This window comes from Curvibacter sp. GW821-FHT09D12 (assembly GCF_059416245.1).
In genome coordinates this window covers 220,935-278,605 of sequence record NZ_JBWKOU010000001.1, presented here as the reverse complement: position 1 = coordinate 278,605, position 57,671 = coordinate 220,935, and the positions used below count along the sequence as shown (strand labels likewise).

Sequence of the window (57,671 nt, the reverse complement as noted above, 5' to 3'; positions counted from 1 at the left end):
GTGCATGTACTCGGCGCCGATGGTGCCGCAGTAGGTTTCACGCAGGGCGTTGTGCAGTTCGCGCAGGGACATGGTGTCCTTGCCGAAGAAGGTGTTGCTGATGTTGAACACGGTCTCCTGGTCGGCATCGGTGAAGCCGTAGTAGGAGAGTTCAAGCTGGGGGATGGGCGCGCGCTCGGTGCGCTTGAGCGGATCCAGATCGGCCCAACGGGCGCCCACATTGCGGTAAGCCGCAATCAACTGCTGGACGGCGGTGCGCTTGCGGCCCATTTCGGCGTCGGCACTGGCCACGACCACTTTGGTCTGACCCGACTTGGCACGCTCGGCGAAGGCATTGATGACAGGCAGATGGGGCACATCGCGGGCATTGCTGCCGTCGACGGCAGGCACGTGCTGCAGGGCGTCGAAGTAATCGCGCCAGGTGTCAGGCACGCTGCCCGGGTTGGCCAGGTAGTTTTCGTACATCTCTTCGACGTAAGGCGCGTTGCCCCCGAAGAGATAGGTGTTGCCTTGATAGGCTTGATAGACGGACGAAGAATCGCTCATATTCCGCGGACCTCCGCTCCCCTCAGGGAAGCATTAGCTGGTTGATAAACCTTCCGCGACACGGCTGAACCGATTGGCGGATGCGACAGTGGCTGGGGAAGGGCCTTTTGCGGACGCGATTGTGCCACCGAATGACCTCGCGGCAAGGGGGCAGCCCCCTAAACCAAGGGTTGCTCCAGTGCCATCAAATCGAAGCCCCAGGACAGAACAAGGGGCCATGACGGCACGGTGGCGGTGTTTGCAGGCCGTTGACGCGCGATGTCTCGCACTTGACTTCGAAAGCCCTCAGCAGGCCAGCGCATGGGCTAGCCAACGCTTGCTGAATGTTACGAATTTGCCTGAAAAAGTATTTCAGATCGACCTGGAGGAGACGAATTGCCTGACGATTTGGATCAGGTTCTCCGAATCCGCGGCCGCCGTGAAGGTGTGATCAGCCCCCTTCACCAGGTGCACATGGGCGACCGGATTGCGCAGCAGGCGCCGCCCCCCTGGGCCAAAGCAGGCCTGCAATTCATTCAGTCCGGGGTCGGTGTCGGCATAGACCAGCAACAGAGGCAGACGCCGCTTTGCCAAAACGGCAAACAGGGCCTGAACCTTGGCGGCCCGCGGCGCCAGCGCCCAGTCCGCCGGCAGCCGCGCCTGCAACGCCGCGGCACATCGAAACCACAAGGCCTTGCCCACCTGACGCAGCACCCCCCCCACCGCCACCTCGGCACGCCACAAGCGCCGCCAAAAGTGCCCTGCAAACAGCACACGCCAGTAATGCCCCAGTTGCTGGATCTCCACCTTGGCCGGCGCACCACCCTCCGTCGGCATTTCGGTGCCAAACGACGGTCCCTCCCACAGAAAACTCTGGGGGTTCACCATCACCAACCCGCCCATGCGGGGTTCATGAACCGCAGCATGCAAACCCAGGTATCCGCCCGAGCAGATGCCAAAGACAACAGGGCGGACCCAGCCCTGCCCGTCAAGCCAACTCAGCGCATAGCCGACGTCCACCAACGACGCCTCACTGTAAAGCGCCAGGCTGCGCCCCCGGACCACGGGCACGGTGTCGCCGATGCCGGTGGCATCAATGCGCAAGGACGCCACGCCGGCCGCAGCCAGCGCACGGGCCAGGGCCACACTGAGGCGGTGGTGGCCGGAACGCGGATTGCCACCGGTGTTCAGAATCAACACGCAAGGCTGATCCGGCTGTGCTTCATGAGGCTGGCAGAGGATGCCGAAGTAGGCCTCTGCGGGGCCGAATCGGCACCCGATCTCCAGCCCTTGCGGCAGGTGGAGCTCGGTTGTCAGAGGCAATGCCGGCTGGTGCAACGACCCAGCGCTGGCGCCGTTGGCGCCGCGCAAGGCCAGCCACTGCACACCCCGCGCAAAGCTCGCCTCTGCCGCCTCGACCAGATGAGGCTCGGCCCGCAGGCCCGCCAGGTCAGGCATCTCATGCACTTCAAACTCGACGCCACCCGCCTGCACATGGGCCTGCGCCAGCTTGGCAAGAGCGCGACCACCTGCGTCACTGAGCACCTGAACCGCAAGCGCCGGGCGCCGGGACAAGCAGCCCAGATCGAGCGACTGAAGCCCTGCCAGGGTGGCATTGGCAAGCCACCAGCCATACAGAAAAACGCCATCACCCCCAGCGGCAGGCTGGGCCGTGATTTGCAGCTCCCGCACCAGGTGACGACCCGATGGTGGTGGGGACAACAGCAGCAGAGCCCGCACATCGGCTTCGGTGCTGGCCACCTCGGCGGCCAACAGGGCCCCCATTCGATGGCCGCACAGACTCAGCACCACGCCCGGGAAGTGGCTGCGCGCCCAGGCCAGTGCCGCACGCACGCCGTCCAACCAGGCCTGTGTGGCATCCAAGGGCGCCGCCAGGTCGACGCTGTCGCCCAGGCCGGGGTAGTCCAGGTGCAAGGCCGCCATGCCCGCCGCGGCCAGGTCCTCAGCCAACGCACAGAGCGCTCTGTGGGCATACAGGCCTTCACCACCGAAGGCATTGCAAACCAGCACCAGGTGGCGAAACCCGCCATCGGCAGGCGTGTGAAGCTGCGCTCGGCAACCGGAGAAAACAACAGATTTCATGAAGTCGCGTAGAACGTGGCGCTCAGACCTGCGGCGGGACCAGGCGCACCCAAGGTGCCGTCATTCCATTGAGCGCGGCAAGAGTCCCCCCGGCCAGCGCCGGCTCCACCTGCGAGGCCTCGCGCGGGCTCAGGGTCAGCCACTTCTCGACGCCCGGCGGCAGATGAAACCAATCGTCCGAGGGCCGATGGCTGCGGCTGACAAAATGCACGTGCTGGGCAAAGCGCTGCACCGTGACGCCCAGTTGCCAAGCCCCGTCGCGCCATTCCAGGCGGGTGTTGAAACCCAGATCGGCGGCGGGCAAAACCCGGTTGGGCAGATGGCACGCCCAGCCCAGCACCTGGTCGGTGTTCGCATCGCGCAACACCACCACGCTGACGTCGTGGGCCGGGGGCCCGAAGCGGTAGGCGTAGCTGATGTCAAAAAAGCGCCCCAGTAGCTCAGAGCTGCTCAGGGTGATAGCCCCATGGGCGGGGATCTCCAGCGACTGCTGGCCATCAATCACGATGCGTTGCCCATCCCGCAACACCTGCAGACTGAGCACGACACGCAGCGCCAGCGGGCGTTCGTTGATCACGTGCACGGCCAGGCCATTGAGGCCTTCGTCGGTGACCAGAACCTGCACGGGCCGCAGCACCCGCGCCAAGGCGTGCCACACCGGCTTGGTGCGGGCCTGATGATCGAGCAGCCCCCAGCCGGCGCCTTCGCGCAGATCGCGCAATTGCCACACCAGCGCCCCGGCGCAGCCGGAATCCGGGCGCCGCCACTCGGCGTAGAGGTGCTCGGCCAGATCGCAAGACACGGCCCGCCCCAGATCCAGGTATCGGGCCGGGTCTTCACGCCGCAGTTGGCCAGGGTCGACCCCATACAGGTGTTGCAGGTAGTGCTCGCGCACGTCGTCGAAATCCCACGACGCGGCGGCGTCTCGCGGGGTGCCCTGCTTCCAGCGCAGACCCATGGGCGCCTGGGCCAGCGCTGGGGCCAGGTCGGCCTCGGCCGGTACATGCGCGAGGGCCATGCACTCGCTGGCAAAGCGCACCCGGGCCCGGCGTGCATCGTCCAAGCCGCGCTGGTAGGCGCCCACCCCGTAGTAATGGCACACCCCCTGATCGGTCGAGAAGCTGGGCTGCCCGCCCCAGGGCGTATTCGGCACATAGGGCACATCGGGTCGGGCCTGGGCACAGACCTTGGCCAGCAAGCCTTGGAACACAGGATCGTCCTCAGGCCAGTCCACCCCCAGCATCTCGGCCTGCTGACGCACCTCACTGCCACCGCACAGCACGGCCAGGCAGGGGTGGTGCAGGGTTCGGCCCAGAAAATGCCGCGCCTCGGCATCCAGCTCGGCCAGAAACCCGGCGTCGCGCGAAGGGTAGTCAAAGTTGGCCAGCATGAAGTCGTGCCATACCAGCACGCCGGCCTCATCACACGCCGCAAAAAAGGCCGCCTGTTCGTACAGCATGGTTCCGCTCACGCGCACCATGTTCATGCCCGCATTGACCAGCTCAAGCACCAAGGCGCGGTTCACCTCGGGCGAGCTGCTCAGGCGCAACAGATCAGGCGGAGTCCAGCACACACCGCGGCAAAACACCGGCAGGCCATTGACCAGCAGACGGAAAGCCCCCTGTTGCCGATCGAGCTCGATGTGGCGAAATCCAACCGTGCCCAGCAGGGTTGGCTGGGAACCCTGCTCCAGCCATACCTCATGCAGCACAGGCTGACCATGGGTGTGAGGTGTCCAGGCCTGCGCCTCGGGCAAGGCCCCTTCGGCCCACCAAAGACCGTCATCACGCTGGCACAAGGGCAGCCGGGTGCCGGCACATCGAAGCTGGGCCCCTGCGGCAAGCCGGGCACCTTGCAAAGCCACTTGCAAGCAGGCGCCCTGCCCGGTCCAATCCGCGCGCAGGACTTGAATCTTCACGGACTCAGCGTCGGACGGCGAGCCCAGCCGGAGCGCTCCAAAGGGGCCGATGGGGGTCCACTCCGGACACCATCCCGCCATGTGCCCCAACACGGTCTGACGCAGGTCGCGCAGACTGGGGGGCTGAATCATGCGGGGCCGCCATCGGGCTCGACCCTGGCGCTTGACGGCCGCCCGAGAGAGGGCCCGGAAGCACAGCATCAAAAGCACTGGCCCAGCCGGCAGGTCCACACTCAATGGCAGGTGCATTTGCCGGTGGGTGCACAGCTGCTGCCCGCCCAACCAGACCTCGACGACGCCGGCCAAGCCTTCAAAATGCAGGGTGGCTGCGGCAGGCAGCGCCCAGGCACTGCGGTACCAGATGTCCTGGTCCATCAGCGAACGCGGCGCGAGCAGGTCGAATCGGCCCGCCTGCGCCAAGGCTTGGCAAGCCGTGCCAGGCACAGGCGCGGGCAACCAGGCGCCGTCGGCCTGCGGCAATTGATCGGGGTGGTCGAACTGACCGCCCGGGGTTTCCAGCAGTTGCCAGTGGGGGCTCACCATGAGGTCTCAGCCCAGGTGCTGACGCAGACCGCCGATGACGGCGTCCCAGCGTTCGGCCACATCGCTCAGGATGCGGCCGGAGTCGTCCGGCTTGCGCCGTGCGACTGCGCGCACCACGCGAAACTGCATCAGCTTCGCCTGAGCTGCGATCTGGTCGCAATGGTCTGCCAATGGCAGCAAAGCCCCGTCTCCGAGCCATCGCAAAAAGTGCTCCATCAAGCCAAACACAGCGCCAAACTGGCGGAAATGGTTGAAGGCATAGAGGTGGAAGTATTCATTGCCACGCTCGATGACCCGCGCCAGATCAGCCTCGTACTGCTGCTGGTAGGCGAGGAATGGATTGGCCACGGGAGCCAGGGTCAGGTGCCGACGCAAGGCAGCTCGGGCCGCATCGCGCAAGGCCTCGGGCGGCAGAGGCGCACGCTTGCGCTGCAGGACTTCGGTGTAAGGCAACAGCGCCCCGGTGGCCTGTCGGTCCACCGTGTCGATGGCAAACAAGGCCCGATAGTCATCCCCTTGCAGGACATATCGCCCCGCGTTGTGGAAGTAGCCCAGCCGCTGCCGTTCGGGGTCGATGGATTCGATGCCGATGGTGGTCTTGCTGTGCTCGCGCTGGTAGGAGGTGCTGCGGGTGTCAGGCATGTGAAAGCCATCCAGCTCCACCAGCACCAGGTGACCACGCGCCACCTGGGCCTGGACATGGTCTTGCAGGCGATCGAACATCGCCAACTCGCGCAGAACCAACCCGTGCAGGTCAGCCAGGTCGGCAGGCTCGAACTTGCAGAAAGTGAATTGATCCCCTTCGTAGTCCAACTGGACCAGCGCCCCCATCAAGGCCTCGGACGCCAAACCCAGGTGGTTGAGGTAGGTGATCCAAAGGTCCAGGCTGCAGTTGGACTGCGGCCAATGGCGCTCGGCGCCATGCACCGCGTGCGGGCTGTAGGCCGGCAGCGGAAGGGCCTCGCCCAACATCAGAACCCTCCCAACGCCGCCTGCACGTCAGCCGGCCAGGCCTTGGGGTCGAACCCATGGTGGCGGAACAGGGCCAGGGTGATGCGCTCCATGCCAAAACCGACGCAGGCGGTGTGAGCCACCTCATCGCCTGGGGTGCGCAGCTTCCAGATCAGACCAAAGTGGTCCATGTGGTAGTTGAAGCTCAGGCAGGCCGTCGGGTTCTCTTCGCTGTTGACCGGCACCAGCAGTTCGAACTTGAGTTTTTGCTGCCGCTGGCTAGCCGCCAACACTCGGCCGGCACGGCCAAAGAAGGGATCGTTGGCCACATCGATGATCAAGGGCAGGGCCAGGGAGCGCACGAGCTTTTCACCAGCCTCAAGCCAATGGGCGCGGAAAGCAAGCACCTGGTCAGGCGTACCGACGCGCACATATTCACGCATGCGGAACAGTTGCAGGCGAGTGGGCTCCAGCGAAGGCTCGTGCCGGAAACAATAGGACATCAAGTCCAGGGTCACCCCGTCGGGCCCCACCGGACCACGTCGCGCGACCACTGGGTAAGAGGGATAACAGGCAGCCGGCGTCAACACCACACCGGAGGCCTTCTGGCTTTCGGTCCAATCCTTGCCCTCGGCCACACACTCGAGAATGCGCCGGTGCTCGCTTTCGTCGCCGCAAAAGCAATGCACGGTACCCGCGAAATGCGGGAACGTCTTGAGGTACTCGCTCTCTTCAAAGGTTTGCTGCGAGATGGCGGGTGGGAAGCGCATCACCTCGGCCTTCTGATCAGCGCCGTAGCGGGTGATCAGACGATCGAGCTTGTCGAGGATGTCTTCGAATACACCGCTCTTGCCATACAGGCCATCCACACCCATGGGAATCAGGTGGCCCGCAGCAATCAACTGCTCAAGAAAAGTGGGACTCGTGTCCAAGGCGTCGCTCATATCAGGCCAATCCGAATTGCAAGGGATCCATCAGCAGGAAGCTGCTCATGGTTTCAATCAAACGTGCGTTGTTGATCATCAACGGAGCTGAGTGCAGGTCGCGCAGGTGGCGACCCAGGCTGGCCACACCGTCGGTCTTGTAACCGGCGAAGCCGACCGTGGTCAGGGCCTCCTGCACCACCGCAAGACAGCCTTCGGACATGGTGCTCTTGAGCAAGGTCAGATCGGTCGTCAGGGACATCGGCAAAGCCCCCTGCCCCGATGCCATCGCAAGCTCGAAACGGGTGGCTGCCGACACCAGGCGCGCATGCAGCAACTGCACCCGGGCCACCAGATCAGGCAGGCGCGTGGCAGCGGCCGGCAGTTGTCCGCCCGATTGCTTCATCACCGCACGCAGATGGGTACGGGCCCGCAGCAAAGCGCTGTGCGCAATGCCAAACCAGACGCTGGACCACAGGATGTGCGAGACCGGCAGCATGGTGTTGGCAATGATCTCGGCAAAAGGTGCCTCGAAAATCTGCTCGCAAGCCCCTTCGGAACGGATCATGAAGGCGTCGCTGCAAGTGCCGCGCATGCCCATGGCATCCCAGTCGCCCGTCTTTTCCAGTTGGTACTGGTCTTTCAGCAGGGTGACCATGACCTGGCCGTTGGGGGGAGACTGCTCGTCTGCGCGGGCCGTGATCAGCAAGGCGTCTGCGTAAGCACCATAGGAAACCACCGAGCCATGCTTGTCGAGCGTGAAACGGTCTCCCTGGCGGACCACGTGGGTCAGTGAGCGACGGATATCGCCGCCCACCCCGACCTCGGAGGTCACCGAACCCAGCAGCAAGGCCTCGGCGACCACGCGCTTTTGCAATGCCTGGTACCAGGGAGAGCTTCCGGCATGGTGCACGATCGAAGACAGCTTGATCTGGTGCATGGCAAAGATCATGCCGCTGGCACCACAGGCGCCGCCGATCTGGGCACACATGGCGGCGATCTGGCGCAAGCTCAGGCCCGGCCCGCCCAGCGACTCGGGAACCCAGGCAGCCAACAAGCCCGAGTCGCGCATGGCCTGCACGGCCTCAGCGGGAAAACGGCCATCACGATCCACCTCGTGGGCGTGGCGTGCAGCCACTTCAGCAATCGCCGCTGCTCGGGCCGCCCAATCATCGCGGCACGAGGCCGCTCCCGGCAGGGCTTCAACCGGGCGCATGGGGGTGGCGGTGGTCATGTGGAGGCTTGCTCAGCTTGCAACTTGTGCAGAACAGTGGCCAATGCCGCAATGCTGGAGAAAGTGGCTCGGTTCAGGTATTCGTCAGGGATTTCGACATCGAAACGATCTTCGACGGCCAACATGACGTTGACGATGGCCAGACTGTCCAGGCCGGCTGCAAACAGGTCTGCATCGTCACTCAGGCCTTCCAGGACCTGGGCCATGCGCCCTTGTTTGGCAAAGATCTCACGCAGTGCGTTGTTCATGATTCTTGTGATTCCAAAGAACCATCAAACAATCGTGTCGACCGTGCCAAGGTTTCAGCAGGCCGGCTCGAAATGTGATGATGGGTAACATTCTGTCACCAGGATCATAACGAGGGGTGGGGGCGCTTTCAACAAAACCCGACCACCGCAGGACCAAGCCTCAAACCAATCGGTGAATTAGTTGGCAAGCCATGTCGGGGATCTGCTGACGACCCATCCGAACGGCCCATGCCCCAGAGCGCATTCAATCGGTCGAGAAATGAAAAATGGGTCAGTTCCTTTTGAGAACTGACCCATTGATTCACTGGAATAAAATGGTCGGCGTGGCGGGATTCGAACTCGCGACCCCTTGCACCCCATGCAAGTGCGCTACCAGGCTGCGCTACACGCCGACAAGAATTAAATTATATAGCGGTTTTTAGGCACTTTCGGCGAGAAGCTCGCAAATCTCAAATAATTCTTTGCGAAGCGCCTGCAGATCACCCACGGCCGGCAGCTTGCCCGCCAGGTGCTGGCCCTCATCGGTAGACGCCATCGTCGAGGCAGCGCCTTGAGTCGCCACCTGAGACAGGTCACCTTCAGAAGCAAGCGGCTCCGTGCCGCCCACCTCTTGGAGCTTGTTGCGTGCCCCGACGATGGTGAAGCCCTGGTCGTAAAGCAAGTCCCGGATGCGCCGGATCATCAGCACCTCATGGTGCTGGTAGTAACGGCGATTTCCCCGGCGCTTCATGGGACGCAGCTGAGTGAACTCTTGCTCCCAATACCGCAGAACGTGCGGCTTGACGCCGCACAGCTCACCCACCTCACCAATGGTGAAGTAGCGTTTGACCGGGATGGGGGGCAATGGGTTTGCCATGTGGATGACGGACGACACGAAAAGCTTTTAGGTTACTGCAGAGCTGCCTCAAATGCCAGCCAGCGCGGACAGGTCTCTCGCAAAAGAGTGACCGAGTCCTCAGCCTTGGATCTGCTCTTTGAGCTTGTGGCTGGCATGGAAGGTCACAACGCGCCGAGCCCCGATCGGAATGGCCTCGCCCGTGCGGGGGTTGCGCCCCGGGCGGGGTGCCTTGGTACGGATCTGGAAATTGCCGAAGCCGGAAATTTTCACATCCTCCCCCGACACCAGGCTCTCTGCGACCAAGTCAAAGAAAGCGTCAACCATGTCTTTGGACTCACGCTTGTTCAAGCCGATCTGCTCAAACAAAAGATCAGCCAATTGAGCCTTGGTCAGCGCAGTCGTTTCGAGGTCATCGACCGCGAACTCGATCTCAGGAAGAGTCGCCATGTTGTCTTGCATCCTCTCAAGCACGCAGGCGGGCGCCGGTGTCGGCCGCCAGCTTCTGCAACACAGCCTGCACGGCCACTTCGATCTGCTCATCGGTGAGGGTATTGTCGCCACCATGCAGCGTGAGGCGAATGGCCAGACTCTTTTCCCCTGCGGCCAAACCGCCCTGCACCACAGCGCCATCTTTCTGGACCTTGGGGCGGTACAGGTCGAACAGCGTCACGTCACGCAACAAACTGCCCGTATCGGCCGCACGGATGGCCGACTCTACGGCGGCATACGTGACCTGATCCCCCAACACAACAGCAATGTCGCGGGTGACCGGCTGCAAACGCGAGACGGACTCGAAGGCCGGCACACGACGCGCCAACACAGGGTCCAAGTCCAGTTCAAACACCAGAGGCGACGAGGCGAAGCCCCATTTCTGACGCCAACGCGGATGCAACTCACCGACATGGCCAATGGTGTGCCCATCCAGTTGCACCGCAGCAGTGCGACCAGGGTGAAGGGACGGATGCTCAGCCGGCACAAAGACGGGCTTGAGCGGGGCCAGCAAAGCTTCAACATCGCCCTTGATGTCGTAGAAGTCAACGGCTCTTTCGGTCATGCCCCATTGGGTGGACGCCTGCGACCCCCAGGCCACGCCGGCCACCCGCATCGGCTGATCGAAACCCGAGACAGTGGTGATCGAATCCGCCACAGAGGCATCGCGCAGGAACACGCGGCCCAATTCAAAAACACGCACGCGGGACGCTTTGCGGTCTGCATTGAACTTGAGGACCTGCAGGAGGGACCCGATCAGCGAAGAGCGCATCACGCTCATCTGGCTTGCAATTGGATTCAGCAGCTTGATCGGTTTGGGATTGGCTGCGAGTTCGTGCTCCCAAGACGCATCAACGAAACTGAAGTTGATGGTTTCCTGGTAGCCCAGACCCGCCAGCAGACGACGCACCGCAAAGGAACTGCGCTGAGCCTCCGCGCGCAACTTGGGCGCAATGGGCGCCAGCGGCTTGGTGGTCGGCAGGTTGTTGTAGCCCACCATCCGAGCCACTTCTTCGATCAGATCTTCCTCAAGGGTCAGGTCGAAGCGATAGGACGGCGGGGTCACGGTCAGGGTCCCCGAGCCTTCGGTGAGTGGCAGACCCAAGCGGCGCAGGGCCAAGGCGCAGCGATCTTGCCCCAAAGGCATGCCGATGACCTTCTCAGCACGGGCCACACGCAGCGTGACAGCCTGAGGAGACGGCACATTGACCCGCTGATCATCAATCGGACCCGGCTGGCCACCACAGATGTCGAGGATCAACTGGGTGATACGCTCGATGTGCTCGACCGTGAGTTCAGGATCGACACCACGCTCAAATCGATGACCTGCATCGGTCGAGAAATTGAACCGGCGCGAACGGCCCGCCACTGCCTTGGGCCACCAGAACGCGGCTTCGACGTACACGTTCTGCGTGTCGTCAGACACTGACGTCGAATCTCCGCCCATGATGCCCGCCAGAGACTCGACCTGTTGCTCATCGGCGATCACGCCCACCTGGCCGTCCACCGTGATGGTGTTGCCGTTGAGCAGCTTCAGAGATTCACCTTCACGCCCCCAGCGCACGTCCAAGCCGCCATGGATCTTGTCAAGATCAAAAATGTGCGATGGACGCCCCAACTCGAACATCACGTAGTTGGAGATGTCCACCAACGGCGTCACGCTGCGTTGACCACAACGCGCCAGGCGGTCCACCATCCACTTTGGGGTGGCTGCCTTGGGGTTCACACCACGCACCACACGGCCCGAAAAGCGACCACACAGATCAGGCGCACTGATAGTCACAGGCAGCCGCTGATCATGAACCGCCGCCAGGGTGGGGAACGCAGGCTGCAGCAAGGGGCTTCCTGTGAGCGCCGAGACTTCACGCGCGATCCCATACACGCTCAGGCAGTGTGCCAAATTCGGGGTGAGCTTCAACGTGAACAGCGTGTCATCCAGCTGAAGGTAGTCGCGGATGTTCTGACCCAGCGGCGCATCGGCAGGCAGCTCCATCAGACCGCCATGGTCTTCGGACAGCTTCAACTCTCGGGCCGAACACAGCATGCCCTGGCTTTCCACGCCCCGCAGCTTGCCAACCTTGATCACAAAAGGCTTGCCATCCTCACCCGGCGGCAACTCGGCACCCACCATCGCGCAAGGAATACGGATGCCCACACGCGCATTGGGCGCACCACAGACGATGTTGAGCAGCTCAGCCTGGCCCACATCCACCTGGCACACACGCAGTCGGTCGGCATTGGGATGCTGCTCTGCCTGCTTGATCTCCCCCACCACCACGCGGGTGAAAGGAGGCGCAACAGGCTGCAACTCTTCCACCTCGAGACCCGCCATCGTGAGGGCCTCGGAAAGCTCAGCCGTCGTCAGCGGCGGGTTGCAGAACTCACGCAACCAGGATTCAGGAAATTGCATAGTCGGACTCTTCTGGTGAAGGCGTGGCGCACAGGCGGCGCATCATGAGCACCGCGGCCCGCCAAGGCCTCAAAACGGGTTACTGGAACTGGGACAGGAAGCGGATGTCGCCATCAAAGAACAGGCGCAGATCGTTCACGCCATAGCGCAGCATGGTCAGTCGATCCGGGCCCATGCCAAAGGCAAAGCCGATGTACTTTTCAGGGTCCAATCCCATGTTGCGAACCACGTTGGGGTGCACCTGCCCGGACCCCGCCACCTCGAGCCAGCGCCCCGCCAAGGGGCCACTCTGGAACTGAATATCGATCTCGGCGCTGGGCTCGGTGAACGGAAAGAAACTGGGGCGGAAGCGCAGCACCAGATCGTCCGACTCAAAAAAGGTGCGGCAGAAATCCGTGAAGACGACCTTCAGATCCTTGAAGCTGACATTGGCGCCGATCCAAAGGCCCTCGCACTGATGGAACATCGGTGAATGGGTGGCGTCGCTGTCGACGCGGTAAGTGCGGCCAGGCGCGATGACCCGAATCTCAGGCATGGTCTCACCGGCATCCAGCAGATGACGATGCGCGTTCACATGTTGCACTGCATGGCGGATTTGCATCGGGCTGGTGTGCGTACGCAGCAGATTCGGTGCCGTTGCAGTCCCGCCTTCGACATAGAAAGTGTCGTGCATGGAGCGGGCCGGGTGGTCCTCAGGCGTGTTGAGCGCCGTGAAGTTGAACCAGTCGGATTCGATCTCAGGCCCCTGAGCCACATCAAAGCCCATCGAACCGAAAATGCCTTCGATGCGCTCGAGTGTCAGCGACACAGGGTGCAAACCGCCCTGCCCGGCCTGACGTCCGGCGAGCGTCACATCCAGCGCCTCGGCCTTGAGTTGGGCATCCAGTTCGGCGTCTGCAAGCGCCTGGCGACGGGCATTCAGCGCGGCCTCAATGGCCTGCTTGGCTTGGTTGATGACGGCGCCTCGGGCCTTCTTCTCATCAATCGACAAACTCGCCAAGCCCTTCATCAACTCGGTGATGCGACCCGACTTGCCCAGGAAGACCGCCTTGGCGTTCTCCAGGTCTGCCGGGGTAGCAGCTTGCTCGAAACCTTGTCTGGCGCTGTCGACCAGTGCGTCCAACTCGTTCATAAAATCTCTTGTCAATGAAAAAGGGCTAAAGCTTTGTGCAAAGCCCTAGCCCTTGTTTCTTGTTCGCAGCGCCCCACACAAGGCGGGGCGTAGCCGTGAAAAATCAAGCAGCCAGCTTGGCCTTGACTTGGTTCACGATGCTGCCGAAGGCAGCCTTGTCATGCACAGCGAGGTCAGCCAGCATCTTGCGGTCGATCTCGATGGAAGCCTTCTTCAGGCCGTTGGCGAACTGGCTGTAGGTCAGGCCCAGTTCACGTGCAGCGGCATTGATACGGGCGATCCACAACTGGCGGAACACACGCTTCTTGGTACGGCGGTCACGGTAGGCATATTGCCCAGCCTTCATCACCGCCTGCTTGGCGATGCGGAAAACATTACCGCGGCGACCACGGAAACCCTTGGCGAGGGCCAGAACCTTTTTGTGACGGGCACGAGCCGTTACACCACGTTTGACGCGAGGCATTGAATTACTCCTTGTTCGTCAGTTGATTACAGGCCAGCACCGGGCAGCATCTGCGCCATGTGACCCATGTTGGTCTCATGCACAGCCACAGCACCGCGGAGGTGACGCTTGTTCTTGGTGGTCTTCTTGGTCAAGATGTGACGCTTGAAGGCTTGACCGCGCTTGACGGTACCACCCGGACGGACACGGAAGCGCTTCTTTGCGCTGCTCTTGGTCTTCATTTTGGGCATGTTCATGCTCCTTTTACATTGTGCTCGTGAGGCGTCTGCAAACTGATTGCAGCCTTGATGGCCCCGAGCCACTTGGTCGGCAACAGGGATAGCCCCGTCACCTGGACAGCAGGCATCACTGCCAGCCGCCTGCCGAAACCCTGCTTGCGCAAGGCTTCAGTGTTCTGCTTTGATCAAACCGATGCAGCTGCAGCGCCCGCCTCAACAGCCTTGGCTGCAGAGGGTTTGCGCTTTCCAGGGGCGATCATCATGATCATCTGCCGCCCTTCCAGCTTGGGGAACTGCTCGACCACGATCAGGTCAGCCAGCTCATCCCGAATGCGCTGCAACAAGGCCATGCCGATTTCCTGGTGCGTGATCTCACGCCCACGGAATCGCAAGGTGATCTTGCATTTGTCGCCGTCTTCAAGAAAACGCTTGATGTTGCGCATCTTGATGTTGTAGTCGCCATCATCGGTGCCGGGACGGAATTTGACTTCCTTGACCTCGATGACTTTTTGCTTGGACTTCGCCTCAGCAGCTTTTTTCTGCTCTTGGTACTTGAACTTGCCGTAATCCATCAAACGACAGACTGGCGGGTTCGCAGTGGCCGCGATTTCAACCAGATCCACATCCAACTCACCCGCCATGCGAAGCGCTTCCGCAAGGCTGACGATGCCGATGGGCTCGTTTTCCGGACCGGAGAGTCGAACTTCCGGAGCCATGATTTCACGGTTCAGACGGTGCTTGCGCTCTTCCCGCTGGCGACGATCACGAAATTCAGTAGCGATGGCTAGTGTCCTTTAAATAATGGCTGCACATGCAGCTTTAGCCGACGGCAACGCGTCAGCTAAAGCGATCATTGACTCGACGTCAAGCTTTAGAGGCGATGTCTGAAGCGATCGTTTGAACGAAAGCTTCCACCGACATCACTCCGAGGTCTTTGTTACCCCGGGCGCGTACCGCAACGGCACCTGCAGCCTTCTCTTTGTCACCCACGACCAAGATGTAAGGCAGCTTTTGCAACGAATGCTCGCGTATTTTATACGTAATTTTCTCGTTGCGCAGATCTAACTGGACCCTAAGCCCTTGATTCTCAAGCATTTTGACCAGTTCACGGCAGTAATCGGCCTGCGAATCGGTGATGTTGAGCACCGAAACCTGCACCGGAGCCAGCCACGTGGGCAACGCGCCAGCGTGTTGTTCGATCAAGATTCCGATGAATCGCTCCAGGCTACCCACGATGGCTCGGTGCAACATGATCGGACGGTGACGAGCACCATCCTCACCGACAAACTCGGCATCCAGGCGCTCCGGCATGTTCGGATCCACCTGAATGGTGCCGCACTGCCAAGGACGTCCCAGCGCATCCTTCAGCGTGTACTCGATCTTTGGACCATAGAAGGCACCCTCACCCGGCAGGTATTCAAAATCGCAGCCCGATGCGCGCAACCCCTCGGCCAACGCATTCTCAGCACGATCCCAACTCTCCTCAGAGCCAATCCGCTTTTCGGGACGGGTGGAGAGCTTGTAGATGATGTCCTTGAATCCAAAGTCCTTGTAGACCTTTTGCAACAGGGTCGTGAACGCAATGACTTCGCTCTGAATCTGATCCTCGGTGCAGAAGATATGCCCATCGTCCTGGGTAAACGCCCGCACGCGCATGATGCCGTGCAACCCACCCGTGGGTTCATTGCGGTGGCACTGCCCAAACTCCCCAAACCGCAGCGGCAGGTCACGGTAACTCTTGATACCCTGCTTGAAGATCAGGATGTGGCCCGGGCAGTTCATCGGCTTGAGCGCGTAGTCCCGCTTCTCGGACTCCGTGGTGAACATGTTCTCACGGTACTTGTCCCAGTGCCCCGTCTTCTCCCACAGGCCCTGATCCAGGATTTGCGGTCCCTTGACTTCCTGATAGCCGTTGTCGCGATAGACACGACGCATGTATTGCTCGACTTCCTGCCAGACCGTCCAACCCTTGGGGTGCCAGAACACGGTCCCCGGCGAATGCTCGTCGATGTGAAAGAGATCAAGCTCCTTACCAAGCTTTCGGTGGTCTCGTTTCTCGGCCTCCTCCAACATCGTCAGGTACTGCTGCAGGTCATCCTTGCTGGCCCAGGCGGTACCGTAGACACGCTGAAGCATTTCGTTGCGATGGTCACCACGCCAATAGGCGCCAGCCACTTTCATCAACTTGAAAAACTTGAGCTTGCCGGTGCTCGGCACGTGAGGACCACGGCAGAGGTCTTCGAAATTACCCTCGCGGTACAGACTAACGTCCTCATTGCTGGGGATGCTGGCAATGATCTCCGCCTTGTAGTGCTCGCCGATGCCCTTGAAGTACGCCACTGCCTCATCACGCGGCAACACGCGGCGCACGACTGGCTCATCCTTGGCGGCCAACTCGGACATGCGCTTCTCAATCGCGGCCAAGTCCTCAGGCGTGAAAGGACGCTTGTAGGAGAAGTCGTAGTAAAAGCCGTTCTCGATGACAGGCCCGATGGTGACCTGAGCATCCGGAAAGAGCTCCTTGACGGCATAAGCCAACAAGTGGGCGGTCGAATGGCGGATCACCTCAAGACCATCCGCATCCTTGGCTGTGATGATGGACAGCGGGCTGTCCGAGGTGATGGCATGGCTGGTGTCCACCACCTTGTCGCCAATCTTGCCGGCCAGGGCGGCCTTGGCCAGGCCGGTGCCGATGGAGGCAGCCACTTCGGCCACCGTGACCGGGCCGGGGTATTCACGTTTGGAACCGTCGGGAAGCGTGATCTGAATCATGATGTCTGTGAGTTGAATCCGTGAAGGCGCAAAAAAAGCGCGGGGAAGGCCGCGCTTTGTTCAGTGGAGCAGAAAACAGGTGAGCAGGCGCGAACCAGTGGCTCATTGAGCCGAAGGAGTCTCCGAAGTAGTTCGCGGTGTCATAACCAAGATGCCTTTCTCGCTCTTGCCAGTGGGTGACCCTGTACACAGGGAATAGCCACGATTTTAGCGCGAGCCTCACATCAGCTTCATCACCCCACGAAAAAAGGCCCGGACACGCCGGGCCTTGCTCAGCAGCGCTCAGGCGCTCAGTGGAACTGCTCTTCTTCGGTCGAGCCAGTCAAAGCCTTCACCGAGGACGAGCCGCCCTGGATGACGGTGGTGACGTCGTCAAAGTAACCTGCGCCCACTTCTTGCTGGTGCGACACGAAGGTGTAGCCTTGTTCACGGGCAGCGAACTCGGGCTCTTGCACCATTTCGACGTAGTGCTTCATGCCTTCGCCACGGGCGTAGGCATGAGCAAACTTGAAGGTGTTGTACCAGTTGCTGTGGATGCCTGCCAGGGTGATGAACTGGTACTTGTAGCCCAGTGCCGACAATTCGTCCTGGAAGCGTGCGATGGTCGCATCGTCGAGGTTCTTGCGCCAGTTGAACGAAGGCGAGCAGTTGTAAGACAGCAGCTTGCCAGGGCAGGCAGCGTGCACAGCTTGAGCGAACTCACGGGCAAAGCCCAGATCAGGCGTGCCGGTTTCGCACCACACCAGATCGGCGTACGGGGCGTAGGCCACACCACGGCTGATGGCTTGTTCCAGACCGTTCTTGACACGGTAGAAGCCTTCTTGGGTGCGCTCGCCGGTCAGGAACGGCTTGTCGTTGGCGTCATGGTCCGAGGTGATCAGGTTGGCAGCCTCGGCGTCGGTACGGGCCAGCACGATGGTGGAAACGCCCATCACGTCGGCGGCAAAGCGGGCAGCGGTCAACTTTTCGCAGGCTTCCTGGGTGGGCACCAGCACCTTGCCGCCCATGTGACCACACTTCTTCACGGCCGCCAGTTGGTCTTCAAAGTGAACGCCTGCAGCGCCTGCAGCGATCATGTTCTTCATCAGTTCGAAAGCGTTCAGCACACCGCCGAAGCCGGCTTCAGCATCCGCCACGACCGGCAGGAAGTAGTCGATGAATTCCTTGTCGCCGGGGTTGATGCCGCGGCCCCACTGGATTTCGTCGGCACGCTTGAAAGTGTTGTTGATGCGGCGAACCATGGTGGGCACCGAGTCGTAGGCGTACAGCGACTGGTCCGGGTACATGGTTTCGGAAGTGTTGCCGTCAGCAGCCACTTGCCAGCCCGACAGGTACACAGCCTCCAGACCCGCCTTGGCTTGCTGCATGGCTTGGCCAGCAGAGATTGCGCCGAACGAGTTGACATAGCCCTTCTTGGCGCTGCCGTTCACCAGGTCCCACAGCTTTTCGGCACCACGCTTGGCCAAAGTGTGCTCAATCGACAGGCTACCGCGCAGACGCACCACGTCAGCAGCGCTGTAGTTGCGCTTGACACCCTTCCAACGGGGGTTCTGCGCCCAATCCTTTTCGAGGGCTTCGATTTGCTGCTGGCGGCTCAGTTGGGAATTGAGAGATTGCGACATGTGATCACTCCTGGTTGGTTGAATGGTGCCAACTTTGTTGCGTTTGCAAGTTCGCTGGCGTTGAGAGAACTTTAAGTCTTCTATAAGAGTCAGAATCAATCTTATGTCTTATAGAAGACTTTTTTATTTTTTATGAAAATCAATAACTTACAACTTTGATTTCTCTTTGTGAAATCAAATTTCTCATGACAGGATTTCATGTGCAGTGCAGCAATTGGCTATTTTCACAATAAGAAATGCAAAACCCGTAGCGTGAAAAGCCATGACAAATGTCCAGGTGCCGTCAGGGCACCACGCCACCCACGTGTCCGATCCAGTCTCCGTGATCGATCAATGGATGGCCATTCACGCGCTCGGGGTTGATCTCATAGACCAGGCAAACGCAACTCTGCCCCTCGACATTGACCGACACCTGACGGCGGAAATACTCGTCATCGGGCCGCCCCTGTATGCCTTCAATGAGGTCGAGTTGCCGCTCCAGTGCTGGCTCGATGGCATACACCTCACCCGAAACGGCGCTGCCCCCTTCGTCGGGACCGTTTGCCAAAAGCAAGCCCGGATAGGCCCCGAGATCAAAGAGCCGCCCCGGCACCATGGAACACCCGCAGAAGGCCGGCGGCGGAACGAGGCGGTTGATGTCGTTGCTACCACCCTTGCGCAAGGTGCCGTACACGAACACAAGCGACGCCGGAACGCCACGGGGCACCCGCTCCTCGGGCATGATTTCGGTTTTCAATCCAACTCCTTTGAACGTTGTAACGAATGCAGCACGCTTCACCCCGCTTGGTGGCAGGCCCCAGCCGTTGGCTGGCATGTGTCTGCCTGGCCGCCAGCATGGCATTGGTCGGCAGCTATGTGGCGCTTTCCAAGCCCCTCACTCTTGTCTTGCCCATTTTCCTGCTGGCCTGGTTGCGCTTTGGCATCGGTGCCGTGGCCATGTTGCGCTGGATCAGACGCGCCCCCGACGAACCCCGCATGAGCAGCGCAACCAAGCGTCTGGTGTTCCTCGAATCCCTGCTGGGCAACTTCCTCTTCTCTGTGCTGATGCTCAACGGTGTCAAGCTGACCTCGGTGGTGGCCACTGGCGTGATCATGTCGGGCATTCCGGCCTGTGTGGCACTGTTGAGCTGGATATTCCTGAAAGAGCGCATCTCCCCTCGCGTGGCCGTGGCCATCGGCCTGGCCGTGGCGGGCATCACGCTGTTCACCCTGGTGCGCCCGGGCACGGATGCAAGCGGAGCGTCGACTGAATCACACTGGCTGGGCAACCTGCTGATCGTCGGCGCCGTGCTGTGCGAAAGCGCCTACGCAGTGATCGGCAAGCGCTTGACCGGCGCGTTGAGTGCACGACGCATCAGCGCCTTGATCAACCTCTGGGGGCTGGCATTGGCCACACCGTTCGGCCTGTACCAAGCCATGTCATTCAACTTTGCCAGCGTGCCACCCGCCTACTGGCTGCTACTGGTGTTCTACGCGCTGGCCGCAAGCGTCTGGACAGTGTGGCTGTGGATGACCGGATTGCGCACCATCCCGGCTGCGCACGCAGGCCTGTTCACAGTGATGCTACCGATCACTGCGGCGACCGTGGGAGTCCTGTTTCTGGGCGAGCCCATGACCTTGTTGCAGATGCTGGCCTTTGGCATTGCGCTGGCCGGGGTCGTGTTGGCCACCCTGCCCGACGCCAGCCCTGCGGCATCCAGCCCCAAGCCATCCTGACACGCTCAGGTCAAAGATGTCGAGCTGATCACGATGCCGTCGGCATCGGCATACAGCCAATCGCCCGGACGTACCCACACCCCCTGGATCTGAACAGCAACATCACACTGCCCTTCCCCTCTCTTCTCAGTGGGCAGGGGCATCAAGGCCAGCGCCCGGATCCCGACCGCCTCTGCATTGAGTTCGGCCACATCACGTACGCAACCATCCACCACGATGCCCGCCCAGCCATTGCGTGCGGCCGCCTTGGCCAGGTTACCCCCCACCAAGGCACGACGCAAAGAGGCGCCCCCATCCACCACCAGCACGCGCCCTTCGCCTGGTGAGTCGACGGCCTGCTTCACCAAGGTATTGTCTTCAAACACCTTGACGATGCACACCGGCCCATGGAAGACCGTCCGGCCACCAAAGGCCTTGAACACTGGAGGCAGCACGCGAAAGTGGCCCGAATCGTCGTTCTTGTGTTCGTCACAAAGATCGCAGGTGCTGATGACCGCAGGCAGAGAAGACATGGAGAGTGACCTTTCATGGCATGTACGAGATGAAAACGACTTGCCAACGCCACTGACAAGCCTGATCGAGAGCATACAAAAGTGCCGCTCAGACGCCCCCGACCACCGACAGTTCGTGCCAGCGTGCCAGCGCGGAGACCCATGGCCGGAGGCCCTGCAGTGACCTCAGCGCACCCCGAATGCGCGAAACCCGCGCCCTTATTGGCTTTGCGGACACAAAGGCGCAACAGAGTGCACTGAAAAATATGCGTTTTCGCTTGGAAAGCCGTTTTTTCTCCATTAGCATCCGGTATGCCAGCGAGAACGCAGTGTTTGGCTGGTGATTAATCAACTTCCAGAAGGAAAATTCAATCATGGCAACTGCAAAGAAAGCCCCGGCAAAAGCGCCTGCCAAAAAGGCCGCGCCGGCAACCAAGGCCGCTGCTCCCGCCAAGAAGGCTGCTGCGCCCGCCACCAAGAAGGTAGCGGCCAAGGCAGCACCGGCCACCAAGGCTGCTGCTCCTGCCAAGAAGGCTGCTGCGCCCGCCAAGAAGGCTGCAGCTCCTGCCAAAAAGCGCACCCCCAATGCGGCTTTCATGAAGGCCCTCACCCCCAGCGCAGCCTTGGCCGCCGTGGTGGGCAACAGCCCCCTGCCGCGCACTGAGATCGTGAGCAAGCTGTGGGTTTACATCAAGAAAAATGATCTGCAAGACAAGCTGAACAAGCGCCTGATCAATGCCGACGCCAAGCTCAAGGAAATCTTTGGCAAGGCTCAGGTTTCGATGTTTGAACTTGCTGCCCTGATCGGCAAGCACGTCAAGTAAGCCAGACCAGCACTCCGCCAAGCCGACCTCAGGTCGGCTTTTTTCATGGTTAGCCTGCCACGAGCGCCAAGGGGCAGCCGAGCCATGAAAAATGGTTTGCGACCTGGATTTTCGAGAGGTTATTGCAAATGCGACAGATTCGCATTTATACTGACATCATCCTCAACAGCCAGCCCAAACCGCCTGTCTGCCATGATTGTCTGTGTATGCCGTCGCGTCTCCGACCGAGAAATTGTCCGCCACGCCAAAGCGGGGCTGGGTTTCGATGAAATCCAGTTTGAACTCGGTGTCGCCACCCAGTGTGGCCGGTGTGAGAGTTGCGCACGCAGCGTGGTGGATCAGTGCAATGCTGCCCATCCGATTGCCGCACTCCGTGCGGACATGCCGGGGCAGGCCATTCAGCTCGCCACCCACTTCACGGAAGGTCGAGCATGGCAACAATCACAACTCTCGGTGGCGGTCTGATTCTCGTACTGGGCTCAGCCTGGTGGGTGTTTCGTCGATGACGGACAGGGCCCGCCCCAACCCCAGACTCGGTACCCCGCACAACCCCTGACCATGCACGCCCAATCCATTCCCGCACGTCCCAAAATCAGTCGCAACAGCGCGGTCATCGGTGGTGTGCTTCTGTTTCATGCCCTGGCATTGTGGGGACTGCAAAGCGGCCTGATCCGACGCGCGGTCGAAGTCATCATTCCAGCCGAAGTCCTGAGCGAGCTCATCGAACCGCCTGCCCCCAAGGCGCCACCGCCCCCGGCTCCGGTGCCCAAGGTACCCCAGCCCAAAACGGTGGCACCCCGCCCCACGCCGCTGCCGCCGGCCCCTCAACCCGTGGCCATTGCAGATCCCACGCCAGCGCCTGCTGCGCCGACAGGGGTCAGCACCCCTCAACCACCCGCCCCTCCGGTGGCGGCGCCAGTGGCTGCCGCGCCGCCAGCGCCCCCTGCGCCACCGGCCCCGCCCAAGGTCGAACTGCCCTCCAGCGATGCCGACTACCTGCAAAACCCCAAGCCTGCCTACCCGGCCATCAGCAAGCGCCTGGGCGAACAAGGCAAGGTAATCCTGCGCGTGCTGATCGGCGCAGACGGTCTGCCGCAAAAAGCAGAAATCAAGCAATCCAGCGGCTTTGACCGCCTGGACCAAGCCGCTTTGACCACCGTGATGCGCTGGCGCTACGTGCCCGGCAAACGCGGTGGTGTCCCTGAAACCATGTGGTTTCAGGTTCCCCTCAATTTCGTTCTCGAATAATTCACGGAGCACTTTTCAATGGAAACCGAATTCGGACTCGCCCACGTTTGGGCCCAAGGCGACCTGGTCACCAAGACCGTTGCGCTGCTGCTGCTGGGCATGTCGCTGGCCTCCTGGATCGTCATCATCCTGAAGGCGCTGGACATCATCAAATACAAGAAGTTCGCCCGCGCGGCCGAAGACTTCTGGCACAACCCCGATCTGAGCGCCGGTCTCAACAGCCTGGGGACCGATGCGGACAACCCCTTCCGCCAACTGGCGTTGGATGGGCGCGATGCCACCGCGCACCACAGCAACACCAAGGTGCATCTGCACGACAGCCTTGACGTCAGTGATTGGGTGACCCGCTGCCTTCGCAACGGCATTGACGAGTTCACAGCTCGCCTGCAGGGTGGCTTGGCCGTGCTGGCCTCGGTGGGCTCCACCGCACCCTTTGTGGGCCTTTTTGGCACCGTGTGGGGCATCTATCACGCGCTGTTGGGCATCGGCTCGGCCGGCCAGGCCACCATCGACAAAGTGGCTGGCCCCGTCGGGGAGGCATTGATCATGACGGCCCTGGGATTGGCCGTGGCCATTCCCGCCGTGCTGGGCTACAACGCATTGGTTCGAGGCAACAAGGCCATTCTCAACAAACTCAACAGCTTCGCCCATGACCTGCACGCCTTCTTCGTGACAGGAGCGCGGGTTCACAGCGGTGCCAACACCAGCGTGGTGGCCCTCAAGAAAGGGGTCTGATCATGGCCTTCGGACGTCAGGAAGACTCTGAAGAGGTGATGAGTGAAATCAACATGACCCCCCTGGTGGATGTCATGCTGGTGCTGCTGATCATCTTCATCATCACGATCCCGGTGATGAAGCACTCGGTGAACGTTGATCTGCCCCGTGCCAGCAACCAGCCCGAGGCCGCCAAACCAGAGACCATTCGTCTGTCAGTCGCTGCCGATGGCAGCTACTTCTGGAATGAAACTCGAATCGACGATGCTGCACTGGAGGCCATGCTGACCCAGAACGCGGCCAAAGAGCCCCAGCCAGAGTTGCACATCCGGGGTGATCGCGAGGTTCGCTATGAACGCGTGGCCCAGGCCATGGCCGCCGCTCAGCATGCGGGGCTGAAGAAAATCGGCTTCATCACCGAGCCCAAAAACTGAAGCCCAGGCACACATCTCGCGGCACAGCCCATGCGGCAGCTGCCCGATGTGCTGCCGCCCCCAAAACAAAGCCACTGCCCGAAGAGGGTCAGCGGCTTTTGCACATGAAATCCCCAACGCCAAGCCACCGCATCGGGTGGCTTGGCGACGAGAGGCTTACAAGCCAACGGCGGCAATGCCTGCCTTGGCGATCTGAACGTCTTCCGAAGACTTCACGCCGCTCACACCCACCGCGCCGATGCAATGGCCGTCCTTGAGAATAGGAACCCCGCCCTCCAGCAGGCCCTCAACCTTGGGCACGGTCAGGAAGGCGTAGCGCCCGCCATTGATGATGTCTTCGTAACCCTTGGTTTCACGGCGGCCCAGCGCGGCCGTGTGCGCCTTGGCCGGTGCAATGTGCGACGAGATGGCCGGCGCGCCGTCAAGGCGTTGCAGCCAGAGCAGATGTCCACCGTCATCCACGATGGCAATGGTCACGGCCCACTTGTTCTTCAGGGCTTCTGCTTCAGCAGCTGCGGCAATGGCTTTGACATCGGAGAGTTCAAGAACGGACTTGGTTTGCATGAAAAACCTTTGATGGTGGTCGAAAAGAAGCAAGGATAGCGGCACCTCAGCCGGCACCGGGGGATGCTAGATGAAAAACAATTTTCACTATTTGGACAGCATGCCAACCTTTGGCAGGCGGGTCTTTAAGAATCGCCTCATCGTCCCCACTTAGAATGCCTTAGAAGCCAAGTTCTGGCCGTTCCCCAAGGAGATTCATTCATGAACCAACCTTTCCAAAACATCGACCTGTCGGTGGGTTATGGCAATGTTTTGTCGCAAGAGCAGCGGCATCGCGTGCTGCGCAACACCTACTGGCTGCTCGCCCTGAGCATGGTGCCCACCGTGTTGGGAGCCTGGATCGGCGTCGTCACCAACCTGTCGGCCATGCTGTCCGGTGGTATCGGCCTGGTGGTCTTCCTGGCTGGGGCCTTCGGCTTCATGTTCGCCATCGAAAAAACCAAACACTCGGCCACCGGGGTTCCGGTGCTGCTGGGTTTCACCTTTTTCATGGGGCTGATGCTGTCGCGCCTGATCGCCATGGTGCTGGGCTTCAAGAACGGCCCGGAACTGGTCATGACCGCCTTCGGTGGTACGGCCGGTGTGTTCTTCGTGATGGCCAGCCTGGCCACCGTGATCAAGCGTGATATCTCGGGCCTGGGCAAGTGGCTGTTCGTGGGTGTGCTGGTCCTGCTGGTGGGCAGCTTGGTGAATGCGTTCGTCGGCTCCTCTGCAGGCATGTTGGCCCTGTCCGTGGCCGCCATCGGCATCTTCAGCGCCTACATGCTGTATGACATCAAGCAGATCATCGATGGTGGTGAAACCAATTACATCTCGGCCACCCTGTCGCTGTACCTGGACCTGTACAACGTGTTCCAGAACCTGCTGGCACTGCTGGGCATCTTCGGCGGCGAACGCGAATAACGTTGAGTTGGCAGCAAGCGTGCCGCGATAAAAAACAGGCCCTGCGGGGCCTTTTTTCATGTCGACGATGAACCTGGCTCAACTCGCCTCAGGTGACGCCGATAATCCTCATAGACACTCTGACCAGGCTTCATCATGTTTGCGCGCCGTCTGCTGATCCTCGCCCCTGCCTTGCTGATGCTGGCGGGTTGTGACATTCCGGGCCTCGGCCCCGATCCGAAGGTCGTTCAGCGCGAGGCCGATGCCAAAGCCACAGGTGGCGCCTGTCGTTACGCCCAGCGTGGCATTGAAGACTGTTACACACTGAACCCCAAGGCCCCCAAATCCGCCATTTTTGATGGCTGGAAAGAAATGGACCAATACATGCGGGACAACAAGATCGAAGGTGCCCCTTCGGTCATACCGATTCCGACGGCCTCGCCCCCCGAAGGCGCGGAGAGCAAGGCCTCCGCCGAGGCAGACGAACCCAAACCCAAGAAGGGCAAGGGCAGCGACAAGCACTGAGGGCCGCGACCAAGGCGGCCCTGCGCTCAATCCCAGGCTGCGGTGCGCTCGAACACGGCCATGCTTTCCACGTGGGCCGTGTGCGGGAACATGTTCACGGCGCCCGCCGCGGTGCAACGATAGCCCCCCTGATGGACCAACAGCCCAGCATCTCGGGCCAGCGTCGCCGGGTTGCAACTCACATACACGATGCGCTTCGGGGCCGTCCAGCCCTCAGGCAGGCTGCCGGGTTGTAGCAGATGCTGCTGGTGCAGATCAGACAAGGCCTTGGCCAGTGCAAAGGCCCCCTCACGAGGCGGATCCACCAGCCATCGATCGGCATAGCCATCGGCCACCAGCATGTCGGGGGTCATTTCAAACAAATTCCGGGCCACAAAACCGGTGGGGCACAAAGACGCCTCCACCCTTGATGCCTGATTGCCGGCATAGTTGGTGCGCGAACGTGCCACCAGCGCCTCGCTGCCTTCGATGCCAAGCACCTCGCGGGCCTGGGTGGCCAGCGGCAGGGTGAAATTGCCCAGACCGCAGAACCAGTCGATGACGCGCTCGTCTTTGCGCACATCCAGCAAGCGCAGGGCCCGGCTGACCAGCACCCGGTTGATGTGAGGATTCACCTGGGTGAAATCGGTCGGCTTGAAAGGCATGACGATGCCAAACTCAGGCAGCGAATAGGCCAACTGCGGCCCTTCAGGGTCCAGCAGGTGCACCGTATCGGGCCCCTTGGGCTGCAACCACCATTGAACCCCATGTTCGGCAGCGAACCCACGCAAACGTGCCAGATCGCCCTCGCTGAGGGGCTCCAGATGCCGCAGGACCAGCGCAGTGACATCGTCCCCACACGCCAGTTCGATCTGCGGGCACGTGTCTCGGGCTTCCATGCCGGCCACCAAGGCACGCAAAGGCAGCAGCATGGCGTTCACGTGGGGTGGCAACACAGGGCACTCGCTCATGTCGGCCACATAGCGGCTCTTGCGCTCATGGAAACCCACCAGCACCGTCCCCTTTTTGATGACATGGCGCACCGACAGGCGCGCACGGTAACGGTAGCCCCAGGCCGGGCCTTCAATCGGCCGCAGCAAGGTTTCGGGCTTGACCTTGCCCAGATGCCATAAGTTGTCCTCGAGGACACGCTGCTTGACGGCCACCTGAGCCCCCACATGCAGGTGCTGCATCTTGCAGCCCCCACAGGCACCGGCGTGCAATCCAAAGTGGCTGCAACCAGGGCGTACGCGCTGGGAAGACTCTCGGTGGATTTCAGTCAGGGTGGCCTGCTCCCAATTGTTCTTTTTGCGGTTGACCTGAGCACTGACCAGCTCAAACGGCAATGCGCCATCGACAAACACAACCTTACCATCGGGGCGACGGGCGACCCCTTGCGCTTCAAGGTCAAGTGATTCGATGGCCAGCCAGCCCGGTGGCAGGTCGGCGCTGGCTGGGGTGTCAGCGGGAGGCAGCAACCCGGAGCTCGGGTCGTCGGTGATGTGGGGCTCGGAAACGGTTGTCATGCCCCGATTGTCTCAGAGCCTGTTCTCGTGAACAGGCTCTCATGGGCGGCCCGTCACGCCATCCCCATCAACGGATCACAACAACGCATCGCGTGAGATGCCGTGCCGAGCCAGGTGGCGCTTGAGTTTGAACAAAGCCTCGTTCTGAATCTGGCGCACCCGCTCCCGGGTCAGCCCCAGGCGTTCGCTCAAGACTTCCAGGGTCTCAGGCTCACGGTCATGCAAGCCAAAACGCCCAGTCAGCACCTCTTTCTCGCGGCTGGACAAACCATCCACCCAGCGGTCCAACAGGCGCTCGACCTGATGTTCCTGGGTCAGGCCGCTGGGGTCGGTCGCCAACTCATCCACCAGGGTGTCGCCCAGGGTGTGATCGTCCCCGGAACGATCCAGTGAAGCATCCAGGGATCTGGGAGCCTCAGCCATGGCCAGGAGTTCAGTCACCTCCTGCACCTCACGCCCCAGGAACGCCGCCACATCCTCAGCGCGCACCCCGTCGGGCCGGCGCGCCACAAAGCTGGGGTCATTTTCAAGCGAGCGCCTCGCCCGCAGCACCTGCTGCAGTTCGCGCACAACGTGCACCGGTAGGCGCACCACCCGCCCCTGGTTCATCACCGCCCGCTCAACCGATTGGCGAATCCACCAAGTGGCATACGTCGAAAAACGGAAACCCCGCTCAGGCTCGAATTTGTCGATGGCATGCATCAGCCCCAGATTGCCCTCTTCGATCAAATCGGACATGGGAACGCCACGTGAGGCATACCCTTTGGCAATGCTCACCACCAGGCGCAGGTTGTGCTCGATCATCGACTGACGAGCCTCGAAATCGCCTGCCCTGGCCCGGGTGGCGACCGCCAATTCTTCCTGCGGGGTGAACAAAGGCTTGCGCCGCACCTCCCTCAGATAGACCGCGAGCGAATCGCCCCCCTCCACATCGGCGGGCAAGGGGGCCAGCGAGGCTGCCACGGCCTCCCCATCCGGCCCCGCATCCGCAGCGAGCAATCCGTCGTCTGCAGGCGCTTCCTCATGCGCATCAGACTCACCAGGAACAGGTTCATCGTTGCGCACGGTCATGATGGGTCGGCCTTTTGGGCTAGCGGTTGGGCAGGTAGCGGGAGGGATCCACCGGCTTGCCCTGCCGCCGGATCTCGAAATGAAGCTTCACCCTGTCAGAGTCACTGTTCCCCATCTCAGCGATCTTCTGCCCCTTGCGCACCGCCTGGTCTTCTTTCACCAGCAAAAGCTGGTTGTGGGCGTAGGCCGTGAGGAAGGTGTTGTTGTGTTTCAGGATGATCAGGTTGCCGTAGCCCCGCAATCCAGCGCCGGCGTACACCACACGCCCATCCGCAGCAGCCAGCACCGGGTCGCCGGCTTTGCCGGCCAAGTCCAGGCCCTTGTTCTTGGCCTCATCAAAGCCGGCCAGCAAGGCACCACCTGTAGGCCACATGAAGCCGGGATCGTCCTCGGTCGGGGCAGCCGGCGCGGCGGGCGCCGTTGGGGTTGTCGCGGCGGTCGAACCCGATGCAGCCGGCGCGGCGGTACCGGCCTTGGCCGCCCCGGACGCGCCCCCATTGGTCGGCGTGACCGTCGGGTTGCCCACCGGGCGAGTCACAGCGCCGCTTTCAGCTACTGTCGCCGAGGGCGGTATCACGCGCAAGACCTGGCCGACCTCAATCAGATTGGGGTTGTCCAGGCCATTCCAGCGCACCAGATCGCGCCAATTCTGCCCGGACTCCAACCCAATGCGAATCAAGGTATCGCCAGGTTTGACGGTGTAGTAGCCCGGCTTGCCGGCATTCTCGGCACCTGGAAGAGGCTTGGGGGGCACCACAACCGGCGCCGGAGCCGATGCCGAATTGACCGATTGCGGGCCACGCTCTTCGACAGGCGCCTGGCGTCCCGTCTTGGAGGCGCATCCTGTCAGCAACAGGCCCAGCACCGCCACAGTCCACCAAACACTCCGCCCTTGCAAACCCCGCATAAGTATGTCTTTCCTTCAAGCAATGCCTGATTTTAGAGGGACAAAGTGCACCGCCTCAAGAACGGTCTGCTGCAGCCCCTGGGCCGTCTTGTCAATGACCACCAGAGCCTGCTTGCCGGCGGCCATCACCGTGGGGGCCACCAGGCGCCCGCCAACAGCCAGTTGATCACACCACGCCTGGGGCACAGCATCGCCCCCTGCCGCGGCCACGATGCCCGCGTAAGGGGCCCCTTTGGCAAAGCCCTCCATGCCATCGCCCAGCAGCAAATGCAGGTTGCTCAGACGCATGGGCCGCAAGTTGTCACGGGCTTTTTCGTGCAGGCCGCGCAAGCGCTCGATGGAATACACCTCACGCGCCAGCAGGCTCAACACCGCGGCCTGGTAGCCACAGCCTGTCCCCACCTCCAGCACCCGCCCCAGACCGCCCTGGGCCACGATGGGGGCCTGCAGCAGCAGATCCAGCATGCGGGCCACCACGCTCGGTTTTGAGATGGTCTGGCCCAGGCCGATCGGCAGGCTGGTGTCCTCGTAGGACTGATTGACCAGGCCACTGTCGACAAATGCGTGGCGCTCGACCTGGCCCATGGCGGCCAACACACTGGCCGACTGGATCCCTTGTGCCGCCAGTTTCTGCACCATGCGCTGGCGCACCGCCTGGGAATCCATGCCCAACCCGGCAGGTGCAGACCACGGGCTGCCTCGCTCCGGAGCGCGAACCCCACGGGTCGGCACGGGCGCTGGCGCCCCTGAGGGGCGGGGCGCCGCCACCGCCTGATCCAGGCGCGCCGGAAAGCCAGGGCGGCGGTTCACGAACGCGCTCCCTGGGGCTGATGCAGCTTGGCCGCCGTCTGGGACCAATACCCCAGCAAGTCGTGATCGGTCAGGTCCACCTTCAGCGGTGTCATGGCGACATGGCCCTGAGCGGTGGCGTGGAAATCGGTGCCCTCGGAATCGTCCTTGGCCGGGCCCGCTCCACCAATCCAGTACATGGTCTCCCCACGGGGGCTTTCCTGGGTGATCACACGCTCGGCCGCATGACGGCGCCCAAGGCGACACACACGCACCGGCTTGAACTGGTCGTAGGGCAGATTGGGCATGTTCACGTTCAACAACCAGGGCTGTGCGCCGATCATGGATTGGGACTGGATCTGTTCGACCATCTCGCGAGCCTTGCGGGCTGCAGCATCCAACTCGGCCCAGCCCTTTTCCACCTGGGAAAACGCGATGGCCGGGATACCAAATAAGTAGCCTTCCATGGCCGCACCCACGGTACCTGAATAAATCGTGTCGTCCCCCATGTTGGCACCATTGTTGATGCCCGACACCACCAGATCGGGCCGATAGCCCAACAGCCCCGTGAGCGCAATGTGCACGCAGTCGGCTGGCGTGCCGTTGACAAAGCGAAAGCCATTGGCAGCACGGTGTACATACAGCGGCGAATGCAGCGTGAGCGCATTGGACTTGGCACTGTTGTTCTGCTCCGGCGCCACCACCTCAACATCGGCAATGGATTTCAGGGCTTCGTACAAGGCCACGATGCCAGGCGCCTGGTAGCCGTCGTCGTTGGAAAGGAGGATTTTCATGGTCTGATGGATGGACAGCGGATTGTAGGGTGCCCCTCGTGAGCAGGCGCACCCGGCTTGAAAGCCGTCGCTACAGCGACACACCCGCGCCAGACAGCCCACCTATGATTTTGGGTTGAAATTCAGGAGACATTCGAATGCATGCTTGGCTTTGCGAGAACCCCGTGGGCGTGGACGCCCTCAGCTGGAAGGAACTGCCCACCCCTAGCCCCAAGCCGGGCGAGGTGCTGATCGAGATCAAGGCGGCCAGCCTGAACTTCCCGGATCTGCTGATTGTGCAGAACAAATACCAGATGAAGCCCCCCCTGCCCTTTGTTCCAGGCTCGGAATATGCCGGCGTGGTGGCCGCCGTGGGCGAAGGGGTCAAGCACCTGAAGGTGGGCGACAGCGTCGCCTGCCTCTCGGGTACCGGCGGGTTTGGCACCCACACCTTGGCACCAGCCGCCCTCTGCATGCCACTGCCGGCGGGGTTCCCTCACGTTGACGCCGCTGCCTTCATCATGATCTATGCCACCTCATGGCATGCCCTGGTGGACCGGGCCCAACTCAAGGCGGGTGAAACCGTGTTGGTGCTGGGCGCGGCGGGTGGCGTGGGTACCGCCGCCATCCAGATTGCCAAGGCCGCAGGCGCCAAGGTGATTGCAGCGGCCTCGACCGATGAGAAATGCGCCCTGTGCAAACAGATCGGCGCCGATGAGACCATCAACTACAGCGTCGACAGCGTGCCCAATGCCTTCCGCGAGAAGATCAAAGCCCTGACAGGTGGCAAAGGCCCGGACGTGATCTACGATCCCGTGGGCGGCGACTTTGCCGAACCCGCGTTCCGCTCCATTGCCTGGCGCGGTCGCTACCTGGTCGTGGGTTTCGCCTCAGGCCCGATCCCCAACCTGCCGCTGAACCTGCCCCTGCTCAAGGGCGCCTCTTTGGTGGGGGTGTTCTGGGGCGACTTTGCCCGCCGGGAACCACAAGCCAATGCCGCCATGATGGCTGAACTGGCTCAGTGGTATGCCCAGGGCAAGATCAAGCCCGTGATCGATCGCACCATGCCGATGTCTGACCTGAAGGCGGCTTATGCCCACATGGGGTCACGCGGCGTGATGGGCAAACTGGTGATGACCAACCCCTGATGGCAGCAGCCCCCGACGAAGGGGGCCTTTTCAGCCTGCGGTGAGCGGCCCCTGCTGGCAGGCGGCTCAACCCGCTTCGGTCAGAAATTTCTCTGCCAAAGCCTCTGGTCGCAAGGGCCTGGCGAAGTGGTAACCCTGCGCATAGGTGCATTTGAGTGTTTTGAGGCGCTGCGCGATGGCATCGGTTTCAACACCTTCGGCCAGCACGGCCAAGCCCAGGCTGATGGCCAGCGAAATGATGCCGCGCACAATGGCGGCATCTTCCGGATCGTCGATCAGGTCGCGCACAAACGATTGATCAATCTTGATCTTGTCGAACTTGAAGCGCCGCAGGTAGGCAAAGCTGGAATACCCGGTCCCAAAGTCGTCGATTGACAGCTTCACGCCCAGCGCCTTGAGTTGCCGCAGGGTGTTCATCACCGCCTCACCATCGTGCAGCAGCACACTCTCGGTCAGCTCCAGCTCCAGGCGCGCCGGGTTGATGCCCGAGGCCACCAAGGACTCCTCAACCTGGGTCAGCACCGCCCCATGCTGAAACTGCCGGGCCGACAGGTTCACGGCCATCAACAGTTCGGTGTGACCAGCGTCATGCCAGACTTTCAACTGCTGTGTGCTCTCGCGCAGCACCCAACGTCCCAATGACTGAATCAGGCCCGAGTCTTCGGCAAGGGGGATGAACACACCCGGTGGAATCGAGCCACGCTCCGGGTCGTCCCAGCGGCACAGCGCTTCGACCCCGACCATGCGCCCAGAAGACAACTCGATCAGGGGCTGATACTCCAGCCTCAAGGCCTCCTGCTCGATCGCCGCACGCAGGGCGGCCTCGAGTTGCAGGCGCTCCAGCGCAGCATCATTCATGCTGGCCGTGGCGAATTGATAGGCGGCCCGCCCGCCTCGCTTGGCCGCATACATGGCCGCATCAGCCCGGCCAAACAAGGTGTCAAAACGATCCCCATCGGAGGGGAACATCGCCACCCCGACCGACAGGGACACATTCACAGGCAGGCCATCGAATGTCACCGGCTGCGCAACGGCCTCCATCATGGCGCTGGCCAGGTGGGCCGCGTCCGTGGTGGTCTTGATACCGGCCTGCATCAACAGAAACTCATCACCACTCAAGCGCCCCACCACCGATTGCCCACCGCCGAAATTCTGGAGCCGCTGGCCAATTTCACGCAACAGAAAATCGCCCGCCGCATGCCCCAGTGAATCGTTGAGGGTTTTGAAATTGTCGATGTCCACCACCAGCAAGGCCACACCATCGCCTTCGATGCGGGCGCGATCCAGCGCCACCTCGGCCCGCATGGCCACCTGGGTGCGGTTGGGCAGGCCTGTGACCACATCACGGGTGGACAGAAAAGCAATTTTCTCCTCGGCCGCCTTGCGGGAGCTCAGATCAGAGATGGCTGCGACATAGTGGGTCAGCTCGCCACTGGCCCGGTGGCGCAACGCCGACAGGATCAACCACTGCGGATAGACCTCGCCCGTCTTGCGCCGACCCCAGACCTCACCGCTCCACCGGCCATGTTCGTGCACGGCAGTCCAGATGGAGGCTTGAAATGTTTCATCATGCTGCCCATCGGCCAGCAACTTGTACGTGCGGCCTACCGTCTCGTCGGCCGCAAATCCGGAGATGTCCGAATACGCCTGGTTGACCATCATGACCTGGCGATCGGCATCACAGATCACGATGCCGTCACTGCCCTGGTCCAACACACGCCCCGCCAGCTCCAGCTTGGTGGCAGCCGTTCGCTGCTCCGTGACGTCGCGGCGAATCACCAACATGTGCAAACGACTGCCATCCCGGGCAAAACTAGGCACCCGTACGACATCGAACGATCGCGCCATGCCCTGAGCGTCATCTCCCACCTCTTGCAGATGGGAAGCACGGCCCGTCTGCCAGGTGGCTTCCTCATTGAGCGCACTCAAACGCAATGCGGCCGCCATCGGCGAGCCCCGGTCCGCCAGCTCAAGGTTGTTGTGCCCAATGGCCTGGGCCTCCGTCAATCCCACCACCGCCAGAGCGGCGGGGTTGGCCATCAGCCAAGTGCCCCTGCCATCCTTCAGATAAACCATGTCAGGCAGGTGCCGGAAAAGCGAGCGCAACAATCGGTCCCGCCCGCGCAAAGCCTGTTCGGTCAACGCTCGCCGGCTGACATCAACCCCCACCAACCAGAACACCCTGGACACACCCTGCGTCTGCAACATGGGCAAAAGAGACCACGCCAAACGCAGTTTCTGCCCGTCCCGGCAGGTCAGCGTCCACTCCAGATCAACACCGGCCGTGCCCAACTGCTGCAATTCGGACAATTTACGGGTTCGATAATCCTGATCAGGGCACAAGAGTGTCAAACCCAGCGGATTGCCCACCAGGTCCAGAGACTCGTATCCCAGCATGTTCTCGGCCTGCTGATTCCAGAACAGCAAGCGAGGCTCACGCCCCATTTCGAGTGCCAGGACAGCGTGCGGCCAGTCTCTCAGCAAGGCCAGATGGCCCGTGTCCGGCGTCGGAAACATGGACTCCATCGGCATCGGGGCCGTGGTGTCCGGGACATCAAACTCCAGAAAATCGGGTTGCGTTTCTTCGCCCTCCAGCCCTTCGGACAACGCCCGCAGAGGCTGCGGCATCGTCGCCTCGCCAAAATCGGGCCAACTGTCCGAGATCGGCAAATCGGTGCCGGATTGGGAAGAAGGTGAAGAAGAGCGCATATCTATACGTAATGTAATTTACGCATCATATTGCGACAACCACACCAAAGACGCTGTCTTCGCTGGTGCTGCCGGGCGTTCGGCGTTCGGCGTTCGGCGTTCAGCGTTCAGCGTTCAGCGTTCAGCGTTCAGTCTCGGAGACTCAAGGGGATTGAATCAAATTGCGCAGAGCCACGACACGGTTGATCGCTTCGTGGAAAACCCTCGGTCATACCGCAAGAGACTGCCCCCAAGGCAAAGGGGGGCGAGGCGGTGTACAGACCGCCAATAAAAAACCCCGCCATGTTCAACATGACGGGGTTTTCAGGATCTGCTTGGGGTGGCTGATGGGACTCGAACCCACGACAACCAGAATCACAATCTGGGACTCTACCAACTGAGCTACAGCCACCGCAGACAAAAATTATAACCCGAATTTCCTGCTTAACCGCCCGAATTTGAATTTTCTTCAGAAGCTTGCGGTGCGGGCTTGGCGGTCTTGAGCTGAACCTTGTACTTGTCAGCCAAGAACTCGTAGTAGGCACGGGCCTCTGCAGATGCCCACCACTGAGCATACTGAGCACGCTCCTGGGCCTTGCGCGCCTCCTCGACGCCCACTCGCGGGACCACCTTGGCCACGCGAACCACCGCATAACCTTGTGCCCCGAGGTCCACACCCACCCAGGCTGGCAACGCCGACCCGCGTTGGCGCAGGGCTGCATCGACCACGGCCGGGGCCTGCTTGGCGAGCTCATCACGCGACACCGTGACCGCAGCACCCAGGTTCGTCGCGCTGGCAGGGTTGGTCTTCCAAGCCGCCAGCTTGTCTTCGCCCTCTTTGCGGGCCAGGGCCTGGGCGCGCTCTGCAACCACCAACTCGCGCACCTTGGCCTTGACTTCGTCCAGGGCCTGGGTACGGGCTGGCACATAGTCCACGATGCGGGCCGACACCATCTGGCTGGGGCCCACTTCGATGGCCTCGGTGTTGCGCTTCTTGCTCACGGAATCGGCACCAAACAAGGCAGCGAGTACCTTGGGGTTGCCGAGAACAGGCGGCAGGCCAGGGCCGGGCACGCGGGTCACGTCCTTGGCCGTGCGCAAGGTCAACTTCAGGCGTTCGGCCACAGGCTTGAGGCTGTCGGATTGTTCATAGACGGTGTTGGTGAACGTCTCAGCCACCTCGGCAAACTTGCGCTGCGCTTGCTGCTGCTTGAGCTCAGCCTCCATCTCGGGGCGCATGGCCTCGAAACTCTTCTGCTGAGGCACCTTGATGTCGGTCAGTTTGATGATGTGGAAGCCGAAATCAGATTGGACCACGTCGCTGATGTCACCCTTGGCCATGGCAAACACGGCGTCCTCGAAAGGCTTGACCATGGCGCCGCGGGCGAAGAAGTCGAGATCCCCCCCCTTGGCGGCCGAACCAGGATCCTGCGAATTCTTGCGAGCCACATCGGCAAAAGTGGCCGGGGCCTTGCGAACCTCTGCCAGCAGCGCTTCAGCCTTGGCCTTGGCCTTGTCGCGCTCTGCAGCTGGCGCATCCTTGGGCGAGGTGATCAGAATGTGGCTGGCACGGCGTTCCTCTTTGGAGGCCAGGCGCGCCGCGTTCTGCTCATAGTAAGTCTTGAGGTCGGCCTCATTGAGGGCGATGCCGGCCTTGACGCTGTCAAGATCAAGCACGGCATACTCCACAGTAGCACGCTCAGGCATCTGGAACCGTGCAGTGTGCGCCTTGTAGTAGGCCTCGATGTCCGCATCGCTGGGCGTCACCCGTGCCACAAAATCCGCAGGGCGGAAAGTGGCCACCTGAATCTCACGGTGCTCGAAAAAGGCATTCAATGCCACGTCGGCCTGCCCGGCCGGAGCCACCACACTGGCGCTGATGCCACCCAGCACCTGACGGCTCGCCAGATCGGCGCGCACACTGGCCTCATACATCTCGGGGGTCATGCCTTGCGAGCCCAGCAACTGGCGGTAGCGCTCGACGTCAAGCGTGCCATCTTCGCGCCGCAACGAGGCGATGGTGGGGTTGTCCTGAAGTGAACGTGCCAACTTCTGATCGCTGATGGCCAGATGCTGACCACTGGCTGCAGAGGCCAGCACTTTCTCGCGAACCAGCCGTTCCAAGGTCACGTAACGGGCTTCGGGAGATTCGAAGCGCTTGATGTCCACATTGGGCATCTGCACCCGCAGACGCTCGACTTCGTTCTTGTGCGCGGCATCCCACTCGCCCTGCGTGATGGCTTGACCATCCACCTTGGCAACTGTCGTGCCCTTTTCCATGGCCCGGTTGTAGCCATCAATGCCGAACAGAACGAAGGATGGAATGATCAGCAAGAACAGCACGATCATGACGATCTTCGAGTGCTTGCGGATGGACTCAAACATGGCAATCTTTCAAGGGCAAAAAAGAAAAGGCGAACAATGTGTTCGCCTTCGCATCGGTGGTGGTGGGTGCTGACGGGATCGAACCGCCGACCCGCGCCTTGTAAGGGCGCTGCTCTACCAGCTGAGCTAAGCACCCCACCTGAACTGGATCTCAGTTCAAGGCATCTTTCAATGCCTTGCCTGGACGAAACTTAGGAACTTTAGCAGCCTTGATCTTGATTGTATCGCCAGTGCGCGGGTTGCGACCGGTACGAGCGGCGCGCTTACCAACGGCGAAGGTACCAAAGCCCACGAGAGAAACGGTACCGCCCTTTTTCAGGGTCTTCTTCACAGCCTCGATCGTCGACTCCAGGGCGCGCGCAGCGGCAGCCTTGGAAATGTCGGCGTTGTTGGCAATGTGCTCAATCAGTTCAGTCTTATTCACAAGGAGCCCCTCGTACAGAAATGGTGTTGATCAGGTTGTCTCATCAAAAATCTTGCCTCCCCTCAGCTGGGCCATCCTGAGATGGTTGTGTCCGCTGGGCGGGAGGCTCATTCGCAGCTTCAACTGCTGAAAGGATTAAAGCGATGGACCTTCAAGGTGTCAATACAACAAGCTGTTTCGCAACAGCAAGGACGCGGATTCTAGACTCTTTTCGGGGGGTGTTTGGCGCTCGCAGCGGTGTTTTTGCGACACCTCTGCGCGGGCTCGGGCTGGCAGCGTGAAATAGGTCCTGCGCCAGCCCCTTGGAGAGCTCTCTTGCCTCAGAGCACCTCGGCGATTGCACGCCCCACATCCGTGGTGCTGGCCGTGCCACCGATGTCGCGGGTGCGCGGTGCACCACTTTTCGGATCCAGCACTTTCTCGATGGCCGCGAGCACCGCGTCATGTGCGTCCTTGTGGCCCAGAAACTCCAGCATCATGGCTCCACACCAAATCTGGCCGATCGGGTTGGCGATGTTCTGGCCTGCAATGTCTGGCGCCGAACCATGCACAGGTTCGAACAAGGACGGAAAACGCCGGTCCGGATTGAGGTTGGCACTGGGTGCAATGCCGATGGTGCCCGTGCAGGCCGGCCCCAGGTCGCTGAGGATGTCGCCAAACAGATTGCTGGCCACCACCACATCAAAGAAGTCGGGGCGCTGCACAAAGTGGGCCGTGAGGATGTCGATGTGGAACTTGTCCACATTGACACCAGGATAGGCCTTGGTCATCTCGGCAACCCGCTCGTCCCAGTAGGGCATGGTGATGGCAATGCCGTTGGATTTGGTGGCGCTGGTGAGGTGCTTTTTGGGACGCGACTGCGCCAGTTCGAAGGCGAACTTCAGCACGCGATCTACACCGATGCGCGACATCACGGTCTCCTGCATCACGATCTCGCGCTCAGTCCCCGGGTACATGCGCCCGCCAATGCTGGAGTACTCACCCTCGGTGTTCTCACGCACGATGTACATGTCGATCTCGCCCGGTTGGCGTGGCGACCCATCGCGGCGCACCACCGGCGCGATGATGCCGGGCATCAAGCGAGCCGGACGCAGGTTCACGTACTGATCGAACTCGCGCCGGAACAGCAGCAGCGAGCCCCACAGCGACACATGGTCCGCAATCTTGTCGGGCCAGCCCACGGCACCAAAGTAGAGCGCGTCGTGCCCACCGATCTGATCCTTCCAGTCGTCGGGCAACATCTTGCCGTGCCGTTCGCAGTAATCCCAGCTCGAAAAATCGAAGTGATCAAAATGCAGATCGATGCCGAACTTGCGGGCCGCCGCGTCCATCACGCGCACCCCCTCCGGCATGACCTCTTTGCCGATGCCATCGCCGGCGATGACTGCAATGCGTTTCTTGCTCATGGTTCAACTCCTGAAAAAATCAAATGCTTCCTGCAGCAGCAGGTCGGGCGCCTCTTCGGCAATGTAGTGACCACAAGGCAAGGCCCGCCCACTGAGCTGCGAAGCGCGATCGCGCCACAGATCCAGTACCGCGAAGCTGGCCGCCACGGCGCCATGCTCACCCCACAACACGCGCAAGGGCATGCCCAGGCCACGCCCTTGCGCTGCATCCAATCGGTCGTGCGCCAGGTCGACGGTGGCGCTGGCCCGGTAGTCCTCACAGATCGACTCCGCGGTGCCGGGCAAGCCCGCACAACGCTCGTACTCGGCCAAAGCGATCGGATCGAATGCCGCGAGACCCGCATGCCGCTTGCCCATCACCCCCCGCACATAGCCCGCCGGGTCGCTGGCAATCAGTGTCTCGGGCAAGGGGCTGGGCTGAATCAGGAAAAACCAGTGCCAATAGGCGCGAGCAAAGGCTTCTGTGGTGCCCTCATACATGGCCAGGGTGGGCGCGATGTCGAGCAACATCATGCGCTCCACCGCCACACTGCGGTCCAGCGCCAGCCGATGCGCTACCCGGGCACCCCGGTCGTGCGCCAACACCTGAAAGCGGTCAAAGCCGTGGTGCTGCATCACGGCCAGGGCGTCCAGCGCCATTTCCCGTTTGCTGTGCGCCACATGCCCCGCCGAGGCGCCTGGGCGCCCTGAATCCCCATAGCCACGCAGATCCATCAGCACGACGGTGAAGCGGGTGGCCAGGGCATCCGCCACCCGATGCCACATCACATGGGTTTGCGGGTGCCCGTGCAAAAGCAGCAATCCCGGCCCCTGACCGCCACGCCAGGTGCGCAATGCAAGCCCCTCGCGCAGCACCGTGTCGGTAGAGAAATTGTCAAACATGGGTTGGGTTGCCTTCTTGATTGGCCTCAACTCTATCGCGGCAAAAGGCAATAATCCGGCAAGCAATCATTTCCACAGAGGAAACAATGGATCGATCCGATCTGGAGCTGGTGCTGGCCATCCGCCAGCACGGCAGCCTGTCATCCGCCGCTCGGGCCCTGCATGTGACTCCCCCGGTGATCACCAAACGCCTGGCGGCCCTGGAAGGCCAACTCAGGGTTCAATTGTTCCAACGCACCACCCGAAAGGTCAGCCCCACGGCCGACGGAGACGCCCTGTGCGAGCACGCCCAGGTGCTGCTGCGCGGCTTTCAGCAGGCCGAAGCCGAACTGCGCGAGCGCCAGTCAGAGCCCACCGGCCTGATTCGTCTGGCCGCCACCTTCGGGTTCGGGCGGCTTTGGGTCGGCCCGGCCGTGGCCGAGTTTCAACAGCGCTACCCTCGCCTGCAGGTCCAGTTGCACCTGGTCGAACAATTGCCCGACCTGACGGTGGAGGGTTACGACGGCGCGATCTGGCTCTGGAATGTGCCCGGGCCACGGGCCGGTGAGTGGACGTCGAAGCGCCTGGCCCGCAACCAGCGGGTGCTGGTGGCCTCACCCGCCTACCTGAAAGCCCACGGCGAACCCGCTTGCGCCGACGACCTGGCACAGCATCAATGTCTGGTGGTGCGTGAAAACGGCAGCGACCCGGCGCAGCGCTTCGATCACTGGACACTGCAGTCCAGCCAGGGCCGCCGCAAGGCCCTGCACCGCGTCACCGTGAAAGGCGCGCTGAGCAGCAATTCAGGCGAGTTGGTACGCGACTGGTGCCTGGCGGGCCGGGGCATCATGCTGCGCAGTCTTTGGGACATCGCCGGCGCCCTGCAAAACGGCGATCTGGTGAGGGTGCTGCCGGATCACGCCATGGCTGACGCAGACATCCATTGGCTGGCGCCCTGGCAGGCGAGAACCCCCAAACGCGTGCGCCTGCTGATCGACTTTCTGCACAACCGCTTCCATGGCGAACCCTGGAAGATCAACCCGGCGCTCAAGCCCGCGAGCGGACTACCAGGCTGACGCCGACCGCAGTCAAAGCCGTGCCAGCCAGCGTCAGACTGGTGATCGGCTCGCCAAACAGCAACCAGGCCAGCGCCGCGGTGCACGGGGGCACGAGGTACAACAGACTGGTGACGCGGGTGGCCGCACCACGCTGGATCAGCAGGTACAGCAAAGAGCTCGCCCCCAAAGACAAGGCCAGCACCGACCAGGCCACGGCACCGATCAATTCAGGCGTCCAGTCGATCGATTCGGGCTCCAGCCAGGCCAGTGGCAGGCTGACCAGCAAGGCGGCCCCCAACTGCACGGCACTGGCACTGCGCACGTCGCAAGGGGTCACATGGCGCTTCTGGTAGAGCGTTCCGATCGTGATGCTGAACAAGGCCATCACGGCCAGGGACAAGGCCTGCCAGGAGGCCTCACCGCCCTGCCCCATCTTGGCACTGACCACCAGCACCAGGCCACCGAAGCCGAGCAACAGCCCCAGCCATTGCCAGCGGCTGACCCGGCTGCCATGCCAGGACATCCACGCCGCCGTCAGCACCGGCTGCAAGCCCACGATCAAAGAAGACAGCCCGGAGCCCATGCCGGCCTTCACGGCCGCCCACACACCGCCCAGGTAGCCTGCATGCATCAGCACCCCGGTGACCGCCAAGTGCCCCCATTGGGCCCGGCTGCGCGGCAGCGGCACACCCGCCACCAGCACCCAGACACCGAAACACAGCACCGACAAGGCGTAGCGCACACACAGGAAGGAGAGTGGAGGGGCATGGGGCATGCCATAACGGGCCACGATGAAGCCCGTGCTCCAGATCAGCACGAACACCACCGGCATGGCCGCCAGCCAGCGACCATTCGCCTGCCCTCCTGCGCTCATTTGACGCGGGCCCGGATCTCGGGAAGGGCTTTTTGCAGGTAGTACACCATCGACCACACGGTCAGCACCGCGGCTGCCCAGATGAGCCAGGTGCCGCAGACACCGGTGTCCACCCCCAGCAGGGGCCCATCAAACAGAAGAAATGGGATGGCCACCATCTGCACGGTGGTCTTGAGCTTGCCGATCATGTGCACCGCCACGCTCTTGGAGGCCCCGATCTGGGCCATCCACTCACGCAGGGCCGAAATGGCGATCTCACGCCCGATGATGATCAAGGCCACAAAGACGTCGGCCCGCCCCAGATGCACCAGCACCAGCAACGAGGCACACACCAGAAATTTGTCGGCCACCGGATCCAGAAACGCGCCAAACGAAGAGGTCTGATTGAGCTTGCGGGCCAGAAACCCGTCCAGCCAGTCGGTGGCCGCAAACACCACGAACATCACCGTGGCGATCAGGTTGCGCGTCGCCGGGTCCAGGGGCGCATAGAACACCCCCACGATCAAAGGGATCGCGACGATGCGCGTCCAGGTCATGATGGTGGGAATGGTGAAGAACATGGGCACGATTGTGTCACGGCTTGCGCCCCGGCTTGGGGCTTGAATGCGGCTGGAGTACGCCATGAGGGGATCAAGCGTGGCTTGCGCCCCACTTCAGGCACCTGCAACGGGCCGTCGCGCCCGATTTCGGTGCCTTGGACACCGGGATCAGCGCAAAGCCCGGTAGATCTCTTCGGCCAGGTCGCGCGAGATGCCCTCGACCGTGCACAGATCCTCCACGCTGGCGGCGGCTACGCCACGCACCCCGCCAAAGCGCTGCAACAAGCGTGCGCGCTTCTTGGGGCCGACCCCGGCGATGTCCTCCAGCCGGCTGGCCCCCACCCGCACCTTGGCCCGCTGGGCCCGCATGCCGGTGATGGCAAAGCGGTGTGCCTCGTCCCGGATCTGTGCCACCAGCATCAGGGCCGCCGAATCACGCCCCAGGTAAACCTTGTCTCGGCCGTCGGCAAACACCAACTCCTCCAGGCCCACCTTGCGCCCTTCACCCTTCTCCACCCCCACGATGACCGACAGGCTCAAACCCAAGGCCTCAAAAACCTCGCGCGCCATCGACACCTGGCCCTTGCCACCATCCACCAGCACCAGATCCGGCAGGCGGGCCTGGCCAGGCGCGGGCGCGGCACCGCCGGCCTCGCGCAAGGCCTCGGCCACCTTGGCATAGCGGCGCGTCAAGACCTGGCGCATGGCAGCATAGTCGTCGCCACCCGTGATGCCCTCGATGTTGAAGCGCCGGTACTCGCTGTTCTGCATCTTGTGGTGTTGGAACACCACACAGGAGGCCTGGGTCGCCTCACCCGCCGTGTGCGAGATGTCGAAGCACTCAACGCGGAAAGCATCCAGGTCTTCAGGCTCCAGATCCAAGGCGTCCACCAGCGCACGGGTTCGCGCCTGCTGCGACCCCTCCTCCGACAGCAGGCGGGCCAGTTGCAGGTCGGCATTGGTCTGGGCCATCTCCAGCCAGATGCGCCGCTGCTCGCGCGGGTTGTGCACAGCGGCGATCCGCACGCCGGTCTGCTCCGACAAGGTGGCCAACAGGCGCTTGTTGACCGCCACACTGGTCACCAGCAACGGCGGCACCGGCACCCCGGGGTAATGTTGGGCAATGAACGCCTCCAGCACACGGACCTCCACCGGCAGCGCTGGCTCGGCCCCGGCATCGGCATCGGCTGGTGCGTCCGTGTCGTCCAGTAGACCGAGGTTGACAGCATCCTCGACATGCACCGGGAAATACGGCCGATCTCCCAGATGCCGCCCCCCGCGCACCATGGCCAGATTGACGCAGGCCCGCCCACCCTGCACCCGAACCGCCAGGATGTCAGCGTCCTGATCCGAACCTGTGTCCACCGCCTGCTGGTGCAAAACCCGCGACAAGGCACTCATCTGATTGCGGATCTCAGCCGCCTGCTCGAACTCCAGCCGTTCGGCGTGGGCCATCATGCGCGACTCCATCTCCCCCATCACCGCCTGGGCCTCACCCCGCAGAAAACGCTCGGCATCGGCCACGTCGCGGGCGTAATCCTCAGCCGACACCAGGTCGACGCAAGGGCCCGAACAACGCTTGATCTGGTAGAGCAGGCAGGGGCGGCTGCGGTTGTTGAACACAGTGTCTTCACAGGTGCGCAGTCGAAACACCTTCTGCAGCAACTGAATGGTCTCTTTCACCGCCCAGGCGCTGGGGTAGGGGCCAAAGTAGCGATGCTTCTTTTCAACCGCGCCCCGGTAATAGGCCATGCGCGGGTAGGCATGGTTGGCCAGCTTGAGGTAGGGGTAGCTCTTGTCGTCCCGGAACAGGATGTTGTACTTCGGGTTCTGTGTCTTGATGAGGTTGTTTTCCAGCAGCAAGGCCTCAGCTTCAGAGCGCACCACCGTGGTCTCCATGCGGGCGATCTTGCTCACCATGTGACCGATGCGGGTGCCCCCGTGGTCTTTCTGAAAATAGCTTGAAACCCGGCGCTTCAGGTTGAGCGCCTTGCCCACATAGAGCAAGCCCCCGTCGGCATCAAAATACCGATAGACACCCGGCAAGGCGGGCAAGGCAGCCACTTCGGACAGCAGTTGTTCGGAATGCACATCAGACATGGGGGCGTATTGTGGCTCCACCCGGGCGGCCAGCGGCGACAATGCGCCCCACCTTCACCTTGCGCGCAAGCCTGCCTTGCGTCCTCAACGCATGCTTTGGGACATTTTCTGCACCGTCATTGACAACCATGGCGACCTGGGCGTCTGCTGGCGCCTGTCGGCCGAACTGGCGCGCCGTGGCGAGCAGGTGCGATTGTGGGTCGACGATGGCAGCGCCCTGACCTGGATGGCGCCGCAAGGCCAGGCCGGGGTCACCGTGCTGCCCTGGTTCAAGCCCCTGCCCTCCAGCAGCCTCGCCGCACTCGAACCAGCCGATGTGCTGGTGGAGGCCTTTGGCTGCGAGATCGATGCGGGCCTGCTGGCCCAGCACCGGGACCAGCGACCTGAGCGGCCTCCGGTGTGGATCAACCTCGAATACCTGTCGGCCGAGGCCTGGGTGGAACGCTGTCATGCCCTGCCCTCTCCGGTGATGAATGGCCCCGCTGCGGGCTGGACCAAATGGTTCTTCTACCCCGGCTTCACCCCCGCCACCGGGGGGTTGATGCAAGGGCCCGGCGTGGCCGACGAAGCCACGCCCGAATGGCGGCGGGCCCAACGCCAACGCCTGGGCGCTCAAGCCCAGGATTGCCTGGCCTCGCTGTTCTGCTACGAGCCCCCAGCCCTGCCCGCACTGCTGGAGCGCTGGAGGACTGAAGGCCAAGGCGGACAGCCTGTGCACCTGCTGGTCATGCCGGGACGCCCTGCAGCAGCCGTGCGAGGCCTGCAAGCCCAGCCCCCCGCGCTCGCAAAAGAGACCGATCGGCTGCGCCTGGCTTGGCCCGAAGCTGTGCCCCAACCCGAATTCGACCTCTGCTTGCGGGCCTGCGACCTGAATTTTGTGCGCGGCGAAGACTCTCTGGTGCGCGCCTTGTGGGCCGGGCAGGCGCTGGTCTGGCACATCTACCCCCAAGACGATGAAGCCCACCGCGACAAGCTGGACGCCTTCCTCGACTGGCTGGATGCACCCCCCACGCTGCGGCAATTCCACCAGGTGTGGAATGGGCTGAGCAACGCAGCGCTGCCCCGGATCGAACTGCCCGAATGGCAAGCCTGCGTGCAGGCGGCTCGCGCCAAACTGCTGGTCCAAAGCGATCTGGTCACGCAGCTTCTTCGTTTTTGCACAGAAAAACGATAAAATCCGAGGTTTTGCGCAGCACGGGCGTTTCAGCTCAAAGCCTGCTGGTGCGCAGTTCCCCGGCCAGTGCCGCCTGGTCTTTGTTGGATCCACTGGAAACAGCAAAGAATGACAGCGGCGCGCCAGGAAACCCCGATTCAAGCCCAACAGGCCCGCAGGGCCCTACATTTTTATGAAAATTGCTCAAGAAATCCGCGCCGGCAACGTGATCATGCACGGCAAGGACCCGATGGTCGTGCTGAAGACCGAATACAGCCGCGGCGGCCGCAACTCGGCCACCGTGCGCATGAAGCTCAAGAGCCTGATCGCCAACTTCGGTACCGAAGTCGTGTTCAAGGCCGACGACAAGATGGACCAGATCATTCTGGACAAGAAGGATTGCACCTACTCGTACTTCGCCGACCCCATGTATGTCTGCATGGACAGCGAATACAACCAGTACGAAGTTGAAGCCGAAAACATGGGCGACGCCTTGAACTACCTCGAAGACGGCATGGCTGTTGAAGTGGTGTTCTACGAAGGCAAGGCCATCTCGGTCGAACTGCCCACCAGCATTGAACGCGAAATCACCTGGACCGAACCAGCGGTCAAGGGCGACACCTCCGGCAAGGTCTTGAAGCCCGCCAAGATCTCCACCGGCTTCGAGATCCCGGTGCCGCTGTTCGTCTCGCAAGGCGACCGCATCGAAATCGACACCCGCACCGGCGAATACCGCAAGCGCGTCTAAGCTGCTTCAGCCGCTGTTTGAAAAGCCACCCACGGGTGGCTTTTTTCATGGGCCATCGCGGAAAACCCGGACACCCAGGCGTCACACACAGCCGCTCATGACCGCGACAATGCCAGTCATGGTCATCGAAATCAATTCAGAAGCCGTGCTGGGCGCTCCCAGCCCCTCCTCCTCCGTGATCGTGCTGCGCGACGCTCCTGCGGGCCTGGAGCTGCTCTTGCTGCGGCGCCACAGCCGCTCCGCGGTCTTGGGCAATGCCCATGTCTTTCCAGGCGGAAAGCTGGATCCCGCCGATGAGCAAGCCCTCGCACTGGCCTGCGATCAGCCGATTGACACGCTGCCACATACCCTCAATGAACCTGAGCTGACCCCCAGCACCGCACTGGGCCTGTATGTGGCGGCCCTGCGGGAAACCTTTGAAGAATGCGATCTGCTGCTGGGTGAACCCGCCCAGGGCGAAGCACTGAAGCAGGGGCTGGACCGGCTCCATGCGGGCCAGCCCCTGCTGAGCCTGTTCGAAGCCATGGATTGGGTTTTACCCACTCGCGCCTTGCAGCCCTGGTCGCGCTGGATCACCCCCAAGGTACCCTCGGTGACAAACAAACGCTTTGACACCCGATTTTTTGTGACCAAGGCGCCCCCCGGCCAGGTTGCCGCCCATGACAACCACGAAGCCACCGAGGCGCTGTGGATCCGCCCCGCCGAGGCCTTGCAGCGCTACTGGAACCACGACATGGATCTGGCGCCGCCGCAGATCATGACCCTGAGTCAACTGGCGCGCTTTGAACAGGCCGACGAGGCGCTGGCCAGCGCCCGACAGCGAGCCCCCGCTCTGATCGAGCCCGAACCCTTTGACCAGGACGGGCTTCGAGTGATCTGCTACCCGGGGGACCCCCGGCACAGCCGGTCCGAGCCGCTGTGGCAAGGCCCGACCCGACTCACCTTCCGCAACAAGCGCTTTGAACCCGAAGGGGGCCTGGCAGCACTGCTGCCAGCCGCCGCCTGAGCCCGGTCAGGCAAGCCGGCTTCAACCTCAGGCGTCAGGGATCAGGCGCTTGCCCAGGCTGACCGACGCGTCAGCGCTGAAGCCCAGGCGCGCATAGAAATCAAGCACCGCGGTGTTCTCGGCACGCACCATCAGGTTGATCTTGGGACATCCACGGGCCAGCAGATCAGCCTCCACCCGCTGCATCAACAAACGGCCCAGGCCATGGTGCTGCCAGGCCGGATCAACCGCCAGGTAGTACACCCAGCCCCGGTGGCCGTCATAGCCCGCCATCACCGTGCCAATCAGCCGCTCGGTGTCACCCAACTGAGCGGCTGGCAGAACGGCCACCAGAAACAGCTCGGGCTGCTCTGCCAACTTGCGTGCGATGTCCTTGTGGGGATCGTTCCAGGGCCTGAGCAGACCACAGGCGCCCCACAAGGCCACGGCCGCCGGCTCATCAGCCGGATGAAACACCCGGATGCAGAGGCCGGCAGGCGGCGTCAACTCGGGCGGGACCACGGTCGAACCCGAGTCAGACATGATCGCCGTCCCAAGCCCGCGCCATCAGCGCAGCAAGGCCTTGAGAGCGTTCTGCAAGCGACGTGCCGTGGCCGGATCGCTGGGCGAGGCCAGCACCGTGGCCGCATCCTGGCCCCAGGTCTGTTGCGGCGACGGATCGTTGCGGCGGGTCAACAGCTGCAATTGCAGCGTGCGTCGCGCATTGATGTGCTCGGCCGGCGTCGGCACCTCAGCCGCCATCTCCAGGCGCAGCAAGGCAGTAGAGGCGTCGCCCTTGGGGGTGGCACCAAGCGCCTGGCTCCAGGCGCCACGCACGGCCGGGCTGACCCGCCCACCCAACTCCTGGGTGCCCGGCAGTTGCGCCGGATCGCGCTGCTCCCAGGCGCCCAGCAACTGGGTGAGGGCCTCGCCATGGGCCTGGGCGGCCAACTTGCGCAGCGCCAGTTGGGCGTGCTCCAGCGCCTCACGCTGGGCGCGGAATGCCGTATCACCCAGGCGCGGACCACGGTCTTCGCGGGGCGCACGGTCGCCGCGGTCACCGCGGTCAAAACGGGGACCGCCACGGCCATCATCACGCGGGCCACGGGCGCCATCACGCCCGGCCCCGCCATCGCGGCGCTCACCCGGACGGCCCGGACGGCCAGCCGGTGCGGGCTCAGCCTTCTTCATGCCAGGGCGGTCATCGCCTCGCACAGCCACCACCTTGCGCGGGGCCGGGGCGGGCTTCGGAGCCTCTTCGGCTGCAGCCTGGGCCGGCTCGGCAGCCCCTTCGGTGGCGTCAGTGGCCTCACCGGCCTCGGCAACAGGCGCCTCAGCAGCGGACGCCACCTCGGCACCCTCAGCTGCGACAGCGGCCGCCACGGCCTGCTGGGCCTGGGCCTGGCCACGCAAGGCAGCGTCCAGCGCCGCCATGGCAGCACGGATCTTCTGTGCGTCGCCACTGGCGTTGGCGGCTTCCAGCGCCTTGGCCGCGTCCAGCACCACCTTGTCACGTTCGCTCAAGGCCGCCGAGGCCTTTTCGCGTTCGGCGCTCTTGCGGTTGAAGGCTTCGTCGATCGGCTTGCGGAAGGTATCCCACAGCTTTTGTTCGTGCTTGCGATCCAGCGGCACGGCTTGGGCCTCGGCCTGCCAGCGCTGTTGCAGGGCCTTGACAGCGTCCACGCGCAGAGAGGCGGCAGCGCCCAGGGCCTTGGCCTCTTCGATCATGGCGTGGCGCACAGCCAGGCTGGCTTTCTGGGCCGCTTCCAGCGGGGCAGCGGCGGCCGAGATGGCCTCCTTCCAGAGGGGCTGGATTTCGGCAAAAGCCTTTTCACCCAGGTGCCCGGCATCGCGCCAGCGGTCACTGAACTGGTACAGCGCGCGGTTGATGGCTTTCCAGTCGGTGCTGGCAGCATGGGCCGATGCCCAGGCCTTGAGCTCTTCGATCAGCGCCAGTCGCTGGGCCTTGTGTTCGGCCGCATCGGTCTTGATCTTTTCGAGCCAGGCTTCGACCACCTTGTGGGCCTCGTTGCAGGCCTCGTCAAAACGCTTCCAAAGTGCGTGGTTCGGCGCACCACCCTGGTCGGTCTGCTTCCACTGATCGCGCAGGGCGCGCAGGGTTTCCTGCATCTTGCGACCCCCCAGGGTCTGGCCTTCAGGGCGGTTCAACAGGGCCTCGGCGCGGACCACCAGGGCTTCACGCACCTGGTCGGCGCTCCAGCGCTGCCAGCCTTCGAGTTCACCGGCCGCCACCAGTGCGGTGTGCACCTGGTGCTCAAGAGCAGCATCGATCAGCTTGCCATGGTCCTTGAGCACAGCACGAAGCGCGGAGGCCGCACCAGCGCTGCCCTTGCCATGACCTTCGGCGGTTTCCTTCTCGAGGCGTTCCAGGGCCTGGCGAACAATGTTCGAGGCCTTGTTGCGCAATTCGGGGGGCACGGCCGGACGGGCAGCACGGGGCGGCTTGGCTGCTGCAGCACTGGCGGCAGCGGCTTCGGAAGCTTCGGTGGGCAGCCCACGGGCCACACGCAGTTCATCGGCCCAGACGGGCACGGTGGGCAGAGGTGCCGCGGCATCTTCCGAGGCGGCCAGCGCCTGGGCAATGGCGACCTGGAAAGCCTCCCAAACCACCAGCAACTGAGCACGGGAAGCGTCCAGCATGGGCGGAAAGCGGGCATCAACGCTGGCCCAGGCGCCATCGCCGGTGAGGCCTTGTGCCTGGTCCTGCCAGGCCTGCACGTCGCCGCGCAAGCCTTCGAGCACCGCATGGGCATCGCGCCAGGGCTTGGTGGACAGCACTTCGATGCGTTGCGCCAGCAGCACGGCGGCCTCGCGCTGTACCTGAACGCGGTGCTGCAGGTCTTCGATCACCTTGACGCGATCGGCCAGTTGCACCTTGAGCACCGACAGCGGTTCGCGGCTGAGCGGGGCGCCAGCCTTGGCCGCATCGCGCTGCCAGGCCATGGCGTCTGCAATGTTCAGTCGCGATGCCGACAGCAGGGCCTGAGCCTTCTCGGCCCACTCGGCGGCGATCACTTCCTGACCCTTGGCGCGCTTGAGCTCGTCCAGGCGCTCACGCACGGGACGGGCTGCGCCCTTGTCACGCACGCTGAGTTCCTTGAACACCTCCTGCAATTGGCTTTCGGCCGGATTGCCCGCCAGCCACTCGCGAATGCGCGAGGAGCGCTCACCCGAGGTGGGGGCAGAAAAGGCACCGCCCGTGAGCGCGTCCAGAGGGTGGACTTCTTGGGCTTTGGCCGGAGCCGGGTTCACTTCAGGAGCTTCGGACATTTTGTTGCGGGAAGAAAAACTGAACATTTTGTAGATCGGTAAACACGGCGCGCCGCCTGATCAGGCGGGCACGACGCCGTGACGCAGACATTTGCGGCACGGAATCAAAACGCTATTTTCGCCGGAATTGGACAAGCCCCTCCAAACCGGCCGGGTGAAAGATGTCAACAGTGTTGCTGAGGGGCGCCAAACCAGGCCCCGAGCCGCCGATCAAAAGGGCTGAAAGGCGGCCTGGCAGCCCCCTTCAGCGGGTGTCCAACAGCAGTTCAGCCGAGGGAGTCCAGGTGCCTTCGTTGCGCAAGGTCTTGGCCGCGCCGAGAAACAAGCGGCTCACCGGCACCGCGCGACCCAGCAAGTAGTCACGAACCACCACCCCCCGCTCCACCGCCAGGGCTTGCAACAGATCGTCCGTGACGGGCACGCTGGCCAGCAACAGCGACGCCATCTCGGAGGCCGGCAAATCCTTGGCCAAGCCCAGCAGATTGCGCGGTTTGGGCAAGTCGGCACGCTGGTACACGGCCTTGAGCAAAGCGGATTGCTCTGCCTCGGTGACCGCCTCGACCTCAGTCCCCTTGTGGCCCGCAAGCACCGCCTGTCGCCGCTTTTCGGCCAGCATCATCTGCGCCAATTGCTGATGGCGATAGCCCTCTCGCTCCTGTTGGACATTGACCTGCCCGACCACGGTGAGCTTGAGCGCCGGGCGGTCCAGCAAGGCCTGGGCGACCTTGTCCAGCCGTTGCCGGGCTTCTGGTGTCAGGCCCGAAGCGCCCGGGGCAAAGGCGATTTCGTTGCTCTCGGAGTGGCCGCCTCCAAACGCGTTGGCCAGCAGGCTGAACGGCGAGGTAAGCGCCTTGGCCACCAGGTTCAACAGAAGGCGCCCCACGATGGGTGCCAGGCGGAAATCCGGATCGTTGAGCGAGCCACTGATGGGCAGATTGATGTCGATCACCCCATCCCGATCGGCCAGCAAGGCCACGGCCAGCTTCACCGGCAGCGAGGCTGGAGCCCCTTCGACTTGCTCGCCGAAGCTGAGCTGATTCAGGATGATGTTGTTGCTTGCATTGAGGTGCCCGTCCGGATCAACCTTGTAGGCCACGTTCACGCTGAGTTTGCCGCGCTCGATGCCATGGCCTGCGTACTTGATGGTGTAGGGCGATAGCGGTGGCAGGTCCAGCTCGCGCACCTTGCCCTGGATGTCCAGCGCCAGGGGGGTGGCCAACGGATTGAGCTTGCCCGAGACCTCGAGCGAGGCCGTGCCCTCGGCACGCCCGCGCAGTTCCAGATCGGCCAGGCCCGCCAGGCTGGCGTTCGCGGCCTCGGGCACCGACGAGAAGGCCCCCAGGCGCCCGGTCAACTCGCTGAGGCTGGCCGAGTAGTTGGGCCGCACAAAGCGATCGGAGAACAGGACGCGTCCATTGAGCAGGCTGATCGGCCCCATGCGGATCACGGGCTTGGTGGCGACGGCTTGAGCCGGTGCTTGCGGTGTCTGCGGCGGCTTGGCTGCAGCCGCCTCCTTGGCCAGGCCGGGCTCAGGTGTGCTGTTGCGCACCAGATTCTGCAAATTGATGCGCCCCTGGTCGTTGATCACCACTCGGGCATAGAAGTCGCTCAAAGCGGTTTCGGCAATCCCCAGCGTGAGCGGCAGGCCTGGCTGCAGAGCCAGGTCGATGCCCCGCAGGCTGAGGGCCTTCCAGCTCAGCAGCTCGTCGCTGGTGGGCGGACCGGCGTCGGTCCCCACCTGGGCCAACACACTGTTGGCCCGCACATCCTCCAACGCACCGTCGCCCTTGACCCGCACAGTGGCGCCGGCAGCGGCCACGGTCACCTCCAGCCCCCCCCGAAAGCTGGCGTCGGCCCGCGGCAACTCCAGGTTCAGCACATCGCCAAAATAAGGTTCAACCGCATGCAGAGGCAGTCGCGTCAACTCCAGTCGCCCCTGGGTGGAAAACGGCACCAACTTGACCCGGCCGCGGTAATCCAGGCGACCCGGCTCGGTGGCGCCCCCCCCATCACGCGCCGGCGCCCCCAGACGGGCCGCCAATTGAAGCTCCACCGGCTCAGTGCCCAGTCCGTTCGGGCCGCCACTCCATGGGCCAGCCAGCAACTGCAGACCCGCGGCATCCAACGCCACCCCTCCAGGCTTTCTGGTCACCACAGCCGTCGCATCGCGCCAGGCCAGGCTGCCTTCGCGCAAGGCCAACTGCCCCAGACGCCATTGCCAGGCGGGCGGTTGGACGGACGGCACATGCCCCTTGTCTGCGACAGCACCCGGTCTCAACTCTTTCGTCGAGGCGCCCGGACTCTGGGCCTTGAACCAAGACTCATACATCCAATGCCCCTGCGCATCGCGAGACACGGCCGTCCGAGGCCCGCTGAGGGACAGCAGCTCCGCACTGGCCGTGTGCTGCCCCAGATCGATACGGGCATCGCTGAGGCTCAGTTGATCCCACCCGGCCAACTCCTGTTCGCCCTGCCTCAAGCGCAGGGCATCCACCGTCAGGCTGCTCAGTTGAACCGCCAGATCGGGGGCGCGCCAGCCGACCCCACCCACCAGGCTGAGCCGCCCTTGCAGCGTCGGATTCAGGTAGGGCGTCAGGTAGGGTGCGGCCGCCGCCAGCGGCAAGCCCTCAACCCGCAAGGCCACGGACGCGGCCCGGTCAGTGCCCTGCCCTTCGAAGCGCAGGCGGGCGCCAGCCGGGCCTGGTACAGCGACGCCCGGTCGGCTTTTGCCACTCACCTTGTCGGCGCCCTGGTCCGCTCCCTCGGTGGGGCCTGCCAGCACCAGACTGCCTTGAAAACGGGCTGGTGCCTGCATGGGCCAATGCAAGGCCTCGACCTGCAGCCCCACATCAGAGGCCGACAGCACGGCCGCAGGCTGAACCCCCTCATCCCGCCAGCCCAGCCGGGCATGCTGCAGTTCAATGCGGTCCACCTGCACATGCCAGCCACGCTCTGCCGAACCAGCCTCGGCAGGTGCCCCAACCGCCTTGCCAGGCACTGCGGCAGAGGGCGCCGATGCCGCCGACCAGGCGAACTGCCCTGCTGCGTCTCGGCGCAGATCCAGAGTCGGGCCATCCCATCGCACCGCACGCACATGCACGGAACGCTGCAATGGCTGCAGTGCGGCCAGGTCCACCGACAGTGAGGGGAAGGCCAGCAAGGTGCCGCCCGAAGCATCGTTCACGCGCACATGCTGGGCACCCAGCGTGCCAGACAGCACCAGCTTTTGCTCAGGCACCTGCTCGAACACCAGCTTCAGATCGGCCTCGACCTGCCCCGACGCCAGGCGCACAGGCAAGGCCTTGGGCCAATAGGGCAGAAAAGGGGCCAGATCCAGCGGCGCCATCCGGGCCAGCACCTCTGCACGGCGGTTGTCTGCAAAGGGCGTGGCTTGAGCAGACCATTCAAATGCCGTCCCGTTCAGCTGAAATGCCAGGTGCGGCTGCACCAGCACCGAACGGCCCGAGTCGAAGTTGCTCAGAAAAGGCAGGCCCAACTGCAACGCCGTCAGATGGTGGTCCTGACCAGCCACGGTATCGCGAAAATCGATCGCACCATCCACCAGGCTCAGGTTCTGCAGCGCAAAGCGCAGCGGCGCTGCCGCCGGGTCCGATGGCTTGCTGGCCAGGGCGATCAAATCGTCGACGTCGTAGTGCCCGGGCTGGGTGTGAGTCAGCAGCAGATGGGGCCGCTCGATCACCAGGGCATCCAGTACCGGTGCCAGCCTCACCAGGGACTGAAGCTCAGCATCTATATAGAGACGCTCCACGGCCACTTGCTCGGCATCGCCGTCCAGCGTGCGGACCACCAGATCGCGCAGCGTGAGCTCCAGGCTCCAGGGGCGGAAATCCACCTCGCCCACGCTCACCTGACGCCCCAAAGCCTCGCTCGCTCGCGATGCGATCAAATGCCGCAGCAGCGGCGGCACCAGGGCCCAAGCCAAGACCCAGACCAACAGAATGCCTGCTGCACCCACCACACCCCGTCGCAGCCACGGGTTCTTGCTCAAAGACGCCAGATTCATGGGCAGCATTGTGCTGCGGCCGGGAGCGAAGCATTGCGTGAAATTTCACGAAAGCCTCTCTGGAGGCCCCAGCATCCGGAATAAGAAAGCCCGACAGACCGAACACTCGATCTGCCGGGCTTGACGGCTGGCTAAAGGGCCTTTTGCCGTCAGACATGCAAGCGGGAGAGAACAGTCCCGGCTTGCAGGGAAGGCAAGAGATTGCCTTCAGGGTTTGCCGGGTTCGCTTCGTCATCGCCACCCCGTCATACGCAGGGCGTGGACTGTCACTTGCCGACGGTCGCCTGAAACGCTCAGGCCTTTTCAGGATAGTTCGGACAAGAGCCGATTCAAGAAGCGATTTCCAATCAGAAGATGAACTTCGATTGAGTTTTTTAACGACTGTATGAACGTCCAGATCCGGACCTCTATACCCCATTTTTAATACCATTTTAAATATAACAAATCGATTCAATACTGTTGACTTGTTATTTGCAATGCTTCTAGAATCCGCCCGTCCCCAAAAACAAGGGACAACCCGAACCCGCTGCCGACCCCGGCTAAGTCAGTTCACCCCTTTGCAACCCCCTTGGGTGCCCCGGTGAACTTGATGGCGTACCAATCCAAACGAGGGTTGGTTTCACGGCACACACCGCTGCTTGCGCAGCCCGTGCCGCTGTGAACCACCCCACGCGTAGAAAGGAAGAGCTATGACAGCGTTAGGTCAAATCGCCCGAGGCTTGCGAACTTTCGCATCTGATATCGCCGAAGGTTTTTTTGAGATCACACACAACGGTTTTGCCCTGCTGGGCTTGGCTGTTGCCTTTGCTGTGATCACCCTGACTGCCCGCCCTGACCTGCGTCAGGCTGGCGAAGAAGAATTGATGGGCTGGTTGCAGTCCCGTCAGGAAGCCCTCACCGGGCTTCAAAACGAACGCGACGCCCGTGAACGTGCGACCGCCACCGACCCACGGGCCCTGCCCAAGTCGCAGGCGGCCGTGGCTTATTGGCTGAGCCGCAAGTACCGTGTGGCCCCCGAGCCCGTGAGCGCCCTCGTGGCTGAAGCCTGGGATGTGGGCAAGCGCAACAGCCTGGACCCGACGCTGATCCTCGCCATCATGGCGATCGAGTCAAGCTTCAATCCGTTCGCTCAGAGCGCCGTCGGAGCCCAGGGCCTGATGCAGGTGATGACCCAGGTGCACAGCGACAAGTACCAGGGTTTTGGCGGCCATCTGGCGGCCTTCGACCCCGTGGCCAACCTTCGCGTTGGCGTCAAGGTCCTGCAGGACTGCATCGCCAAGGCGGGCTCCATCGAAGGTGGACTGCGCTTCTACGTGGGCGCGGCCAACGTCGAAGACGATGGTGGCTACACCGCCAAAGTGCTGGCTGAACACAGCCGCCTTCAACAAGTGGCTGCCGGCCGCAACGTGCCCATCCTGCCCCCCGTGGTGGTGCCAGTGCCTCCGGCGCCCGCCCGAGCCGCAGCGGCCCCAGCCAACAGCGAAAAGGTGGCTCTGCTGAGCCAATCCTGAAAGCCCTCTGAAGTGAGCACGGTCACTGGGGGCTGGCATGCAGGCCTTGGGCCGCATCAGTTACACTAGCCGGGTACGCGACTGGCGATAGGCGCAGGCTCCTGCTGGGGCCCTGCCGCTGACGTGGGGTTACCACTGGGAAGCGTGCCGCTCCAGGGCCTTGGCCCGAGCGATCAGCCGTTCGCCTGGGCAGCCCTTGTTCTTCTCTTCCGAGCAACAGGGACCACGTCTTTAAGGACTGCCATGTACAACCGCAACATCCTCGTCGAGCAAACCGATCCCGAAATCTTTGCTGCCATCCAGGCTGAGAACGCTCGCCAAGAGCACCACATCGAGCTGATCGCCAGCGAAAACTACGCCTCACCCGCCGTCATGTGGGCGCAGGGCTCCCAACTCACCAACAAGTACGCCGAAGGCTACCCCGGCCGCCGCTATTACGGTGGCTGCGAGCACGTGGACGTGGCCGAACAACTGGCGATCGACCGCGTGAAGCAGATCTTCGGCGCCGATGCCGCCAACGTGCAGCCCCACTGCGGCGCGTCGGCCAACGAAGCGGTCTTTCTGGCTTTCCTGAAGCCCGGCGACACCATCATGGGCATGAGCCTGGCCGAAGGCGGCCACCTGACCCATGGCATGCCGCTGAACATGTCTGGCAAGTGGTTCAACGTGGTCTCTTATGGCCTGGACGCCAATGAAGCCATCGACTACGACGCCATGGAGCGCAAGGCCCATGAGCACAAGCCCAAACTGATCGTGGCAGGGGCCTCTGCCTACAGCCTGCACATCGATTTCGCCCGTTTCGCCAAGGTGGCCAAGGACGTCGGCGCCATCTTCATGGTCGACATGGCCCACTACGCCGGCCTGATCGCCGCAGGCGTCTACCCCAACCCGGTACCGCACGCTGACGTGGTCACCTCCACCACCCACAAGAGCCTGCGTGGCCCGCGTGGCGGCATCATCCTGATGAAGGCCGAGCATGAAAAAGCCATCAACAGCGCCATCTTCCCCGGTCTGCAAGGCGGCCCGCTGATGCACGTGATCGCTGCCAAGGCCGTGGCTTTCAAGGAAGCGCTGCAACCTGAATTCAAGGCCTATCAGCAACAGGTGATCACCAACGCCCGCGTTGTGGCTGAAACCCTGACCCAGCGTGGTCTGCGCATCGTCAGCGGCGGCACCCAAAGCCACGTGATGCTGGTCGACCTGCGCGCCAAGGGCATCACTGGCAAGGAAGCCGAGGCCGTGCTGGGCGCCGCCCACATGACCATCAACAAGAACGCGATCCCGAACGACCCGGAAAAGCCGATGGTCACCAGCGGTATCCGTGTCGGTACCCCCGCCATGACCACCCGCGGCTTCAAGGACGAAGAAGCCCGCATCACCGCCAACCTGGTGGCCGATGTGCTGGACAACCCGCGCGACGAAGCCAACATCGCCGCGGTGCGCGCCAAGGTCAATGCCTTGACCGCCCGCTTCCCTGTGTACAAGTGACCCCCACGCTCCTCACTGCGTGTGTCGCTGCCCCCCAAGGGGGCTGGCCTTGCTTGGGGCGGCCCGGCGCGGCGGCTCTGACCCCCACGCTCCTCACTGCGTGTGTCGCTGCCCCCCAAGGGGGCTGGCCTTGCTTGGGGCGGCCCGGCGCGGCGA

Annotated in this window: 50 protein-coding genes, 3 tRNA genes and 1 riboswitch (1 of these 54 only partly in view); of the genes, 15 read left to right on the top strand and 38 right to left on the bottom strand. The window is 62.6% G+C overall.

Translation table 11 applies throughout. From position 1 onward, the window contains the following. The 18 genes from AC07PT_RS01335 to AC07PT_RS01250 all read right to left on the bottom strand — a co-directional run. Positions 1-546: the beginning of a 2-oxoglutarate dehydrogenase E1 component gene (locus AC07PT_RS01335; protein WP_492345139.1), read on the bottom strand. Its footprint begins 2,331 nt before the window's first position; only the first 546 of its 2,877 coding nucleotides appear in the window; it begins with the start codon at positions 544-546; its stop codon lies off the left edge, out of view. Positions 547-897: 351 nt separating this feature from the next. Further along, on the bottom strand, positions 898-2,628 hold the full coding sequence (locus AC07PT_RS01330; protein ID WP_494655535.1) for a serine aminopeptidase domain-containing protein: 1,731 nt from the start codon (positions 2,626-2,628) through the stop codon (positions 898-900). A gap of 22 nt (positions 2,629-2,650) precedes the next feature. Further along, positions 2,651-5,089: a glycoside hydrolase family 2 protein gene (locus AC07PT_RS01325; RefSeq protein ID WP_494655534.1), complete on the bottom strand. Its 2,439-nt coding sequence runs from the start codon at positions 5,087-5,089 to the stop codon at positions 2,651-2,653. Between the two features lie 6 nt (positions 5,090-5,095). Further along, a complete protein-coding gene (locus tag AC07PT_RS01320; RefSeq protein WP_494655533.1) occupies positions 5,096-6,061 on the bottom strand; it encodes a DUF1839 family protein in 966 nt (321 codons plus the stop codon). Then, positions 6,061-6,984, bottom strand: a complete 924-nt coding sequence (locus AC07PT_RS01315) for an amino acid--[acyl-carrier-protein] ligase (protein WP_492345135.1) — start codon at positions 6,982-6,984, stop codon at positions 6,061-6,063. Before AC07PT_RS01315 ends, AC07PT_RS01320 begins: the two co-directional genes overlap by 1 nt. A 1-nt stretch (position 6,985) precedes the next feature. After that, positions 6,986-8,197 carry an acyl-CoA dehydrogenase family protein gene (locus AC07PT_RS01310; RefSeq protein WP_492345134.1) on the bottom strand — a complete coding sequence of 404 codons (1,212 nt, stop codon included), beginning with the start codon at positions 8,195-8,197 and terminating at the stop codon, positions 6,986-6,988. Next, positions 8,194-8,445 (bottom strand): acyl carrier protein, encoded by a 252-nt coding sequence (locus tag AC07PT_RS01305; RefSeq protein ID WP_492345133.1) that lies wholly within the window; start codon positions 8,443-8,445, stop codon positions 8,194-8,196. The genes AC07PT_RS01310 and AC07PT_RS01305 overlap by 4 nt, the downstream gene beginning before the upstream one ends. Before the next feature lie 315 nt (positions 8,446-8,760). Further along, positions 8,761-8,837, bottom strand: a tRNA-Pro gene (locus AC07PT_RS01300). Between the two features lie 26 nt (positions 8,838-8,863). After that, positions 8,864-9,301, bottom strand: coding sequence for a MerR family transcriptional regulator (locus AC07PT_RS01295; protein WP_494655681.1), 438 nt, complete (start codon positions 9,299-9,301; stop codon positions 8,864-8,866). 99 nt (positions 9,302-9,400) lie between these two features. Beyond that, positions 9,401-9,730, bottom strand: a complete 330-nt coding sequence (locus tag AC07PT_RS01290; protein ID WP_425389175.1) for an integration host factor subunit alpha — start codon at positions 9,728-9,730, stop codon at positions 9,401-9,403. 16 nt (positions 9,731-9,746) lie between these two features. Next, positions 9,747-12,182: a phenylalanine--tRNA ligase subunit beta gene (pheT, locus tag AC07PT_RS01285; protein WP_494655532.1), complete on the bottom strand. Its 2,436-nt coding sequence runs from the start codon at positions 12,180-12,182 to the stop codon at positions 9,747-9,749. A 79-nt stretch (positions 12,183-12,261) separates the two neighbouring features. Then, positions 12,262-13,314, bottom strand: coding sequence for a phenylalanine--tRNA ligase subunit alpha (gene pheS / locus AC07PT_RS01280; RefSeq protein ID WP_492345131.1), 1,053 nt, complete (start codon positions 13,312-13,314; stop codon positions 12,262-12,264). 103 nt (positions 13,315-13,417) lie between these two features. Then, positions 13,418-13,777 carry a 50S ribosomal protein L20 gene (rplT, locus tag AC07PT_RS01275; protein WP_027475500.1) on the bottom strand — a complete coding sequence of 120 codons (360 nt, stop codon included), beginning with the start codon at positions 13,775-13,777 and terminating at the stop codon, positions 13,418-13,420. Positions 13,778-13,803: 26 nt separating this feature from the next. After that, on the bottom strand, positions 13,804-14,007 hold the full coding sequence (gene rpmI, locus AC07PT_RS01270) for a 50S ribosomal protein L35 (protein ID WP_027475501.1): 204 nt from the start codon (positions 14,005-14,007) through the stop codon (positions 13,804-13,806). A gap of 173 nt (positions 14,008-14,180) precedes the next feature. Beyond that, complete coding sequence (gene infC, locus AC07PT_RS01265) at positions 14,181-14,777, bottom strand: translation initiation factor IF-3 (protein WP_492345586.1); 597 nt, start codon at positions 14,775-14,777, stop codon at positions 14,181-14,183. Positions 14,778-14,859: 82 nt separating this feature from the next. Next, positions 14,860-16,767, bottom strand: coding sequence for a threonine--tRNA ligase (gene thrS, locus AC07PT_RS01260; RefSeq protein WP_492345130.1), 1,908 nt, complete (start codon positions 16,765-16,767; stop codon positions 14,860-14,862). A gap of 290 nt (positions 16,768-17,057) precedes the next feature. Beyond that, positions 17,058-18,389 (bottom strand): isocitrate lyase, encoded by a 1,332-nt coding sequence (aceA, locus tag AC07PT_RS01255; RefSeq protein ID WP_492345129.1) that lies wholly within the window; start codon positions 18,387-18,389, stop codon positions 17,058-17,060. A 283-nt stretch (positions 18,390-18,672) separates the two neighbouring features. Next, positions 18,673-19,125, bottom strand: a complete 453-nt coding sequence (locus AC07PT_RS01250; RefSeq protein ID WP_492345128.1) for a gamma-glutamylcyclotransferase family protein — start codon at positions 19,123-19,125, stop codon at positions 18,673-18,675. 26 nt (positions 19,126-19,151) lie between these two features. On the opposite strand from AC07PT_RS01250, the gene AC07PT_RS01245 reads away from it, so the two are divergent. Then, positions 19,152-20,105 (top strand): DMT family transporter, encoded by a 954-nt coding sequence (locus AC07PT_RS01245; protein ID WP_494655531.1) that lies wholly within the window; start codon positions 19,152-19,154, stop codon positions 20,103-20,105. A gap of 5 nt (positions 20,106-20,110) precedes the next feature. On the opposite strand, the gene rraA is transcribed toward AC07PT_RS01245, so the two are convergent. After that, positions 20,111-20,617 carry a ribonuclease E activity regulator RraA gene (gene rraA, locus AC07PT_RS01240; protein WP_492345126.1) on the bottom strand — a complete coding sequence of 169 codons (507 nt, stop codon included), beginning with the start codon at positions 20,615-20,617 and terminating at the stop codon, positions 20,111-20,113. Positions 20,618-20,970: 353 nt separating this feature from the next. Between rraA and AC07PT_RS01235 the strand changes: the two genes are divergently transcribed. From AC07PT_RS01235 to AC07PT_RS01215, 5 genes are all read left to right on the top strand, one after another. Continuing rightward, entirely contained in the window at positions 20,971-21,420 is a 450-nt protein-coding gene (locus AC07PT_RS01235) for an SWIB/MDM2 domain-containing protein (protein WP_494655530.1), read from the top strand. 192 nt (positions 21,421-21,612) lie between these two features. Continuing rightward, on the top strand, positions 21,613-21,885 hold the full coding sequence (locus AC07PT_RS01230; RefSeq protein WP_492345585.1) for a (2Fe-2S)-binding protein: 273 nt from the start codon (positions 21,613-21,615) through the stop codon (positions 21,883-21,885). A gap of 93 nt (positions 21,886-21,978) precedes the next feature. After that, positions 21,979-22,668 carry an energy transducer TonB gene (locus tag AC07PT_RS01225; RefSeq protein WP_492345124.1) on the top strand — a complete coding sequence of 230 codons (690 nt, stop codon included), beginning with the start codon at positions 21,979-21,981 and terminating at the stop codon, positions 22,666-22,668. Between the two features lie 18 nt (positions 22,669-22,686). Further along, entirely contained in the window at positions 22,687-23,403 is a 717-nt protein-coding gene (locus AC07PT_RS01220; RefSeq protein ID WP_492345123.1) for a MotA/TolQ/ExbB proton channel family protein, read from the top strand. A gap of 2 nt (positions 23,404-23,405) precedes the next feature. Next, on the top strand, positions 23,406-23,816 hold the full coding sequence (locus tag AC07PT_RS01215; RefSeq protein WP_492345122.1) for an ExbD/TolR family protein: 411 nt from the start codon (positions 23,406-23,408) through the stop codon (positions 23,814-23,816). Positions 23,817-23,972: 156 nt separating this feature from the next. On the opposite strand, the gene AC07PT_RS01210 is transcribed toward AC07PT_RS01215, so the two are convergent. Further along, positions 23,973-24,380, bottom strand: a complete 408-nt coding sequence (locus AC07PT_RS01210) for a GlcG/HbpS family heme-binding protein (protein WP_492345121.1) — start codon at positions 24,378-24,380, stop codon at positions 23,973-23,975. 201 nt (positions 24,381-24,581) lie between these two features. Here AC07PT_RS01210 and AC07PT_RS01205 point away from each other — a divergent pair, with 201 nt between their 5' ends. Continuing rightward, positions 24,582-25,283: a Bax inhibitor-1 family protein gene (locus tag AC07PT_RS01205; protein ID WP_492345120.1), complete on the top strand. Its 702-nt coding sequence runs from the start codon at positions 24,582-24,584 to the stop codon at positions 25,281-25,283. 135 nt (positions 25,284-25,418) lie between these two features. Then, entirely contained in the window at positions 25,419-25,787 is a 369-nt protein-coding gene (locus AC07PT_RS01200; RefSeq protein ID WP_492345119.1) for a hypothetical protein, read from the top strand. Between the two features lie 26 nt (positions 25,788-25,813). Here the strand turns inward: AC07PT_RS01200 and rlmD are convergent, their stop codons facing one another. The 5 genes from rlmD to surE form a co-directional block, all read right to left on the bottom strand. Then, on the bottom strand, positions 25,814-27,292 hold the full coding sequence (gene rlmD, locus AC07PT_RS01195) for a 23S rRNA (uracil(1939)-C(5))-methyltransferase RlmD (protein WP_494655529.1): 1,479 nt from the start codon (positions 27,290-27,292) through the stop codon (positions 25,814-25,816). Between the two features lie 75 nt (positions 27,293-27,367). Further along, on the bottom strand, positions 27,368-28,363 hold the full coding sequence (rpoS, locus tag AC07PT_RS01190; protein ID WP_492345117.1) for an RNA polymerase sigma factor RpoS: 996 nt from the start codon (positions 28,361-28,363) through the stop codon (positions 27,368-27,370). 19 nt (positions 28,364-28,382) lie between these two features. Next, entirely contained in the window at positions 28,383-29,270 is an 888-nt protein-coding gene (locus tag AC07PT_RS01185; RefSeq protein WP_492345116.1) for a peptidoglycan DD-metalloendopeptidase family protein, read from the bottom strand. Positions 29,271-29,285: 15 nt separating this feature from the next. Beyond that, entirely contained in the window at positions 29,286-30,080 is a 795-nt protein-coding gene (locus AC07PT_RS01180; protein WP_492345115.1) for a protein-L-isoaspartate(D-aspartate) O-methyltransferase, read from the bottom strand. After that, complete coding sequence (surE, locus tag AC07PT_RS01175) at positions 30,077-30,853, bottom strand: 5'/3'-nucleotidase SurE (RefSeq protein ID WP_492345114.1); 777 nt, start codon at positions 30,851-30,853, stop codon at positions 30,077-30,079. Before surE ends, AC07PT_RS01180 begins: the two co-directional genes overlap by 4 nt. A 137-nt stretch (positions 30,854-30,990) precedes the next feature. Here surE and AC07PT_RS01170 point away from each other — a divergent pair, with 137 nt between their 5' ends. Next, the gene (locus AC07PT_RS01170; RefSeq protein WP_492345113.1) at positions 30,991-31,980 is read left to right on the top strand and encodes an NADPH:quinone oxidoreductase family protein; all 990 of its coding nucleotides are present in this window, start codon (positions 30,991-30,993) and stop codon (positions 31,978-31,980) included. Between the two features lie 66 nt (positions 31,981-32,046). Here the strand turns inward: AC07PT_RS01170 and AC07PT_RS01165 are convergent, their stop codons facing one another. The 7 genes from AC07PT_RS01165 to AC07PT_RS01135 all read right to left on the bottom strand — a co-directional run bounded on the left by AC07PT_RS01165 (position 32,047) and on the right by AC07PT_RS01135 (position 39,765). Continuing rightward, on the bottom strand, positions 32,047-34,608 hold the full coding sequence (locus tag AC07PT_RS01165) for a sensor domain-containing protein (RefSeq protein ID WP_492345112.1): 2,562 nt from the start codon (positions 34,606-34,608) through the stop codon (positions 32,047-32,049). A gap of 396 nt (positions 34,609-35,004) precedes the next feature. Continuing rightward, a tRNA-His gene (locus AC07PT_RS01160) sits at positions 35,005-35,080 on the bottom strand. A 32-nt stretch (positions 35,081-35,112) separates the two neighbouring features. Beyond that, complete coding sequence (locus AC07PT_RS01155; protein WP_492345111.1) at positions 35,113-37,053, bottom strand: SurA N-terminal domain-containing protein; 1,941 nt, start codon at positions 37,051-37,053, stop codon at positions 35,113-35,115. 60 nt (positions 37,054-37,113) lie between these two features. After that, positions 37,114-37,189: transfer RNA gene (locus AC07PT_RS01150), tRNA-Val, on the bottom strand. A 15-nt stretch (positions 37,190-37,204) separates the two neighbouring features. Further along, positions 37,205-37,477 (bottom strand): HU family DNA-binding protein, encoded by a 273-nt coding sequence (locus AC07PT_RS01145; RefSeq protein WP_007858657.1) that lies wholly within the window; start codon positions 37,475-37,477, stop codon positions 37,205-37,207. A 320-nt stretch (positions 37,478-37,797) separates the two neighbouring features. After that, positions 37,798-38,883: a tartrate dehydrogenase gene (locus tag AC07PT_RS01140; RefSeq protein WP_492345110.1), complete on the bottom strand. Its 1,086-nt coding sequence runs from the start codon at positions 38,881-38,883 to the stop codon at positions 37,798-37,800. Between the two features lie 3 nt (positions 38,884-38,886). Next, a complete protein-coding gene (locus AC07PT_RS01135) occupies positions 38,887-39,765 on the bottom strand; it encodes an alpha/beta fold hydrolase (RefSeq protein WP_494655528.1) in 879 nt (292 codons plus the stop codon). A gap of 86 nt (positions 39,766-39,851) precedes the next feature. Between AC07PT_RS01135 and AC07PT_RS01130 the strand changes: the two genes are divergently transcribed. After that, on the top strand, positions 39,852-40,820 hold the full coding sequence (locus AC07PT_RS01130) for a LysR family transcriptional regulator (RefSeq protein WP_492345108.1): 969 nt from the start codon (positions 39,852-39,854) through the stop codon (positions 40,818-40,820). Here the strand turns inward: AC07PT_RS01130 and AC07PT_RS01125 are convergent. The 3 genes from AC07PT_RS01125 to uvrC form a co-directional block, all read right to left on the bottom strand. Then, positions 40,792-41,676, bottom strand: coding sequence for a DMT family transporter (locus AC07PT_RS01125; protein WP_492345107.1), 885 nt, complete (start codon positions 41,674-41,676; stop codon positions 40,792-40,794). The genes AC07PT_RS01130 and AC07PT_RS01125 overlap by 29 nt on opposite strands. Further along, entirely contained in the window at positions 41,673-42,236 is a 564-nt protein-coding gene (gene pgsA, locus AC07PT_RS01120; RefSeq protein ID WP_492345106.1) for a CDP-diacylglycerol--glycerol-3-phosphate 3-phosphatidyltransferase, read from the bottom strand. Before pgsA ends, AC07PT_RS01125 begins: the two co-directional genes overlap by 4 nt. A gap of 147 nt (positions 42,237-42,383) precedes the next feature. Beyond that, positions 42,384-44,315, bottom strand: coding sequence for an excinuclease ABC subunit UvrC (uvrC, locus tag AC07PT_RS01115; RefSeq protein WP_492345105.1), 1,932 nt, complete (start codon positions 44,313-44,315; stop codon positions 42,384-42,386). Between the two features lie 91 nt (positions 44,316-44,406). Here uvrC and earP point away from each other — a divergent pair, with 91 nt between their 5' ends. From earP to AC07PT_RS01100, 3 genes are all read left to right on the top strand, one after another. Beyond that, the gene (gene earP / locus AC07PT_RS01110) at positions 44,407-45,489 is read left to right on the top strand and encodes an elongation factor P maturation arginine rhamnosyltransferase EarP (RefSeq protein WP_494655527.1); all 1,083 of its coding nucleotides are present in this window, start codon (positions 44,407-44,409) and stop codon (positions 45,487-45,489) included. Between the two features lie 172 nt (positions 45,490-45,661). After that, positions 45,662-46,216 (top strand): elongation factor P, encoded by a 555-nt coding sequence (efp, locus tag AC07PT_RS01105; protein WP_492345103.1) that lies wholly within the window; start codon positions 45,662-45,664, stop codon positions 46,214-46,216. A gap of 97 nt (positions 46,217-46,313) precedes the next feature. Further along, complete coding sequence (locus AC07PT_RS01100) at positions 46,314-47,222, top strand: NUDIX hydrolase (protein WP_494655526.1); 909 nt, start codon at positions 46,314-46,316, stop codon at positions 47,220-47,222. A 27-nt stretch (positions 47,223-47,249) separates the two neighbouring features. On the opposite strand, the gene AC07PT_RS01095 is transcribed toward AC07PT_RS01100, so the two are convergent. The 3 genes from AC07PT_RS01095 to AC07PT_RS01085 form a co-directional block, all read right to left on the bottom strand. Further along, positions 47,250-47,744, bottom strand: coding sequence for a GNAT family acetyltransferase (locus AC07PT_RS01095; RefSeq protein WP_494655525.1), 495 nt, complete (start codon positions 47,742-47,744; stop codon positions 47,250-47,252). A 24-nt stretch (positions 47,745-47,768) separates the two neighbouring features. Next, positions 47,769-50,492: a DUF349 domain-containing protein gene (locus tag AC07PT_RS01090; protein WP_494655524.1), complete on the bottom strand. Its 2,724-nt coding sequence runs from the start codon at positions 50,490-50,492 to the stop codon at positions 47,769-47,771. Between the two features lie 244 nt (positions 50,493-50,736). Then, a complete protein-coding gene (locus tag AC07PT_RS01085) occupies positions 50,737-54,516 on the bottom strand; it encodes a DUF748 domain-containing protein (protein ID WP_494655523.1) in 3,780 nt (1,259 codons plus the stop codon). 689 nt (positions 54,517-55,205) lie between these two features. On the opposite strand from AC07PT_RS01085, the gene AC07PT_RS01080 reads away from it, so the two are divergent. Both AC07PT_RS01080 and glyA read left to right on the top strand, forming a co-directional pair. Next, a complete protein-coding gene (locus AC07PT_RS01080; protein WP_494655522.1) occupies positions 55,206-56,027 on the top strand; it encodes a transglycosylase SLT domain-containing protein in 822 nt (273 codons plus the stop codon). 67 nt (positions 56,028-56,094) lie between these two features. Next, positions 56,095-56,225, top strand: a riboswitch (ZMP/ZTP riboswitch). Between the two features lie 45 nt (positions 56,226-56,270). Then, positions 56,271-57,515 (top strand): serine hydroxymethyltransferase, encoded by a 1,245-nt coding sequence (gene glyA / locus AC07PT_RS01075; RefSeq protein ID WP_492345097.1) that lies wholly within the window; start codon positions 56,271-56,273, stop codon positions 57,513-57,515. Positions 57,516-57,671: the final 156 nt, after the last annotated feature.

Coding starts and splice junctions, on each gene's coding strand:
- AC07PT_RS01325 (WP_494655534.1), bottom strand. CDS start 5,089: ATGGTGAGCCCCCACTGGCAACTGCTGGAAACCCCGGGCGGTCAGTTC.
- AC07PT_RS01230 (WP_492345585.1), top strand. CDS start 21,613: ATGATTGTCTGTGTATGCCGTCGCGTCTCCGACCGAGAAATTGTCCGC.
- pheS (WP_492345131.1), bottom strand. CDS start 13,314: ATGAACGAGTTGGACGCACTGGTCGACAGCGCCAGACAAGGTTTCGAG.
- glyA (WP_492345097.1), top strand. CDS start 56,271: ATGTACAACCGCAACATCCTCGTCGAGCAAACCGATCCCGAAATCTTT.
- AC07PT_RS01210 (WP_492345121.1), bottom strand. CDS start 24,380: ATGCAAACCAAGTCCGTTCTTGAACTCTCCGATGTCAAAGCCATTGCC.
- rpoS (WP_492345117.1), bottom strand. CDS start 28,363: ATGACCGTGCGCAACGATGAACCTGTTCCTGGTGAGTCTGATGCGCAT.
- AC07PT_RS01235 (WP_494655530.1), top strand. CDS start 20,971: ATGGCAACTGCAAAGAAAGCCCCGGCAAAAGCGCCTGCCAAAAAGGCC.
- AC07PT_RS01220 (WP_492345123.1), top strand. CDS start 22,687: ATGGAAACCGAATTCGGACTCGCCCACGTTTGGGCCCAAGGCGACCTG.
- AC07PT_RS01295 (WP_494655681.1), bottom strand. CDS start 9,301: ATGGCAAACCCATTGCCCCCCATCCCGGTCAAACGCTACTTCACCATT.
- AC07PT_RS01290 (WP_425389175.1), bottom strand. CDS start 9,730: ATGGCGACTCTTCCTGAGATCGAGTTCGCGGTCGATGACCTCGAAACG.
- AC07PT_RS01245 (WP_494655531.1), top strand. CDS start 19,152: ATGCAGCACGCTTCACCCCGCTTGGTGGCAGGCCCCAGCCGTTGGCTG.
- aceA (WP_492345129.1), bottom strand. CDS start 18,389: ATGTCGCAATCTCTCAATTCCCAACTGAGCCGCCAGCAGCAAATCGAA.
- AC07PT_RS01090 (WP_494655524.1), bottom strand. CDS start 50,492: ATGTCCGAAGCTCCTGAAGTGAACCCGGCTCCGGCCAAAGCCCAAGAA.
- rplT (WP_027475500.1), bottom strand. CDS start 13,777: ATGCCTCGCGTCAAACGTGGTGTAACGGCTCGTGCCCGTCACAAAAAG.
- AC07PT_RS01170 (WP_492345113.1), top strand. CDS start 30,991: ATGCATGCTTGGCTTTGCGAGAACCCCGTGGGCGTGGACGCCCTCAGC.
- rlmD (WP_494655529.1), bottom strand. CDS start 27,292: ATGACAACCGTTTCCGAGCCCCACATCACCGACGACCCGAGCTCCGGG.
- AC07PT_RS01225 (WP_492345124.1), top strand. CDS start 21,979: ATGCACGCCCAATCCATTCCCGCACGTCCCAAAATCAGTCGCAACAGC.
- AC07PT_RS01315 (WP_492345135.1), bottom strand. CDS start 6,984: ATGAGCGACGCCTTGGACACGAGTCCCACTTTTCTTGAGCAGTTGATT.
- AC07PT_RS01155 (WP_492345111.1), bottom strand. CDS start 37,053: ATGTTTGAGTCCATCCGCAAGCACTCGAAGATCGTCATGATCGTGCTG.
- AC07PT_RS01140 (WP_492345110.1), bottom strand. CDS start 38,883: ATGAGCAAGAAACGCATTGCAGTCATCGCCGGCGATGGCATCGGCAAA.
- AC07PT_RS01305 (WP_492345133.1), bottom strand. CDS start 8,445: ATGAACAACGCACTGCGTGAGATCTTTGCCAAACAAGGGCGCATGGCC.
- AC07PT_RS01085 (WP_494655523.1), bottom strand. CDS start 54,516: ATGAATCTGGCGTCTTTGAGCAAGAACCCGTGGCTGCGACGGGGTGTG.
- earP (WP_494655527.1), top strand. CDS start 44,407: ATGCTTTGGGACATTTTCTGCACCGTCATTGACAACCATGGCGACCTG.
- AC07PT_RS01320 (WP_494655533.1), bottom strand. CDS start 6,061: ATGTTGGGCGAGGCCCTTCCGCTGCCGGCCTACAGCCCGCACGCGGTG.
- AC07PT_RS01125 (WP_492345107.1), bottom strand. CDS start 41,676: ATGAGCGCAGGAGGGCAGGCGAATGGTCGCTGGCTGGCGGCCATGCCG.
- pgsA (WP_492345106.1), bottom strand. CDS start 42,236: ATGTTCTTCACCATTCCCACCATCATGACCTGGACGCGCATCGTCGCG.
- AC07PT_RS01205 (WP_492345120.1), top strand. CDS start 24,582: ATGAACCAACCTTTCCAAAACATCGACCTGTCGGTGGGTTATGGCAAT.
- AC07PT_RS01200 (WP_492345119.1), top strand. CDS start 25,419: ATGTTTGCGCGCCGTCTGCTGATCCTCGCCCCTGCCTTGCTGATGCTG.
- thrS (WP_492345130.1), bottom strand. CDS start 16,767: ATGATTCAGATCACGCTTCCCGACGGTTCCAAACGTGAATACCCCGGC.
- pheT (WP_494655532.1), bottom strand. CDS start 12,182: ATGCAATTTCCTGAATCCTGGTTGCGTGAGTTCTGCAACCCGCCGCTG.
- AC07PT_RS01135 (WP_494655528.1), bottom strand. CDS start 39,765: ATGTTTGACAATTTCTCTACCGACACGGTGCTGCGCGAGGGGCTTGCA.
- AC07PT_RS01130 (WP_492345108.1), top strand. CDS start 39,852: ATGGATCGATCCGATCTGGAGCTGGTGCTGGCCATCCGCCAGCACGGC.
- AC07PT_RS01080 (WP_494655522.1), top strand. CDS start 55,206: ATGACAGCGTTAGGTCAAATCGCCCGAGGCTTGCGAACTTTCGCATCT.
- AC07PT_RS01330 (WP_494655535.1), bottom strand. CDS start 2,628: ATGAAATCTGTTGTTTTCTCCGGTTGCCGAGCGCAGCTTCACACGCCT.
- AC07PT_RS01095 (WP_494655525.1), bottom strand. CDS start 47,744: ATGTCTGACTCGGGTTCGACCGTGGTCCCGCCCGAGTTGACGCCGCCT.
- AC07PT_RS01165 (WP_492345112.1), bottom strand. CDS start 34,608: ATGCCGCAGCCTCTGCGGGCGTTGTCCGAAGGGCTGGAGGGCGAAGAA.
- rpmI (WP_027475501.1), bottom strand. CDS start 14,007: ATGCCCAAAATGAAGACCAAGAGCAGCGCAAAGAAGCGCTTCCGTGTC.
- AC07PT_RS01185 (WP_492345116.1), bottom strand. CDS start 29,270: ATGCGGGGTTTGCAAGGGCGGAGTGTTTGGTGGACTGTGGCGGTGCTG.
- uvrC (WP_492345105.1), bottom strand. CDS start 44,315: ATGTCTGATGTGCATTCCGAACAACTGCTGTCCGAAGTGGCTGCCTTG.
- AC07PT_RS01100 (WP_494655526.1), top strand. CDS start 46,314: ATGACCGCGACAATGCCAGTCATGGTCATCGAAATCAATTCAGAAGCC.
- surE (WP_492345114.1), bottom strand. CDS start 30,853: ATGAAAATCCTCCTTTCCAACGACGACGGCTACCAGGCGCCTGGCATC.
- AC07PT_RS01310 (WP_492345134.1), bottom strand. CDS start 8,197: ATGACCACCGCCACCCCCATGCGCCCGGTTGAAGCCCTGCCGGGAGCG.
- AC07PT_RS01215 (WP_492345122.1), top strand. CDS start 23,406: ATGGCCTTCGGACGTCAGGAAGACTCTGAAGAGGTGATGAGTGAAATC.
- rraA (WP_492345126.1), bottom strand. CDS start 20,617: ATGTCTTCTCTGCCTGCGGTCATCAGCACCTGCGATCTTTGTGACGAA.
- efp (WP_492345103.1), top strand. CDS start 45,662: ATGAAAATTGCTCAAGAAATCCGCGCCGGCAACGTGATCATGCACGGC.